Genomic DNA, 57,419 nt, shown 5'->3' with positions numbered 1-57,419 from the left:
TGCGGGATGGAGACGCCGCACAGGATGACATGGTCACCGGGCTCGAACGCATGAACGTCGTAGCCATTGCCGGTGCGGATGTCTGGAAAGCGCGGCCGTTCGCCGGAAAGCCGCTGATCCGCCATCGAAATATCTCTTGCCCAGGTGAGTTTGACATTATCCGGCGAGCCCGGAACGATTTTCACCGGAATATGTGCCCACTCGGCGATCGCGGCATCGTCGGTGAAGTCCGCCTTGCCGAGATGATGGGCCTTTTCGTGGGCGGCCAGGATTGGCCAGAACGGAAAGCCTTGCGGCGTCTGGGCTGCATGAAGCCCGTTCCTGGAAACCGTCTCGCCGATCATGCCGGCGGCCGATTCACGTTTCAGCGTGTCGGCGACTGGTAGGGCAGGCAGCGCTGCCTGGCGCTCGCCGATGGCGGCGATCGTACGATCTATCAATTCCGCGTCGACGAAAGGGCGAACGGCATCATGGACCAGAACCTGGCCCGGCGCATGGCCTCTCAGCGCAAGCAGCCCGAGCCGAACGGAGTCTTGCCTGGACGCGCCACCCGTTACCGTGACGACCCGATCGGCGTTGGCTCCGGCGGCGCTGCGAAAAAGCGCGCTGTCGTCGGCATGGATGGCGACGACGACGGGACCGATTCTCGGATGCGCCAAAAACACGTCCAGTGTGCGCGCGATGACGGCACGGCCACCGATCCTTTGGTATTGCTTTGGCCCGTCGGCCTGACCCGCGCGCGCGCCGCGGCCGGCAGCGACAATAACGACTGCAACTTTGTTGTCCGCCGCCGAGGCTTGCTTTTCGCTTGCATCTGTCATGCCGAGACGCTTAGCGCATGATCCCGAAAAGTGGAATCGCTTTTCGGAAGAGATCATGCGCAGATGCAAAGTGCCCAAGGCGTCCTTCCCAAAGAAGCACGGCGCTTGGGCGCGGTAGGGGCTGAAGGCCGGCATTTTTCCTAAATGCGCCTTAATGCGACGTCATTGCGCGTTGCACTTCGCTATCATTCTGGCTAGAGAATGTGCAGCAATTAAAAATGCTTGGTTTTTGTGCATGCTTGACCTGACCAAATTGGCTTCGCCGCTGGACGTGGGAAGTGTGAGAATCCGCAATCGCGCCTTCCTCGCGCCCATGTCGGGTATATCAGATGAGCCGTTCCGGCAGCGTGCCTATGCGCACGGCGCCGGGTTGGTCGTGTCGGAGATGGTGGCGAGCGGCGAGCTTGCCAAAGGCAGGGCCGGTTGCGGCTTGCGCATCCGTCATTCCGGGCTGCCTGTTCACATGGTGCAGCTTGCCGGCCGTGAGGCGGCGCACATGGCCGAGGGCGCCCGTATAGCCGCGGGCGAGGGCGCCGACATCATCGACATCAACATGGGCTGCCCGGCCAAGAAGGTGACGGGCGGCTATGCCGGTTCGGCGCTGATGCGCGATCTCGATCACGCTTTGTCGCTGATCGAGGCGGTGGTCGGCGCGGTCGAGGTGCCGGTCACGGTCAAGATGCGGCTCGGCTGGGACGAAAGCGCGCTCAACGCGCCGATGCTAGCGCGCCGCGCTGAGCAGGCGGGCGTCAAGATGGTGACAGTGCATGGCCGCACGCGCTGCCAGTTCTACCAGGGCAAGGCCGACTGGCGCGCCATCGCACGCGTAAAGCAGGCTGTGTCGATACCGGTCGTTGCCAATGGCGATGTCGGCTCGCTGGCCGAGGCAGCAATGATCCTCGACCAGTCGGGCGCCGACGCGGTGATGATCGGCCGCGCGCATTATGGCGCGCCGTGGACGGCAGGCAGCATCGCGACAGCCGCGGCAAAGAAGGCAACGCCCGGCGTGCCTGAAAGCCCTGAAGTGTTGGCCGACTATGTCGTTGCCCACTACGAGGACATGCTGACGCTCTACGGCACCGAAAGCGGCGTGCGCCAGGCGCGCAAGCATCTTGGCTGGTATCTCGACCGCCACGCCGCTGGCGTCGCTGATGAGCAGCGAAAGGCCATCCTCACCTCCTTCGAGCCCGTCCGCGTCATTGCCGCGTTGCGCGAGGTGCTTTCACACGCTCCCGAGGCGATGAACCTGCGGGGCGCGGCATGAATGCCACCGTTACACAGAGCACGGATATGGCGGACGCCGCCCACATCGTGCTCAACACCATCCGCCGCCCGGTGATCATGGTCGATGCGGAAGGGTTCATCACCTTCGCCAACGCCGATGCCGAGGATTTCTTCCGCTCGAGCGCGACCATGCTCGCCCGTAACACACTACCCAAGCTCATTCCCTTCGGCAGCCCGTTGCTGACGCTTGTCGACCAGGTGCGCGAGCGCCGGGCACCCGTCAACGAATATCGGGTCGATGTGTCGTCGCCGCGCCTTGGCATTGAGAAAGTTGTCGATCTCTATGTCGCCCCGGTGTCGGAATTTCCGGGTTCCGTCGTGGTGATGTTCCAGGAGCGATCGATGGCCGACAAGATCGATCGGCAGATGACGCATCGCGGCGCGGCACGCTCGGTGACCGGCTTGGCCGCGATGCTTGCCCACGAGATCAAGAACCCGCTATCCGGCATACGGGGTGCTGCCCAGCTGCTCGAACTGTCTGCTTCCGATGAAGATCGCGCGCTGACCCGGCTGATCACCGACGAGACCGACCGCATCGTCTCGCTGGTCGATCGCATGGAGGTGTTTTCCGACGAGCGGCCGATCGACCGCTATCCGGTCAATATTCATGTCGTGCTCGACCATGTGAAGGCGATTGCCAAGAACGGTTTTTCCAAGCGGATCAAGATATTGGAGGATTATGATCCATCATTGCCTCCGGTTTTTGCCAATCGTGATCAGCTCATCCAGGTGTTCCTCAACCTGGTCAAGAATGCTGCCGAGGCCATTGGCGGCGATCCGCAAGGCGAGATCACCCTGTCAACCGCGTTCCGGCCGGGCATACGTGTCTCCGTTCCGGGATCGCAAGGCCGCGTGTCGCTGCCGCTCGAATTCTGCGTGCGCGACAACGGCTCCGGCGTTTCCGAAGATATCCTGCCGATCCTGTTCGATCCCTTCATCACCACCAAGCCGAACGGGTCGGGGCTTGGTCTTGCGCTGGTCGCGAAAATAGTCGGCGAGCATGGCGGCATCATCGAATGCGATTCGACGCCGCGCGGAACCACTTTCCGCATTCTGATGCCAGCCTGGAAAGAAACGCCGTTCGGCACAGACGATGATGGCGAAGGAGACCGCAAATGACGGTTCGCGGCAATATTCTCGTCGCCGACGACGATGCGGCCATCCGCACCGTCCTCAACCAGGCGCTTTCGCGCGTCGGCCATGAGGTGCGCGTGACGTCCAACGCCTCGACGCTGTGGCGCTGGGTGGCGGCGGGTGAGGGCGATCTCGTCATCACCGACGTGGTCATGCCGGACGAGAACGCCTTCGACATGCTGCCGCGCATCAAGAAGGCGCGACCGGAACTGCCCGTCATCGTCATGAGCGCCCAAAATACGTTCATGACCGCGATTCGCGCCTCCGAGACCGGCGCCTACGAATATCTGCCGAAACCGTTCGACCTGACCGAGCTTCTCAACATCGTCAACCGGGCGCTTTCCGAACCCCGACGGCCAAAGATAGATGCGCGGGCGGACGAGCCGCCGGAAACGATGCCGCTGGTCGGCCGTTCGGCCGCCATGCAGGATATCTACCGCATGCTGGCGCGCATGATGCAGACCGACCTGACGGTGATGATTTCAGGCGAATCGGGCACCGGCAAGGAGCTGGTGGCACGCGCGCTGCACGAATACGGCCGCCGCCGCGGCGGGCCCTTCGTTGCGATCAACATGGCGGCGATCCCGCGCGACCTGATCGAATCGGAACTGTTCGGGCACGAGAAGGGCGCCTTCACCGGCGCGCAGAACCGCTCCACCGGCCGTTTCGAGCAGGCCGAAGGCGGCACGCTCTTCCTCGACGAGATCGGCGACATGCCGATGGAAGCGCAGACGCGCCTGCTGCGTGTCCTGCAGCAGGGCGAATACACCACGGTCGGCGGCCGCACGCCGATCAAGACCGACGTGCGCATCGTCGCCGCTACCAACAAGGATCTGCGCACGCTGATCAATCAGGGGCTTTTCCGCGAGGATCTCTTCTATCGCCTGAACGTCGTGCCGCTAAGGCTGCCGGCGCTGCGCGAGCGGTCCGAGGACGTTCCGGATCTCGTGCGGCACTTCTTCAAGCTCGGTGCCAGCGAGGGCCTGCAGACCAAGCGCATTTCCACCGGCGGCATCGAGCTGATGAAGCGCTATCCGTGGCCCGGCAACGTGCGCGAGCTCGAAAACCTTGTCCGCAGGCTGGCCGCGCTCTATTCGCAGGATGAGATTTCCGCCGAGATCATCGAGGCGGAACTGAAGACCGGCGAGAGGCCGGTCGTTCCCGGTGGCGGCAACCTCATTCCCGACGACCTGTCCATCGGCCAGGCGGTGGAACATTTCCTGCAGCGGTATTTTGCGTCATTCGCCGGCGATTTGCCGCCTGCCGGCCTCTATCAGCGCATTCTCTCCGAGGTCGAATATCCGCTGGTGCTGGCCTCGATGACGGCAACCCGCGGCAATCAGATCAAGGCTGCGGAACTCCTGGGCCTCAACCGCAACACGCTGCGCAAGAAGATCCGCGAACTCGGCGTCAACGTCTACAAATCGACCAGGCAGGCTTAGAGCGAGGCACGTTCCATTCGGACGTACAAAGTTCGCTCTGACGCATTGAGTTTTCGCATCGTGTTTTCCGAAAAATCGATCTCGATTTTCGGGCCGGTGCGATAGAGCGGCGCCTTTTCCGGGGGATCGATCGCCGAAACATTTCCGTCCAGGTCACACTTGTTGCATAATCGCCACAATGCGTTGCATACATCCGACGCAATCACTGGCTCTAGACGGCGACATGGCTTCACAGGCACCGACACTGAGCGAACCGCTTTTTAGCGAACCCGGCACAAGGGAAGGGCGCCGGCTGCTTGCGCTGCCCGGCGTGGTGGCAGTTGCCGGTGCGCTGGTTACGGCGGCGATCTCCTTCGCCATTCTCGTCGGTGCCACGCCGATCACGCCGGACGAGAGGACGACGCTGGCGCTCATCGCCCTCAACGCGGCGTTCATCGTGTTTCTGATTGCGCTGGTCGGTCGCGAAGTGCATCGCATTTTGATGGCGCGCCGGCGCGGCAAGGCGGCGTCGCGGCTGCATGTACGGATCGTCGCGATGTTCGCGCTAGTCGCCGCGATTCCCGCCATCATGGTGGCGATCATCGCGTCGATCACACTCGACATTGGTCTTGATCGCTGGTTCGAGATCCGCACCAAGACGATCGTCAATTCGTCGCTGTCGATCGCCGATGCCTATGTGCAGGAGAACGCGCGCAATCTCCAGGGAACGACCCTGTCGATGGCCTACGATCTCGACGCCTCCCGCACGCTCTATGGCCTCGATAGAACCGGCTTCCTCGACCTCATGAACAAGGAAGCCGTCGGACGCTCGCTGGCCCATGCCGCGCTGGTCAAGCCAGACGGTTCATTCGTCATGAGCGCCAAGACCGACGCCGATTTCGCCATGCCGGAGCCGCCGGAAGGCGCCATGAGCAGTGCCGCCGACGGCAGGCCGGTGCTGATCGAGCCGAAGACGCGCAACATCATGGGCGCCATCGTCAAGCTGCGCGAGATCGAAGGGCTTTATCTCTACACCATCCGCCTGGTCGATCCCGAGGTGATCAAGGCGCGGCAGATTGTCAGGTCCAACACCGACGAATATCGCGGTCTGGAAGCCAATCGCCGCACGTCGCAGGTGGCCTTCGCACTTCCCTACCTGTCGCTGACGCTTATCATCATTCTGTCCGCCATCTGGACCGGCATTGCCGTGGCTGATCGCCTGGTGCGGCCCATCCGCCAGCTCATCGGCGCGGCCGACGAGGTTGCGACCGGCAATCTCGACGTTGCCGTGCCCGTTCGGCCCTCCGACGGCGACGTCGCCTCGCTCGGCGACACCTTCAACAAGATGCTGCTGGAACTGAAATCGCAGCGTAACGAGATTCTGTCCGCCAAGGATTTGATCGACGAGCGGCGGCGTTTTTCGGAAGCCGTGCTTGCCGGCGTCACCGCCGGCGTCATCGGCGTCGATCCCTATGGTATCGTCACCATCGTCAACCGATCGGCCGAAACGATGCTGGCCATTTCCGCCACTGCCGCACTCGGGCAAAATCTCTCCGCCGTGCTGCCGCATGTCGGCCGCGTCTTCGAGATCGGCCGCAAGTCGGGAAAGCCTGTCCACCGCGAGCAGGTGACCTTCTATCGCGCCGGCACGGAGCGGACCTTCAACGTGCAGATCACGGTCGAGGCCGGCGACGACGGTTCGGAGGAGAAATCCTATGTCGTGACGGTCGACGACATCACCGATCTGGTCCAGGCGCAGCGTTCCTCGGCATGGGCGGATGTGGCGCGGCGCATCGCCCACGAGATCAAGAACCCGCTGACACCGATCCAGCTTTCCGCCGAGCGCATCAAGCGCCGTTACGGCAAAGTCATCACCGAAGACCGCGAGGTTTTCGATCAGTGCACCGACACGATCATCAGGCAGGTGGAGGATATCGGCCGCATGGTCGACGAGTTCTCCGCTTTCGCACGCATGCCCAAGCCCGAAATGAAGGCCCTCGATTTGCGCGAGTCGTTGCGCGAAGCCTCGTTCCTCGTCGAAGTGAGCCGCGCCGATATCACCTTCGAGCGCGTATTCGGCAACGAACCGCTCAAGGGCACTTTCGACAGCCGCCTGATGGCGCAGGCTTTTGGCAATATTATCAAGAACGCAGCCGAGGCGATCGACGGACTTGATCAAAAGGACCGCTCGCACGGCATAATCCGGATTCAAGCCGGGCGCCAGAATGGCGCGATTCGCATTGACGTCATCGACAATGGCAAGGGCTTGCCGCGCGAGAATCGTCAGCGATTGCTCGAGCCTTACATGACGACACGCGAGAAGGGCACGGGGCTTGGCCTCGCTATCGTCAAGAAGATAGTGGAAGACCATGGCGGCCGGCTCGAACTGCATGACGCGCCGGTGGATTTCCACGGCGGGCGAGGCGCGATGATCAGCATCATCCTGCCGCTTGCCGCCACCGTGCCGTCGAGCGGCGAAGGCAGGACGGAACACGAAAGAGAAACTGAAAAGGTCGGTAATGGCGTCTGACATTCTCATCGTCGATGACGAGGAAGACATCCGCGAACTTGTCGCCGGTATCCTGAGCGACGAAGGTCACGAAACCCGCACGGCATTCGATGCCGACAGCGCCCTCGCGGCGATCGCCGACCGGGCGCCGAGGCTGATTTTCCTCGACATTTGGCTGCAAGGCTCACGTCTGGACGGACTGGCGCTGCTGGACGAGATCAAGACGATGCATCCGAGCCTGCCCGTGGTGATGATCTCGGGCCACGGCAACATCGAAACAGCGGTCTCAGCCATACGTCGCGGCGCCTATGACTTCATCGAGAAGCCGTTCAAGGCCGACAGGCTGATCCTCATCGCCGAGCGTGCGATTGAAACCTCGAAACTGAGACGCGAGGTTTCGGACCTCAAGCTGCGCAGCGGCGAAACCTTCGACCTGATCGGCATGTCGTCGGCGATGAGCCAGTTGCGCCAGACTATCGAGCGCGTCGCGCCGACCAATAGCCGCGTCATGATCATCGGCCCGTCCGGGTCGGGCAAGGAACTCGCGGCACGCGCTATCCACACGCTGTCGGCGCGCAAGGGGGCACCGTTCGTCACGCTTAGCGCTGCCAACATCACGCCCGAACGCATGGAGGTCGAGCTGTTCGGCACCGAATCAAACGGTGTCGAACGCAAGGTCGGCGCGCTTGAGGAAGCCCATCGCGGCATTCTCTACATCGACGAAGTGGCCGACATGCCGCGCGAAACGCAAAACAAGATTCTGCGTGTGCTGGTCGAACAGCAGTTCGAGCGGGTAGGGGGCACCAAGCGGGTCAAGGTCGATGTCCGAATCATTTCATCGACCTCGCAGAACCTGGAGGCGATGATCGCCGACGGTCGTTTCCGGGAGGATCTATATCACCGCCTGGCGGTGGTTCCGGTGATGGTACCGGGACTGGCCGAACGGCGGGAGGACATTCCCTATTTGGTCGACAATTTCATGAAGCAGATCGCCCGCCAGGCCGGCATCCGGCCGCGGCGCATCGGCGACGACGCGCTGGCGGTACTGCAGGCGCACAACTGGCCGGGCAACGTCCGCCAGTTGCGCAACAATGTCGAGCGGCTGATGATCCTGGCGCGCGGCGACGATATCGATGCGCCGATCACCGCCGACCTCTTGCCTGCCGAGATCGGCGATGTCATGCCGCGCACGCCAAACCAATCCGATCAGCACATCATGGCGCTGCCGCTGCGTGAGGCGCGCGAACAGTTCGAAAAGGATTATCTGATCGCCCAGATCAACCGTTTTGGCGGCAACATCTCGAAAACGGCCGAGTTCATCGGCATGGAACGCTCGGCGCTTCACCGCAAGCTGAAGTCGCTGGGCGTCTGATAGCCAATCCAATGGTGGCCTACGCAATTATCGGTTACGGCGCTGGCGGAATCGCATAAGAAAGCGCCGCGCGTCTTTTGGGACGCGCAAAGGACGCTGTAGCATTTTGATTTTTGCGCATGACCCATGCGCTGACTTCTCCAGGGGTGACCTCATGCCGCGCATTGCCTATGTGAACGGGCGCTATGTCGCTCACGGCGACGCTTTCGTCCATATCGAGGACCGCGGCTATCAGTTCGCCGATGGCGTCTACGAGGTTTGCGAGGTGGCGCGCGGCTTCATCGTCGATATGCCTCGCCATCTCGGACGGCTGAACCGCTCGCTGACCGAATTGTCGATCGACTGGCCGGTCACGCGGGGCGTGTTGCCGATTATTTTGCGCGAGGTGGTCCGCCGCAACCATGTCACCGATGGCTTGGTCTATCTTCAGGTGACGCGTGGCGTCGCCAGCCGTGACTTTATTTTTCCGGCGGCGGGCACGAAGCCGTCGCTGGTGGTGACCGCCAGGAAAGCCGACCCCGCTGCTGCCGCGAAGAGGGCCGAAAGCGGTATCAAGGTTATCACCGTGCCGGAGAATCGTTGGGACCGGGTAGATATCAAGTCGGTCGGCCTGTTGCCAAATGTGCTCGCCAAGCAGAAGGCTAAGGAAGCCGGCGCCCAGGAGGCCTGGTTCGTCGATGCCGACGGCACCGTCAAGGAAGGTGGATCGTCGAATGCCTGGATCATCACCAGGGATGGCGTGCTGGTGACGCGTCCGGCCGAGCACGGCATCCTGCGCGGCATCACCCGCACCACGCTGTTCGAGGTAGCCGCCAAGCTCGGCCTGAAAATCGAGGAGCGCGGCTTTTCGGTCGCCGAGGCCAAGGCCGCGCGCGAGGTTTTCATCAGCTCCGCGACCACGATCGCCATGCCGATCGTGGCGATCGACGGTGCACCCGTCGCTAACGGCCATCCGGGCTCGATAACACTTTCCTTGCGGCAAGCCTTTTTTGACGTTGCGGAAAAAAGTCCAGCCTGATAACCGCACAGGTGGAATGAACATCAATATATCTCGTTCTGCTTGTCGTTATTGACGGCAAGATGGTGTTTGCGTGCTTGACACGTGCCGGGTAATTTGGCGCATTGAGTTGCAAACCGAAGGGGATCGGCGAAAGACAAGAACAATGGCGGAACGATCGCAAAATCTTCAGGACCTGTTCCTGAATTCAGTTCGCAAAAGCAAGAACCCACTCACCATCTTTCTCATCAACGGCGTGAAGCTGACCGGTGTGGTCACTTCGTTCGACAATTTCTGTGTTCTGCTGCGTCGAGACGGCCATTCCCAGCTCGTCTACAAGCACGCCATTTCCACGATCATGCCGAGCCAGCCGGTTCAGATGTTCGATGGTGAGGAAAGCCAGGGCGCCTGATTGGCACGTAGGAAAGACGCGGACCGCAGCGTTCGCGAAAAATCAGCATATCAGCCGGGGACGGAAGCCGAAGGCCCGACCCGGGCTGTGGTTATCGTGCCTGTGCTTACCCGCCAGCCGCGCAGCGACGAAGACACGAATCGTCCGCGCTTGACGCGTTCCGCCGAGGCCCGCCACAACGAGGCGGTTGGCCTTGCCCAAGCCATTGACCTCGACCCGATCCATACCGCGGTGGTGACCGTCAACGATCCGCGCCCGGCGACCTTGCTCGGCAGCGGCAAGGTCGCGGAGTTCGCCGAGATCGTCAAACAGGGCCATGCCGAACTGGTCATTGTCGACCATCCGCTGACGCCGGTGCAGCAGCGCAATCTGGAAAAAGAGTTGAACGCCAAAGTGCTGGATCGCACCGGGCTGATCCTGGAAATTTTCGGCGAGCGCGCGCGGACCAAGGAAGGCACGCTGCAGGTTGATCTTGCGCACCTCAACTATCAGAAGGGCCGGCTCGTGCGAAGCTGGACTCACCTCGAGCGCCAGCGCGGCGGCGCTGGCTTTCTCGGCGGCCCTGGCGAAACGCAGATCGAATCGGATCGCCGCGCCCTGCAGGACAAGATCAAGAAGCTGAAGCTCGAGCTGGAAACAGTGCGGCGCACCCGTGACCTGCACCGCGCCAAGCGCAAGAAGGTGCCTTTCCCGGTGGTGGCGATCGTCGGCTACACCAATGCCGGCAAGTCGACGCTGTTCAACAAACTGACCGGAGCAGGGGTGCTGGCCGAGGACATGTTGTTTGCCACGCTCGACCCGACACTGCGTCGGGTGCGGCTGCCGCACGGCACGCCGGTCATCCTTTCGGACACGGTCGGTTTCATTTCGGACCTGCCGACGCATCTGATCGCGGCCTTCCGGGCCACGCTGGAAGAGGTGGTCGAGGCCGATCTCGTCATCCATCTGCGCGATATTTCGGACCCCGACACGGCCGCCCAGGCCGAGGATGTCGAGCGGATCCTTGCCGATCTCGGCGTCGATGCCGGCGACAGCAAGCGCGTCATCGAAGTGTGGAACAAGATTGACCTGCTCGACGAAGGCAACAGGGCTCGGCTTCTTGCCGATGGCGCCGATGGCAACAAGACGCCGCCGATTGCCATATCGGCCGCCACCGGCGAGGGCATCGATGTGCTGAAGGCGATCATTGAGACAAGAGTTTCAGGCGAGCTGGAAACGCTGACCATCACGCTCAAGCCTGAGCAGCTCGGGCTCGTCGACTGGCTCTACCGCAATGGCAACGTCGTCTCGCGCACCGACAATGAAGATGGCGGCGTGACCGTCGCGCTCAAGGCGACGCAAAGCGCGCATGAAGAGATAGAAAGCCGATTGCACCGTAAAAACAACGGATAGTCGCTGTTACTTCGCGCTCTTGGCTTGCTGCCAAAACGCCTCCATCTCGTCGAGCGAGGCCTTTTCCAGCGTGTTTCCGGACGCTTCCAGCGCTTGCTCGACGTAGTGGAACCGCGACCGGAATTTCTCGTTGGTGCCGCTGAGCGCCGCTTCGGAATCGACCTTGAGATGACGCCCGAGATTGACGACGGCAAACAGCATGTCGCCGAACTCGTCCTTGATCGAAGCCGTATCGCCCTTGGCCAAGGCCCCGCGCAACTCGCCGATCTCTTCCTCTATCTTGTCGAGGATCGGCGTGGCCTCGCTCCAGTCGAAGCCGACGCGGGCAGCTTTCTCCTGCAGCTTGAGCGCCCGGGTCAAAGCGGGCAGGGCGACCGGTACGCTGTCCAGAAAACCCTTGCCGTGATCCTCCGGATCGTGCCCGCGGGCGAGGCGGGCGCTGCGTTTCTCAGCCTTCTCCTCGGCCTTGCTCTTTTCCCACATACCCTTGGCCATGCCGGCGCTGCGCGCCTTCTCATCGCCGAAGACATGCGGGTGGCGGCGGATCATTTTCGTGGTGATGGCCTGGACCACGTCGCCAAAAGCGAATTCACCAGCCTCCTCGGCCATCTGCGCGTGGTAGACGACCTGCAGCAGAAGGTCGCCGAGCTCGTCGCGCAGATCGTCCAGGTCGCCGCGCGCGATGGCGTCCGCCACCTCGTAGGCTTCCTCGATCGTGTAAGGCGCGATGGTCGAGAAATCCTGCTCGATGTCCCACGGACAGCCGGTTTCCGGGGCCCGCAGCGCCGCAATGATCTCAATCAGCCGGGAAATGTCCTTCGAAGGTTTCATCGGCCGGATGCTAGCCTGCGTCCGACCGCGTAGCCAACGCCGTCGGACGGCGAGGGGCGATTGTCCACAGCGCTGCTCAACGCCTCAGTCGAGCACGGAGACGATCGCCTTGGCGAGCGCGTCCATACCGTCTTCCGGCAGACCGGCGACATTGATGCGGCTGTCACCGACCATATAGACGCCGTGCTCGGCGCGCAGCCGCTCGACCTGCGCTTCGGACAGGCCAAGCCGGGAAAACATGCCGCGATGGCTGGCGACGAAATCGAAGCGATCGGAATTGGACTGCCGCCGCAGCGCTTCGGCGAACTGCACCCGAAGCCGCAGCATGCGCAGGCGCATCTCCTCTAGCTCCGCTTCCCAGTCGGCGCGCAGCGTGGCGTCTTCAAGCACAGTGCGCACCGCGGCCGCGCCATGGTCCGGCGGCATCGAGTACATGGCGCGCGCCGCCGACAGCATCTGGCTCATTGCCACATCCGCCTGCGCGCCGTCTTTAGCCAGGATCATCGCCGCGCCGACACGGTCGCGATACACGGCAAAGTTTTTCGAGCAGCTCGAGGCAACGACCATCTCCGGAACTTTTTCAGCCAGCAGGCGCAAGCCGGCGGCGTCTGCGTCCAGGCCTTCGCCAAAGCCCTGATAAGCAATGTCGACAAACGGCAGCAGGCCGCGCTCGACGACAAGGTCGGCTATTTCAGCCCACTGCGCGATGTCCAGATTGGCGCCTGTCGGATTGTGGCAGCAACCATGCAGCAGCACTACGTCGCCGCTCTTGGCGGTCGCCAGCGCGCTCATCATGTCGGCGAAGCAAACAGCACCTGAGGCAGCGTCGAAATAGGGATATTCGCGTATCTGCAAGCCGGCGGCGCGCATCACCGGCATGTGGTTCGGCCATGTCGGGTCCGACAGCCAGATCGTTGCGTCCGATCGCGTCCTCTTGAGCAGCTCAGCCACCAGCCGCAGCGCGCCTGAGCCGCCGGGCGCCTGCGCCGCACGTATGCGTGTAAGCTCGGCCGCAGGGCCAAAGACCAGCCTCGCCATCGCCGTGTTGAAGCCGGTATCGCCGGCAAGGCCGAGATAGGTCTTGGTATCCTGGCTCTGCAGCAATCGCTTTTCGGCTTCGCGCACGGCGCGCATCACCGGCGTCTTGCCATCGCGATCCTTGTAGACGCCGACGCCGAGGTCGACCTTGTCGGGGCGGGGATCGGCGCGATAGAGGCCAATCAAAGCAAGGATCTTGTCGGCTGGGGCAGGCTGAAGATCTTCAAACATCGGCGCGGTTCCGTTGGCGGCGGAGTGATACGCAAATCGGCCGTGCTGCGCCAGCGGTTTTCATTTGCGCCAAGTTGAAAACCGCCAACCGGGACTGGACATAGAAATCCATAGCGTGCCTCGAGGAGAGGCTCGCACCCGGCGAAAGGCCTTGATGGCACGGCGCGTCGCGCCGTTCTATCACGCTGGCTTGAGGGCAGCAGACGGCAAGGCAGCGGCAGGTTGCTGCTTCTTGGCACCCCAACCGATCCGCGGCAACCATTCGAGGTAATAGGCGAAGCCGAACTGCAGCGCGATGCCTGTCGTGATCAGGATCGTGTCGTAGAGCAACCCGCCTGGGCTGACGACCTTCATGACCTGCGCAATCATGGCGAGGATCGTTCCGGCGATGAAGACCGGCAGCGAATGCTTGCCGAGAACCGCGAGCGGGTGTCCGGGCCTGGTCCTCGCCAGGTTGGAAAGCGCCGGGAGCGTCACGATCAGATAGGCGATCGCCAGAATGTGCATGAGCCGCGACAGCGACAGGAATGTCTTATCGAAACCGGTCAGCACGGTAGGCAGGCCGGAGGCCGTCTCGATGCCCCACAGCGGCAGCCGCACCCAAATCAGCGCGCCGACCAGATACCCGACGGCCGCGCTCGTCATCATCCAGTTGAAGCGGATTTCGCCGCCGCGCTTGACATGCAGCATGCCGGCGATCCCGATGACAAACAGAAATTGCCAGGAGAGCGGGTTCAGGAACCAGAAGCCGTCGCCGGGAAAATTCGAAGGCGCGATCTGGAAAATGCCGGCGATGAGCCAGAGGGCAGCGGACGCAGCGAGCATCAGCCGCAGGCTGAACGTGCCGATCCACAGGAAAAGCGGCATCATCAGAAGCACCACGGCATACATGGAAAGAATGTTGTTGTAGCCGATCTGATGCCCGAGCGCGGCGATGCCGAGCAGCGCTTCCGGCGTGTCCTCGATGATCATCTGGATGTTGATCAGCTTCAAAAGATCGGGCCGCGAGAAATGCAGTGCAGCTGCCGAGAAGATCGCCAGCGTCGCCACGGTGGTCATGACGTGGGTGACATAGAGGACACCCGCGCGCCGCCAGGCCTTCAGGGTGATGAGCAACCGGTTTCCCGGCCGGAACTTCTGTCCGTAGGCGAGCCCGACAGCGATACCAGAAATCAGCACGAAGGCTTCGGCCGAATCGGAAAAGCCGAAATTCTTGTGCGTGAAATACTCGAAGACCGTCCCGGGCACATGGTTGACGAAGATCGTCAGTAGCGCTAGCGCGCGGAAGACATCGATGCGGGTATCCCGCTGGGTTGGCGCATTACCTGTCGTGTCGGGGCTTGTCATATCGGGTCGATAATTCGTGGAACAAAGCGGGCCAAAGGACCGTCGGCGAAGGGAAGATTCGGCGGTGAATGTTTCCTGCCTATAACTCGCAAGTGCCCCGAAAAAGATGACACCTTCGCGATTTTCCGCGTCACAAATTAATTCACGTGTAAACATCGAAATCCCCGGCGCCGCTAAGCCGCACGGCGAATTGTGGCGGCTGAGGGGAGGGCCGCTCGGTCGCGGACAAAGAAGCCGCACGCGCGATGGTGAGGCATTGCACCGTTATGTCTGACCTTCCCGGATCGCAAAAAATTCAAAGAGCGGGATTAAAAACCTGCCATGCTCCGTAAACAGGACATGAGAGGGTCGATGCCACGCTTCGATATCATAGGACAGCTTGGTTCCCTGCGGCGCTACGCGCGTTCGCTAACGCGCGACAGCGCCGAGGCAGAGGATCTGGTGCATGACGCGCTGGTGCGCGCCTATGAGCGGCGCGGCACCTTCCGATCCGGCGGAAACCTGCGCGCATGGCTGCTGTCGATCGTCCACAACGCTTTCATTGACGGCTTGCGGTCCCGCAAGTCTGAAGCGGCGCGCGTCGAGCAGGCCGGGTATCTTGCCGACGCCAGTATGCAGGCTCCCCAGGAGCATTCCGTCCGCTTGGCGCAGGTGCGCGAAGCCTTTTTCAAATTGCCGGAAGAGCAGCGCTCGGCGCTGCATCTCGTCGCCATCGAGGGACTTACCTACAGCCAGGCGGCCGAGGCCAGCGGCGTGCCGTTGGGAACGCTGATGTCGCGCATCGGCCGGGCGCGGGCGGCGCTCCGTGAGATGGAGGACAAATTGCCGGCGCGTGTGAAAAGCCACCTCAGGATCGTGGGAGGCCCGTGATGTCTGCGATGAACGAACTGCGCGACCCGGTGACCGATGCCGATCTCGACGCCTATGTCGACGACCAGCTGGACGTTGCCCGCCGCATCGAGGTCGAGGCATTTCTTTCCGCCCGTCCGGAGGCCGCCGCTCGCGTGATGTCCGACCTCAGGACGCGCGACGAACTGCGCGTGGCACTTGCCGGATCCAAGGGCATGGCGCGGCCGGCAACGGCCGACGCGGCGCGGCGGCTGGAACGCGGGCTGGCCCGGGGTCGCGTGTTAGGCACGTTGCGCCGGGCTGCGGCAGTCGCAGTCCTGCTGACCGCGGGCTGGCTGGCGAACGGCATCGTCGGGCCGATATCGGTGACGAAGGGCGTCGCCTCGACACAGCCGCCCGCCTATCTGGAGGAGGCGATCCGGGCACATGGGACGACAATCATGCGCGAGGCCATGTCATCCCAGCCTGAAGCGCCTGACTACGATGCGGACGAAATCCGCGCCGCCACGGCGATCGTCATGCCGTCGCTGCCAAAGGACTGGAAGGTTCGTGACGTCCAGATTTATCCGTCGCGGTTCGGCCCGAGCGTCGAGATGGCTGTCGAAACAAGGGACCTGGGACTGGTCTCGCTCTTCGCGATCAGGCCCGGAACGTTCGACGTGGTCAAGCCGACCGCCGCCCCCTCTGGCGAAATTTCCTCGGCCTATTTCCAGATCGGCGAAGTCGCCTACGCGGTCGTCGCCCGAAGCGGTATCCGCGATCTCGATCGCACCGCCGAGACGCTCGCCAAAACGCTTTACTGACCCTCACCAAGGAGAACTCGCATGAATACCCCCAATCTAGGATACCGCACGGGCGTCGGAGCCCAAACCGGGGCCGTCTTCGACGAAGGCCTGCGCAAGCACATGCTGCGCGTCTACAACTACATGGGAGTCGGCCTCGTCGTTACGGGCGTGATCGCCTTCATAGTGGCGTCTACGCCAGCCCTCTACGTCCCGATATTTTCCACTCCGCTGAAGTGGGTGGTGATGTTGGCGCCGCTCGCCTTCGTGCTGCTGTTCTCGTTCAAGATGCAGACGATGTCGGCGGCCGGCGCCCAAGCGATGTTTTGGGCATTCTGTGCGGTGATGGGCCTGTCTCTGGCCTCCGTGTTCCTGGTCTTCACCGGCACGAGCATCGCGCGCACCTTCTTCATCGCCGCCACCATGTTCGGCGCCACCAGCCTTTACGGCTACACGACCAAACGCGACCTGACCCAGTTCTCGTCCTTCCTGATCATGGGCCTGATCGGCGTGGTGATTGCCAGCATCGTCAACATCTTTCTCGGCTCGACTGCGCTCCAGTTCGCCATTTCGGTGATCGGCATCGCCGTCTTCATCGGTCTCACCGCCTGGGATACGCAGACGATCAAGGAGCAGTTTGCGGAGAATTTTGGTGCGGAATCGCAGCAGAAGCTAGCCGTCTTCGGTGCATTCTCGCTCTATCTGAACTTCATCAACATCTTCCAGTTGCTGCTGAACTTCACCGGCGAGCGCGAATAGCTGCGTCAAATCAAATGCATGTCGCGGCAGCGGTTTTGAAGCAGCGACATGCATAAATAGGGACGTAGAGCGCGCCGCGAGAATGTCCTGGACGCGGCGCGCGCAAATGACCGGAGTTACTTCCCATGAACAGGAACGACCAGCAGGCGATTGGCAATCTTTTTGAGAAACTTGCGAATGTCGAGCGACAGACGCCGCCGCGCGATGCCGAAGCGGAACGCTTCATCAACGATCAGATTGCCCGACAGCCTGGCGCGCCATACTACATGGCGCAAACAATCGTCGTGCAAGAGCAAGGCCCTGAACGCGGCACAGTCGCGCATCGAGGAACTGGAACAACAGGCACAGCAATCTGCCGGCGGCGGATTGCTTGGCGGCCTCTTCGGAGGCAGCGGCGCCAGGCGCTCGGGTTCGGTGCCGCGGGTCGGGCGCACCGCTGCCGCTGCACCGGAGCAGCCGCTTTCTGGCAATGATCGGCAGGGGGCAGGCGGCGGTTTCCTCGCCGGAGCCGCGCAGACTGCGATGGGTGTGGCGGGCGGCGTGCTTCTCGGCAACGCGATCGCAGGCATGTTTGGCGAAAGCGGCGAAGCGCAGGCAGCCGAACCGCCGGCACCACAGCCAGAGCAAGCCGACCAAGCAGACGATGCCGGCTCCGATGGCGGTGGTGATTTCGGCGATATTGAATTCTGACCATGCGCGGTGCGGGTGGGTCCGACCTCGGACCACACGATATATGCCAATGGCTCGTCGGCCGTTGGCAGCCGCCTGCTGGCGGTCTCATGGACGGCTCTGTGGGAAAATATGACGCTGCTCGGCTTGGTCGATCGCACGAGTTCGGGGTTCTTTCACGTCAGACAATCACCTGATCGCGCATCGACCTCAGTTGGAAGCGCGGGGGGTAGAAGGCATGGCAATCGAGAAAAGGTCAGGCTGATACGAGCCTATCGCTCGTGGCTGCATCGCGCGAAGGTGGAGAGTGCTGGTAGGACACTGGGCATTCATGGTGGGCCTGCGATCCAGCCGACGAAGCAAGCCGCTGTGACCACTGTGTCTTCGATGTGCCCAGGGCGAACTCTGCCAACCTGAGGAGCTGCACGTCAGAAGTGCCCGCCGGCGCGAAGATGTGGTGCGCATCCCGCAACAACCTTTCGATGGGCCGGTCGGCGAACAATCCACAAGCGGCATGCACTTCCATGGCGTTGCGGGCCGAATCCAAGGCGTGCTCCACGTTGATCAGCTTGGCATTTATCAGTTCAGCGTCACAAGGCAGGGCACGGTCCAGCATATGCACGGCGTGATAGGCGGCGAGCCGGGCGGTCATCAGCCGCGACTGCATCTGGCCGAGTTTCTGCTTGATGGTGGGAAGTTCGCAAAGAGGGCTGCCGTAACGGTGCTGCTGCGCGGCAAATGCCACGGTCTCCTCGACAAGCGCATGGTGGATTCCGAGCGCGACGGCGGTCAGGTTGGGCCTTCCGTAGAGGATGCTGGAAGAATAGGCCACAGCCAGGCCGTCGCCCTCCTTGCCGAGCAGGTTTTCAACGGGGACCCGGCAGTTGTCGAAGACAAGTTCCCCAAAACCGAAGCCGTGCAGGCCCATCGCTGGCTTCAGTGCAGCGCGTGAGAAGCCGGGGCGATCCGCCTCTACGAGGAACGCGGACAGACCCTTCGAGCCGCCTCCGGTTCGGACGATCACCCCATGCAGATCGCCGACATGGCTATTGCCGACATACGTCTTGTGGCCGTTGAGGATATAGGCGTCCCCGTCGCGCTCGGCGTTCGATGCCATGCCGAGCACGTGGCTGCCGGACTCGTGTTCGGTTACGGCAATGGTCGGCAGACATTCCCCCTTGGCTATGGCCGGAAGCCATTTCCGCTTCTGGGCTTCGTTGCCGAAATGGAGAATTTTCGCGACGCCTAGCTGCGAGGCCTGCACCATCGCTCCCATGGCGCCGCTGACGCGCGAGATTTCCTCGATGACGATGGTCTTGGCCAGATGCCCGAGACCCAAGCCGCCAAATTCTTTGCCGATGGTGATGCCGATCCAGCCCTGGCGGGCGATCAGCCAAGATAGGTCATGGTCTACAGACCGCGAGGCTTCCATGGCAGGTATACGGGGCCGGATCTCGGCCTCCGCAAAGACCCGTGCCCGATCCCGAATCTGATCGTGGCGCTCGGTAGCGAAGTAACTGTCCATCCGATCCTCCTGACTTCCGGAGCGCGATGATCGGAGCAGCGGACTACCGGACAATTTCACGGGGAGGGGAATTCGGTTACATCCGAAACAGGGAAGCTACCTCCGTGACTCGAGACATGACCGCCTGGTGGCAAGTTGCGGTGCCTTTCAGACGTTCACTAGGTCGCACTGAGAGCTTCAACGATCTCTGAAACAGTCGCTATTTTGGCGATCTTGCCGTTCATGTAATCCAGGGAGACGCGCGCGTGCTCTGCGTCGTAGGAGCCGATGCATTCCTCGGCCAAGACCACTCGGAAATCTCGTTGATAGGCGTCCACCGCAGCCACACGGATACAGGCGTGTGTATTGACGCCGCATAAAACCAGTTCACCGGCGCCAAATTCAGCCAGTAGCTCGTCAAGTCCCGTCTTGAAGAACGCGCTGTAGCGCTTCTTGACTATCGTCGCATCGCTTGGCTGCCAATCGAGCTCAGCGTGAAGCAGGGCACCTCTCGTGCCCTGAATTGTAACGGCGATGCGTTTGTCGCGCATCTCAAGAAATGCGTCGCTGAGATCCGAACGGAACTCCTGCCGCACCCAGATCACCGGGAGCTGTAAACTCCTGAAAGCGGCCACCAGCCGGTTGGTATTCTGAACCAGTCGATCGGCTTTATCTGCTTCCCACAGGTCGAGATACTCATTCAGCAGGTCGATGATAAGGAGGCAGCATTTGGTCATCGTCGAGCTATATGAAGCGCTGAATGCAGATTTGTGACGAGGCCGTATCTCCTAGCGAGCTGTCAAAGCGATTTAGAGACGCGCCGGCGAACCACTGCGGCACGCGGAAACTGGCGATCCGGTGTCTTTGCAGCATTCGCCTTATCGTTGCCAGAAGGGCAGCTTGGCGATCTCTTCCTCGACCTGCTGTCTCGTCAGACCGATATCGTCGATCAAGTGGGGATTGTCCTTCGACATTTGCTTAAGTTCCCAGCGAAAGCGTGTCCGCTCGCGCCAGGTCGCGATAATGCTTCGCAGGGTCGTCAGGTGCCGACGCGACACTTCCGCCGGCCTCACGGGCGTTTCCGGCCGCGATGCCTGATGCGGCGCCGATGCAAGGGTATCGTTCATGGCAACCTCCATATGGTTTGAGGGTCCGGGACCCTCGACCTGAAAGAGGTTGAATTCTGCAGGATACAAACAGCGCCGTAATTAAGCTCTCCCAAATAGTTCTCAAAACTTCCAAATCGGCTATAGATGCGCTGTATGCAAGGATCGCGCTTTGCCTTTGGTCCGTTCGTGCTTGATCCAGGTGCGGGAACACTCCTTCGGAACGATGTCCCCGTTGCCGTTGGCTACCGCGGGTTGAAGCTGCTTGCGGCGCTCGTCGGACGGCCCGGCGAAATACTTGAGAAGGCCGAGTTGATGGACGCGGCGTGGCCGGGCACTGCCGTCGAGGAAGGCAACCTCACCGTCCAGATCGCGCAACTGAGGAAGCTGCTTGGTCCGGCCACCGACGGCGGTGAATGGATCTCCACGGTTCCGCGCGTCGGCTACCGGTTCACGGGGGTCATCGAACAGCTCGGTGGCGCGAAGCGAAAACCTTTGCCGCTGCCCGGCAAACCATCGATAGCGGTGCTGCCCTTTGTTAACATCAGCAACGATCCCGAGCAGGAATCCTTCACGGATGGTTTGACCGAAGACCTGATCACCGACCTGTCCAGGGTCTCCGGCCTGTTTGTCATCGCACGCAACTCTGTCTTTGCCTACAAAGGAAAGGCGACGGACGTGCGCGATATCGCACAGGATCTTGGCGTGCGCTACCTGCTGGAGGGTAGCGCAAGACACGCCGCGGGGCGTGTGCGTGTCAACGCACAGCTGGTCGACGCGGAGAGTGGCGATCATCTGTGGGCGGAACGCTTCGATCGCAGCCTGGAAGACGTCTTTGCCGTTCAGGACGAGGTCACCGGCAAGATCGTGGAGGCGTTGCTCGGCCGGCTGCGTGCACCGCCGCCGCGCAATCGACCCAAAAATCTCGAGGCTTACGATCTGTGCGTGCGGGCGCGCAAGCTGATGGATGATTCGCCGCAGACGGCGCAGGAAGCGCATCTGATGCTCACCCGCGCGATTTCGCTCGATCCGGAATATGCCGAGGCCTATCGCTGGCTTGCCATGAATCACTGGATGGGATGGGTGCATTCTGGCGGACCAACCGAAACATCCCGTAGCGTTGCTTTGGAACTGGCGCGCAAAGCGGTGGCGATCGACCCCAACGATGCCGGCTGCCGCTGGGTTTTGGCTTACCTGCTTGCCTATGAGCGCGGCTTCGCCGAGGCCGATGCGGAATTCGCCAAGGCGATCGAGCTCGACCCGAACGAGGCCGATGCCTGGGCGGCATTATCCGACATCGCGGTCTTGGCCGGGCGGGTCGAGGAGGGGCTTGAGCACATTCGCAAGGCGTTCCGGCTGAACCCGTTTCCGGCAAGTTGGTACTATCTGACGCTCGGCCAGGCGCAATATGCTGCGCGCGAGTACGAAGCCGCTGTCGACACACTGCGCAGGGATGAGACCTATCGTACAAGCTCACGCCGTTTCCTGGCGGCAAGCCTTGCCCAACTCGGCCGACTCGACGAGGCGCGCGCAGAGGTCGAGCTGTTTCTCGTCGGCAACCCGCATTTCACAACCCGCCACTGGGCCACGACGGAGCCATTCCGGGACGCTGCGACGCTTGAGCATTTCGTTGAAGGTTACCGCAAGGCCGGTCTTCCGGAGTGACGCGCCGGCGTGACCCTCCCAAACGGCCACTCGCACCGTTCGTGCGTGCGACCTACTCCTCAAAGCGACCCGTGGCGTCACGATCGCGCTCATATCGTCTCTTGAGCGGAAACGGTGGCAACCAGGATTCGCGACGGATGATCCAGCTTTCGTATGTTGGCATCAGCTGGTCGGGGGCATCCAGGGATCCCAGGTTCACTTCGATTTCGTCTGCGGTGCGCCCGAAAATGGTCGAGCCGCAGCGGGGGCAGAAAAACCGCCCGGCGTAGTCGCGTGTTTCGCCATCGATCGTTACCGCATCCTGGGGGAACACCGCGGAAGCGTGAAAAAGGGCCCCATGATGCTTGCGGCAGTCGAGACAATGACAAATGCCGACCCGGTATGGGAGTCCCGACGCCACAATTCGGACGTTGCCGCACAAGCAACCGCCGGTGAATCGGTCCATGCTGCGTCTCCTCCAAAACAAGCGGTGGGAATGTTTACAACGAACCCCGTCGGGGCGTCCATGGGCGGCGAGGGGGCGTTGAAGCTACGAGAGGAATCCAGGTTTCAAACCTGCCTAACAATGGTGCCGATCACATTGACGAGAAGGCGCGCGGCGGTCAGCGCCGACAGGCCGTCAATGTCGGCCGGGGGATAGAGCTCCACAAGGTCGAATCCTGCGATCTTGGCCCGCCTGCCGAGGCCCGCGATCAGGTCGATCACCTGCGTATAGGTGAGGCCGCCGGGCGTACGCGCCGCCACGCCCGGCATGATGCCGGGGTCGAGGCCGTCGCAGTCGAGGGTGACGACGACCCGTACTCCTTCCGGAATATGCTGGAGTGCGGCTTCGACGCCCTGGGCGTGAACCTCGCGGGCGGTCACGAAGCGGCTGCCATAGCGCCGCGCCGCTTCGATGTCAGTGAGGCGTGCGCTGCCGACGCCACGGATGCCGACCTGCACGATGCCGGCGACATGCGGCATCTCGCTCGCCCGGCGCATCGGGTTCGAATAGCCGTGGCGTTCGCCATGCAACTCGTCGCGCCAGTCGATATGGGCGTCGATCTGCAGGATCCAGATCGGCCCGTGATCCGCAAAGCCGGCGAGAAAGGGAATGGGTACGGAATCGTCGCCGCCGAGCAGGATTGGTACGGCGGGCAATGCCAGGACCTCGCGCGTCTTCGCCTCGATCCGGGCCCGGTTGCCGGCATTGTCATGCATAGCGGTCGGGATGTCGCTGGCGTCGATGCAGCAGACCGGCTTGCCGTCGAACAGCGGGCCGCCGAGGTCGAAATCCCAGTGCTCGACGAGCTCGGCATCGTCTTGGCTCGCAGCGCGAATGGCGTCGGCGGCCAAGGCATAGCCGCTGCTGTCCTTGCCGGGATAAGTGCTGCCGTGACCGGCTCCGAAGATCACCGCACGAGGCATGCGGCCATCGGCGAGGCGATCGGGAAAGCCGAGAAAGGGAGGCGAGGCGGTCATTTTGTGATGGTCTTAGCTGAAAATTTCGGTGTTGAGAGGTGCAGGATGGGGTCGTCCGAATGCGAGATTGAGTCAGTCGACTGAATCGAAGCGAACGGTTGCCTCTCAGATAACGCGAGCGTTCGGTGCATGATCTAGGACGAGATTGGGCTCAATGCCATGCTCAAGGTAGAACTTCATGGCTGCTAACAGGTTTGTGAATCCTTCGGTGGAATTTATCGCTTCCTCCGCGCCGCCAGAAAAGCCCCAGTTTCTGACCGTGACGAAGGTCTGACCGTCTTCTATCGATCTAAATGTCCATTCGACGAAACTCGGATTTTCAGGCCCGTTCCACTCGATCAGGATTCGCTCGTCCGGGTCGATAGCCTTTACGTCGGCGATTGTATGCACGCCATACATCTCCCAATCCCATCTGACCCTTTCGCCCACTTGCAACGGTGCGGCACCCTTGGAAAACCAGAAATGAGATGTGATCCTCGGATCGATCAGTGATCGAAAGACCTCTGCGACGGGCTTGCGTATCATCATCTGTGCCTTGGCGACTGGCTGCTCAGACTTGTTGGACATCTGAATTCCACCCTTTCACAATTGCCGGTCTCAAGGTCTAACACGTATCGATGAGGGTTGTTCCGCCAGGGCGCAACCGCGCAGGGACGTGCTGCCCTCCATGATCTCAAGCCCGCCGCGTCGGAATAGTCGATTGCCCGGTCGGCTGCGCTTCATCTCTATCTCTATAGGCTGCTCTATCTCTATAGGCTGCCACATCAGAAAGTCGCATAAGATAGATTATGGAACTGATGTGCGGTTTTGATTGCGTTGCCTTTCGGCCCAGCCGCAGTTCCTTGTTCCTCGGAACTCAGCGGAACTGCGGCTGGTAGAGTCTCCTACGCCGCCTGCGGCACGCAGGCTTCGCAGATTGCTGCGATGTGCCGGTGGTCGGTGCCGCAGCAGCCGCCCAGGATGCGCATGGTCGGAAACGAGGTTCTCAGCCCGCTGTAGCGCCGCCCGAGGTCGTCCGGGTCGCCCGCGTCGAGCGTCTCCGATTCGTCCAGTTCGGCATGGCTTTTGGCCGAAGCGTTCGCCTTCACGCCATAGACGCGATCGAGCCAGCGCTCGCCCTTTTTCAGCGCCTGCATGAAATGCGTCGGATGTGCGCAGTTGATCATATAGTAGGCCGGCGCACCGTCCGTGGCGTCGTCAACCCTATCGATCGCCTCGCCGAGCGTCATGCCGGTCACCAGCTTCCCGTCGGTCTCAACGGTGAACGAGATCATACAGGGCATCGCATGCGCCTTGGCCGCCCGCGCCACGCCGATCGCCTCGTGGAAATTGGTGAGCGTATAGGCCGCCACCATGTCGGCCTCGGTCCGCGCGAAACTCTCGATTTGCGCCGCATGATAGGCTTCCGCCTCGTTGGCGTCCATATTACCAGCTTTGTAGCCGTCGCCGCGCGGCCCGATCGCGCCGCTGATGACGCAAGGCGTCTCGGCAGTCTCGAACTCCTTGCGCAGGTCGAGAAGAAGCTCGATGGAGCTCTCGTTGACGGCCCGCAACGCTTCCGGCCCGTAGCCGAGCAACGTTCCCCAATCGGGGTTGGCCCGCCACGTCGGCGTGTCGAGGATGAACCCGGTCCCGCCTCTGCGCGCAATGGTCAGATAGCGGACGTAATATTCCTTGAGCTTCTGCCGGCCTTCAGGCGTTGCCATCAGCGTGAATGAAGCAAAATGCGGAAGGTCGAGGCCTTCGTGAAAGATGAGGGTCGTCTCCATGCCGCCATCGCTCAAGAATGTTCTGTTGGCGAGTTGCGGCAGATTCTGGCGGTACTTGGCCATGTTTGTCTCCAGTGGTAAGATAACACCGTGCCGCCTTGGTTGCGGCCGGTTTCGGAATAGCCAAGTTTTAACAGCACGTGCCACCGGTGCGGTAGAAGGCTCGTGGTCCGGTACTCCACCGAAGCGGGAACCGCAGCAATTACAGACGGATAGCCGTTCTGGGTCGGTCGTATTGCTATCGGTGCCGAAGTTGGCGGGTGTGAAAACCATACCGCCGGTACAGTAAATTTGAGGGCATTCGGTCATGCGCAAGGGTGCGGAAACGCGCGAACGCATTCTGGAGATCGCCGAGGCATCGGTGCTCGCCAAGGGGTTCGGCGCGACTTCCATCGAGGAGGTGATCGCCGAAGCCGGCATCACCAAGAGCGGCTTCTTCTATCATTTCAAGGACAAGAACGAACTCGCCCGCGCCTTGATGCTGCGCTACGTCGAGGAGAACGACCGCATCTTCGACGATGTGTTTCACCGCGGCCGGCAATTGTCCGATGATCCGTTGCAGTCCTTCCTGATCACGCTCAAGCTGCTCGCCGAACTGATGGGTGACCTGCCGAACGGCCACCCCGGCTGCCTGATTGCGACGTTCACCTATCAGGAGCGCCTCTTCGACCGCAGCGTTCGCGAAATCGCTGCCAGCGCCGTACGCTCCTGGAACGGGCGGTTTCGCGACGCGCTGAATGAGATCGCGAGCGTTTATCCAGCCCACAAGGACATGGACCTCGACGACGTCGCCATCATGTTCTCCTGTGTGATCGATGGCGGCATCATCATGTCGCGGGGGCTCGGCGACCCCCGCGTCCTCGAACGCCAGATTCTCGCCTTCCGCAGCTTCGTAAAGATGTTGTTCGCGCCGGCTGCGCCCGACATCATGTTGCCGCCTGCGCACACCGCGGTCGCCGCCGAATAGCTGCGATATCAGGTGTGCCGGACCTCAGACTGCCAGCGTCGCTACGACAGCCTGTGCTGCCTTGACCATTGCGTGTGGCTCGGCTGCGAACACGGCGTCGTGCGCGCCGGCTGCGGCCCATACGCGATCGAAACCTAGCAGCGTCTCATCGGCGAACGCCGGGATCGCAATCAGATGGCCGATCGGCGCTACGCCGCCAATGGCAAAGCCGGTCTCGTCGCGGATCTGCCGCGGGTCGGCGCGCTTCAGCGGCTCGCCAGTCAGCGCGGCTGCCTTGGTGAGATCGAGCTGGTTGACGCCGGAAACCAGGAAGAGAAAAAGTCTGCCACTGGCTTCTCCCTGGAAAATCAATGATTTGACGATCTGGGCAACCGTGCAGCCGCATTGCGCGGCGGCTTCCTCGGCCGTGCGTGTCGAGGCGCCCATGCGCCTGATCTCGATGTCAAGACCGGCATCAGCCGCTGCCTTGGTCACACGCTCAATGCTGCCAGCCATGAAGAACCGAGCCTATTACACTGATTCAAAAGCGATTTCGATCGTCATGCCATCATAGGCCGGCTCGACGTTATCAGGCGTCTCGGCCACCACCGTGGCGTAGTCAAGCGGCACATGCATATGCGTCAGCACGGCCTTTTTCGGCGCCAGTTTTTCGATCCAGCCGAGTGCCTGGCCGAGCGACAGATGGCTCGGATGCGTCCTGTATTGCAGCGCGTCGATGACCAGCACGTCCAGCCCACCCAGACGCTCGGCCGTGGTGTCCGGGAAATCACTGATATCGGGGCAATAGGCGAGCCCATCTATGCGAAAACCAAGCGATATGATGTCGCCATGGATCTGCGGCAGCGGCTCGAGGGTGAGGGTACCCCCCTCGCCCTCGATTGCGACCGGCCTGGCGTGGTCGATGATATGGGGCTCGACAATGGGCGGATAGGAACTGCCCAGCGGTGTTTCGAAACAGTAGCCGAACGCTTCCCTTAACCGCAGCATGGTGGGCTGGTCAGCGTGGATATCGATGAGATGACGCTGCTCGAGCACGAAGCCACGCAAATCGTCGATGCCGTGGATATGGTCGGCATGCGGATGCGTATAGACGACCGCATCGATGCGCCTGACCGATGCCAGCAGCATCTGCTCGCGGAAATCCGGCCCGGTGTCGATGACGACTGTGGTTCTGTCGCCGTTCGCGGCGATCCGCTCGACGAGCGCTGCGGTGCGCATGCGCCGGTTCCTCGGATTGGCTGGGTCGCAATTGCCCCAGTCGCCAGTGATGCGCGGCGTGCCCGGCGATGAGCCGCAGCCGAGAATTGTGAGGCGCAGCCGGTCGCTCATGCGTCAGGCGCTCAGCGCACTTGGGCGCGGCATCTTCTCGAACAGCCGGAAGAAATTGTCCGTGGTGACGGCAGCGATTTCGGCCTCGCTGACACCGATCGTTTCGGCCAGCACCTTGGCTGTATGCGCCACATACGCAGGCTCGTTGCGCTTGCCGCGAAAGGGTATCGGCGCAAGATATGGCGCGTCGGTTTCGACCAGCAGTCGGTCGTGTGGCACGTCGGCAGCGATGGCGCGCAGCTCGGCCGAATTCTTGAAGGTCAGGATGCCGGAAAAGGAAACGTAGCCGCCGAGCGCCACGCCGACTTCGGCCAGCCTGCGCCCGGACGAAAAACAGTGCAGGATGAAGGGGAAGGCGCCCTTCCCTGTTTCGTCCTCGAGGATATCGGCCATGTCGCTGTCGGCGTCACGCGAATGGATGACCAGCGGCAGGCCAGTCTCGCGCGCGGCAGCGATATGGATGCGAAAACCCTGCGCCTGCGCATCGCGCGGCGCGTGATCGTAGAAATAGTCGAGCCCGGCCTCGCCGATCGCCACGACTTTTGGATGAGCGGATAGCCGGACAAGATCCTCGGCCGACACGTCCAACTCTTCGGCGGCATTGTGCGGATGGGTGCCAACCGAACAATAGACTTCGTCGAAAGAGTCAGCGATCTCAAGTACTTGTCGGAATCGCCTCACACGCGTCGAGATCGTCACCATGCGACCGATTCCAGCGGCAAGGGCGCGGGCGACGATGGCCGCCCGCTCCTCTGCGAAATCCGGAAAGTCGAGATGGCAGTGACTGTCGACCAGCATTAGGCGCTTGCATCCGTTTGCTCGACGTAACGTGGAAACACGCCTTCCGGCGCGGGCAAAGCAACCCCTGATGCCAGCGCATAGTCCGCGTGGACATGCACGAAATCGCGGCTGTCCGCCGGCACAGCCAGCAGGTCGAGCAGCTTAGCGGCCGATCCCGGAATGAAGGGCTGGCAGAGCAGCGCCACGCGTCGGATGATTTCTGCGGTCGTCCACAGCACCGTTTCCATACGCGCCGGATCGGTCTTTCTGAGCGCCCAGGGTTCCTGCGAGGCGAAGTAGCGATCGGCCTCCGCCACCACGCCGAAGATCGCCGCAAGCGCTAGATGGATGCCCTGCTCCGCCATCGTCTTGCGTGCAGTAGCAAGCGCCTCCACCGCCTGGTCGAGGATCGCCCTGTCGGCCTCCGCCAGATCGCTGCGCTTCGGCACTACGCCGCCGCAGTTCTTGGCGATCATCGACAGCGAGCGCTGCGCCAGATTGCCAAGGCCATTGGCGAGGTCGGCATTGGTGCGGTTGACGATGGCCTCGTGGCTATAGCTGCCGTCCTGGCCGAACGGCACCTCGCGCAGGAAGAAATAGCGCACCTGGTCGAGGCCATAATGCTCGACCATCGCGAACGGGTCGATGACGTTGCCTACCGATTTCGACATCTTCTCGCCGCGGTTGAACAGGAAGCCGTGACCGAAGACGCGCTTCGGCAAGGGGATTCCGGCCGACATCAGGAAGGCAGGCCAATAGACTGCGTGGAAGCGCACGATGTCCTTGCCGATGATGTGTGCATCGGCAGGCCAGAAGCGCCAATTGTCAGCATTTTCATTTGGATAACCGACACCGGTAATGTAATTTGTCAGAGCGTCGACCCAGACATACATCACATGCTTCTCGTCACCCGGCACCGGCACGCCCCAGTCGAAGGTGGTGCGCGAGATCGAGAGATCCTTCAATCCTGACTTGACGAAGCTCATCACTTCGTTGCGCCGCTCGGCCGGGCCGATGAAATCGGGTTGGCTTTCGTAGAGCGTGATGAGCTTGTCCTGATAGGCCGACAGGCGGAAGAAATAGCTCTCTTCCTCGACCCATTCGACCGGGGTTCCCTGCGGTCCGTAGCGGACATTGTCGGCGCGGACTTCGGTCTCCTCCTCGCCGTAGTAGGCTTCGTCGCGCACCGAATACCAACCGGCATAGCCGCCCTTGTAGATGTCGCCATTGGCAGCCATCGCCTTCCAGATCGCCTGCGAGGCCGCATAGTGACGTTCTTCGGTAGTGCGGATGAAATCGTCGTTGGAGGCATTGAGCGCGATTGCCATGCGCTGGAAATCGGCCGCGTTGCGGTCGGCCAGTTCACGCGCGGGAATGCCTTCCCGCTTCGCCGTCTGCAGCATCTTGATGCCGTGCTCGTCGGTGCCGGTGAGGAAGAAGACTTGCTTGCCGTCGAGCCGCTGAAAGCGCGCGAGTGCGTCGGTGGCGATCAATTCGTAGGCATGGCCTATATGCGGCTTGCCATTGGGATAGGAAATCGCGGTGGTAATGTAGAATGTGTCGCGTGACATGAATTAACCGTCATGAATGTCTGAATGAAGATGTAGCGGTGAGATATCGCATCGAAACGGCGATTGCCATCCCGATGGGCCGTCACATTCGCATTGCAGAATTCAGGCGGTCGATCATGGCCAAGGCGTGCTGCTTCTTGTCGAGATTGTAGGTGTCGGTCTCAGATATAGCGTTCAAAGCCTCGTGCCAAGTATCCGACAGCGTTTTCGCCCGCGCCAGGTCGCCCGCCAGCGCGGCCTGGCTTGCGCCGGTCGAGAGCAGGTCGAGTGCACGGCGATTGAAGATATCGAACTGAATCGCCTGGTCGCGACCGGCGACCGCCTCCGCAAGGCGATAGGCGCCGGCAACATCGCTCTTCCTGGCCGTCGCCAGGGCGTCGAGCGTCTCGGCGATTTCCAGCCCGCCATACTGCGTCAGCAGGATTGCGGTGCGCGCGCTGCCCCCTGCCCGCTTGGCCAATGCCGCGCGCGCCGCGGGTTCGTCCGGCGGCGGTGGCTCGACGTTCTCCAGAACCGCCATCAGGCTCTCGGCATCGAGCGGCGCCAGCCGCACCATCTGGCAGCGCGAGCGGATCGTCGGCAGCAGGCTGCCCGGTGCATGGACGATGAGGATGAACAGTGTGCGTGCCGGTGGTTCTTCAAGGTTCTTCAACAAGGCATTGGCCGCATTGACATTCATGTCGTCGGCCGGATCGACGATCACTACCCGGTAGCTGCCGTCATGCGAGGTCAGTGACAGGAAGCGGCTGACCTTGCGGATCTCGTCGACGGTCACGACCGTCTTGAAGCTTTTTGTCTTGTCGTTCGGCGGGCGGGTCAGATGCAGCACCGAAGGATGTGCGCCGGTGGCGATCTGGCGAAACAGCGACGACGCCGGATCAGGAACGGCGAGAACGTCCGGCGCCTGTTCGAATGCGGGATGCTTCAGCAGATGATGCGCCAGATGGAAGGCAAGCGTTGCCTTGCCGATGCCGACCGGTCCGACAAAGATCAGTGCATGCGGCAGCTTCCCGGAGCGATAGGCGGCGGCCAGCATGTTCGCCGCCTGGCCATGTCCGACCAGACGCGGGGTCTCGGACGGCTCCGGCACGCCGTCGAGCGTGTCGTGTTGTTCTGGTGCGATCCGTTCGAAAATCATCCTGGCGACGCCTGCTTCCTGTGCGCCGGCGTCATCGTCTCCAGAGCCGCGAACACGGCAGCGGTGACGACATTCTCCACCGTGTCGGGATCGGCGGACGCGTCGACGACGATGCAGCGCTCGGGCTCTGCCGCGGCGATCGCCAGAAAGGCTTCGCGGCGGCGCTGGTGGATATCAAGCGTTTCCTTTTCGAAGCGGTCGGCGCCGGCATCGGTGCCCCGCCGTGCCGTGGCGCGCCGCAATCCTTCGGCCGGGTCGATATCGAAGATCAGCGTCATGTCGGGCACCATGCCGTTGATGGCGACCTTTTCCAGCGTGCCCATGAACGCCGGATCGAGGCCGCCGGTGACGCCCTGGTAGACGCGCGAGGAGTCCATGAAGCGATCACAAAGCACGATCGAGCCGCGTTCGACCGCCGGCCGAATTACCTGCTCGACATGGTCGGAGCGCGCGGCGGCGAAAAGCAGCGCCTCCATCCTGGGGCCGAACGGTTCGGCAGCGCCGGAAAGCAGGACATGCCTGACCGCCTCCGCGCCGGGCGAGCCGCCCGGCTCACGCGTGACAAGGACATCGTATTTCTTGGCGCGCATCTTGCTGGCCAGCCGCTCGATCTGCGTCGACTTGCCTGCCCCCTCTCCGCCTTCGAAGGTGATGAAAAATCCGTGCACCAATCAAAAAGCCTTCTTCCATACTGCGGGAACCGTAATAGTCCCGGTCAGAAAAAAGGTCCACCGCAACGGTGCTAACGCAGCCAGCCGACGGCCAGTTCCTTGACGGCGTCGAGCGCGCGCCGCGGCAGCGAGCCAACGCCAACCGATTCGGCCGCGAAAAGCGGCGTCTCCTGGCTCAGCGTATCACCGATCCAGACCCGCAGTGCACCCACCGGCTGCCCCTCCTCCACGGGCGCTGCAACCGGTCCGTCATAGACGATCTTGGCGGTCAGCTTGTCGCGGTTGGCGATGGGCAGGAAGGTATTCACCGGCCCTTTTGCCTTCAGCGCCACGCCGGATTTCGCACCGCCGAAAACCTGGGCTTCGCCGACCACTTCGTCCTTGGCGAAAATCTCCGTCTTCTGGAAGGCGCGAACGCCCCAGTCGAGCAGCTTCCGCGCTTCCTCGGCGCGCTCGCGGTCGCTTTTCAGTCCGCTCATCGCCGCGATGATGCGGGCGCCATTGTGGCTGACCGAGCCAACGATGCCGAAGCCGGATGCCTCGCTCATGCCGACAGCCAAGCCGTCCGCGCCGATATCCATCGCCAGCAGCGGGTTGCGGTTCCTCTGAGTGATCTTGTTCCAGGTGAAGTCCGTCTGGCCATAGTAGCGATAGAAGTCCGGGTACTCGCGCCAGATATGCAGGGCCAGAAGGGCAAGCTCTCGAACCGTCGTTTGCTGACCTTCGGCCGGCAGACCGGTTGAATTGACGAATGTCGATTTCGCGAGGCCAATCTGCCTTGCGCGGTTGGTCATCTCAGTCGCGAAATTCGCCTCGGATCCGGCGAAGCCTTCGGCGATGATGATGCAGCCGTCATTGGCTGCCTGGATCGTCACGCCCTGAATCAGGTCTTCAAGCCGGATCGTCGATTTGAGCTTGGCAAACATTGTCGATGTTCCGGATGGCGCGCCGCCCGTGCGCCATGCGTTCTCACTCACCGCGAATGTGTCGTCGAGCGTCACGCGCCCCGACTTGATGGCGTTGAAAACCACCTCCATCGTCATCAGCTTGGCCAGTGACGCCGGCGGCATCGGCTTGTCGGCGTCCTTGGAAAACAGCACCGTCCCGGTTTCGGCATCGATCATGAAGGCCTGTGCGGCCTTGGTCTCGAAAAGCTGCGCCGCGGCCGGGGCCAGCGAGAGCAGCAGGAGGCCAAAACCCAGGAGCCCGGCGACAGGCGCGGCGAAGCGAGATTTCATGAGAGGTTCGACCTGTCAGCCGGCATTTCTGGGCAAGCTCTACAAGCTATCAGGCTTTGTCTCGGCCGATCAACCGCGCCTTGGACAACTGGGCAAAACTTCAGGTTTTGCCGGTCAGTTCCGAACCACGAGCGCGTCCGGTGCGCCATGTGACCATGCCGCCTGCAGCATCTCGTCCAGGCTGCCATGGCCGTCCGGATAGAGATTGACCGAATACCAGTCCTTGCCTTCGAATTCAGAGCGCTGGATTTCGGCCTTGCCGAAGCCGGAAAGCTGGGTGGCCACACGCTGCGCCTCGGCAGCATCCTCAAACGAACCCGCCGCGATATAATCCGCGGGCGAACCGGCCGAAGGCGCTTGCCGCCTCCACGATTGAAGGATTTCGGCGGGCGACATGCCAGCGCCATCCAGCGCGGCAAAGACATTGGTGGCACGCTGCACGCGCTCGTCTGCATAAGACAGCGACGCCACGGTGAACGGCGATTGCGCCGGCAGATTGATTTCCGGACGTTCCGGCACGATCGGCCCGAAATCGGGCAGCGTCACATTGCCAGCGGCCGGCGTCTGCGCCGACAGGACAGGCTGTGCGGATGCGGAATTCGTCAACTGACCGGGAAATGGAGCGGCGGCAGCACCCAACGCGGTGCTCGGCGATGGTCCATTCATGGCGATCATGACACCGGTGGGCAAGCCGTCCGATGGATCCGGCGCCCTGTTGCCGGGATGGTAGGAGGCCATCAGATACTGATCGTCACTGCCGTCAAGCGGCGCACGGCCGACATATTCGACCTTCACCTTTGCCGTGCCGATGTTTGCATAGTCGAGCATTTCGGCGGCACGTTTCGACACATCGATGATGCGCCCGTCATGGTAGGGTCCGCGGTCGTTGACGCGCACGATGACCGAACTGCCGGTCTTCATATTGGTGACTCGCGCATAGCTCGGCAGCGGCATGGTCGGATGCGCGCCGGTCAGATGCGTCATGTCGTAGACTTCGCCGTTGGCGGTCAGCCGGCCGTGGAAGGCGTCGCCATACCAGGAGGCGAGGCCCACCTTGGCGTAGCGCTTGTCTTCCTTGGGATAATACCACTTGCCGCGCACCTGATAGGGCTTGCCCAACTGGTCGCGTCCGCCGCCACGCTGCAAGCCGGACTTCTTGAAGGTGACGCGCGGACTGGCCTTTACGCCATATTCGGATTCGGCAAAATACTCCTTGGAGCGAGGCTTCTTGTTGACCATCGCCTTCGGCTGTGGTGGCGCGGCGCAAGCCGCCAGCAAGGCAGCCGACAGGGCAAACAACGTGAAAGCGCAAGCGCGACGGAGATGCGGGCGCGCCGTGCTCTGCATGTTTCGATTGTCCCCTCTCAACAAAGGCACCGCAACTTGACTGTCGGCAGAGCTAAAACCCCTCGACAAATGCCAGCGCCACCTTGATTCGCAATCCCTTGTGCACCGGAATTGCTTATCACCGTATTAACCGATTGTGGTCGGAACCGGGCGAGATTGTGGCACAAACCGCCCCGGCGATCGCTGTGAAAAACCACGGCCTTTCGACCTTCGGTGCAGAGTGCTGTTCGTCCTGCTTCAGTCCCGCCGTCGAGCATCCATGCTCTGCCGTTGGCAGGAACGGGTTATGGCCGGTTGACAGGACTTCGTCGGGCGCACTAGAGCAATGAAGCGAGAACGGTCTTCGGGCGGCGCAGCAGTACCAACAGGTACAAATTAAGATTAGGACGAGCATCCAAGTGATTGAAAAATCACGACGGAGGGATGGCCGAGCGGTTTAAGGCACCGGTCTTGAAAACCGGCGTGGGTGCAAGCCCACCGTGGGTTCGAATCCCACTCCCTCCGCCAGATGCACCCTGCCCCAACATTCTCCGCCTTGATCTAGCAGGGTCGAAACCCCGCGCAACTGCGGGCTTTTCAGGCAAAGCTTGCAACCGCGCCGCCGGATGTTTCCGTCGAATGATCGTTCTCTCGGCCGATATTCTCCAAAGCTGTCAACCTCGCACTTTTAGTTCTCAGGTTTAGAGGCGAACAATTTCAATTGTTTCGTGATATCGGGATTATGCGAAGTTTAGCAGATCATTCGCTAGGCGATACGGATCCCATGGCCCTCTTGGGCAATCCCAGCCTGTGACGGTGAAATGGCGCCGTGCGCTATTGCCTACGCTCAGCGCCAAGCAATCACCGTCCTGTTTGGGCCGAAAGCGGTCAGGCAGCTTCTAATCTGAGATGTAAGTGAGCAGACATTCAGCTCGGCGCAGGCTCGGTCCTAAGCTGAACCAATGCGGACCTTCATGCCGGACCCTAACCCGGTGTAGAAGGCCGTGCTGGCCATTGGCGGGCATAACGGTGCTCAGCGAGCAAGCTGATGACCCCGAACAGGTCTTGTACTCGTTCCTTTTGAAACTCATGCATCATCTGGATCAACTTTAACGCGCCAGCGGTGAGCTGGCCACATTCGTCGGCTCATTGGGTAAGGGACAGAGCTGGAGTGCGAACCAGCACCGAACATCTGGACCGAGTCGGTGGGCTCTGGCGATTGCCGGTGCCGGTTGAGCCCTGCCTGCCAGGCGAAAAGCGGAATACCATCGGCGGTCTCTCGCCAGTCTTGGAATCCGATCAATCCGTCTTCCGCATCGCCTGCGCGATCAGTCCGCCGGCAGCCAAGCCCAGAGCAAGCGCGACATACGTGGCGGCGATCGAGCGCTTCGAAAGCACGGTCTCCCAGCCTGGGGTGAGCCGCTTCGGTACGACGAGATAATCCACGACGGCTGCAATCATGGCCACTGCCGAGGCATCGCGCAGCATCAGCAGCGGCGACCGCTGAGGGTTTCGGGCGAGCCAAGCCTCGAACGGAGCGGCCCAGAACATGGCCGAGGCATGGTGGGTGCCGAAGCCCACCGCAGTGTGTGCGAGGTCGGCTTTCCTGACCGCACCGGCCTTATCGCCGTGCAGCCAGTGGCTGGTGGCGTTGGTCGGCTGCAGTGCGGATTTGCCTTCGGCTTTGGCCAGAAGGGCTAGAACCGCCGCCGTCACAAAGCTTACGACCGTGCCCGTCACGGCCGTCGAAAGCCCCACATTCAAAAACCCGTTCACCTCAAACCTCCGCAAAACCAGTTCGCCCTCCTTTAATTGCCGAACCGAACCTCGGTTCCGTGTGTCGGCGATCCCGTGGCCTGAGCTGCTGGACCGCCCGCCGCTGGACAGGCCTGGCGCGAGGCAAGGCACAACCGGCTCGTGCGCGAGCACCCGGGCTTTCCATCAGGATTCGCAATGAGATTCAGAGATCGAGGCAAACAGTGCCTTGCGGCCGGCTGCAGCAGGCCAACACATAACCGGCCGCCTTCTCTTCAAGGCTGAGCCCTCCAAGGTCGTCCATCGCGACTTCACCCGAAAGCTTGACCGTCCGGCAAGTTCCGCAAATACCCTGCTGGCATGCGGTGGGAATGTGGAGCCCGCAATTGCGCGCCGCATCGAGCAGGGTCTCTTCGGGCGCACAAAGATGCTCTGCGCCGGACCGGGCGAAGCGGACGCGCTTAACGCCAGCGACAGCCGATCGCAGAGGCATGGAATTACCCACGGCGCCGCCGAAGCTTTCCTCGTGGTACTGCGAGGGTGCGATGCCGATCTCCGCGACACAGGTCCGAACCGTCTGCATAAACGGCTCGGGGCCGCAAACGTAAGACGTGCGCTGGTGAAGGTCCGGAGCCAGCCGCAAGAGCATGGGGCCGTCGATGCGACCCTTGGGGCCCTGCCACACCGAACCTTCCTGGCTGCAGATGAAGCTTACATTGACATTGGAGAATCGCGCGGCGAGCGCCTCCAACTCGGCGCGGAAGGCGATGTCGTCCGCCGTCCGAGCGCAGTGAATGAAACGGATGTCATGGCCAGATGCCCGGTCGGTTAGCGCCCGCAGCATCGACATAACGGGAGTGATGCCGCTGCCGCCGGAAAGGAAAAGCGGCTTCTCGCATGGTAGATCGTCGAAGTTGAAACGTCCGACCGGCCCTTCGATTTCAATGTCGTGGCCCGGCCGGAGATTGTCGTGAAGCCAGTTGGAAACAAGCCCGCCCTTCACCCGCTTCACCGTGATCTGCAGGTCGAGCGGTCGGGTCGGCGGCGAGGAAACCGAGTAGGATCTCGTTACCGTGGCGCCGTCGATCGTCAGGTGCAGTATCAGATATTGGCCTGCACTGAAGCTGAACATGTGGCCCGAAGCGGTGGAAAAGACGAATGTGCGGACATCGTGCGTCTCGTCGATGACGCGCCGGCAGCGGACGAACTGTCTTGCGCTCTCCGCCCATTGCCGTTGACGCATCGCCAGAGCGAAATCGGCAGTTGAAAAGGGAATGTGCGCGTTCATCATTTGACTCTGGTTTGCCTCGGCCAGAATGGCAGCCGGGATACTTTCAAAAAAGTGGCAGATGTCGGCTTTACAATCGGGTATTTCGATCTAACTTTCCATGGACATAACAGCCAGATGGAGCGCGCGAATCCCTCTGCGGATGATCGGCTCATGCTTGCGGCGCGCCAAAATAGCGGTGTGAACCGGCTGCTGAAGCGCGGGCGCACCCTCTACCACAAAAGATGGCCGCTCGGCGGTATACCGCCGAGCGTCGTCACTGCGCATATAGCAAGTGCCACCCATGCGCCGCAGCATCGCTTCGGCGAGCGTTTCCGAGCCCATCGAAAGACGGCCTATCGCCAATTGCGGCAGCGCCTCGGCGTGGGCTTTTTCAAGCGCGACCGTGTAGCCTGGCCGGATGTACGTGTCCGGATTGACCTCCGACAGGATACTGGCCGCAGTAGACACCATCACATATTCTTCGACCATCAGAGGATCGTAGGCGATTTCAGGGAGGTATCTGGGCGCGTAGACCACAGCAATATCGAGGTTTCCCAAGCTCAAATCGGAAATCATCTGCGGCGAATAGTCGGATTCTACGTGAATTGACGATTTCGGCAGCACTTGGAACAACGTCTCCACCCAACCTGGCAATATCGAGCGCGTCATCCCGACCTGGGCAGCGACGCGCAAGGTGCCTTCGAACCGGTTAAATGCCCGCACGTCATGGCGGGCCTGAGACCATGTCGACAGCATGGCGCGCGCATAAGCTTCAAAACGCCGCCCCGCCGCGGTCGGCTCGGCGCCGGCTCGTCCTCGCAGGAAGAGCTCCGAACCGATGGCCTGCTCCAGGTTCTTGATGCGGGTGCTCACTGTTGACTGCGTTACGCCCAAACGATCCGCAGTGCGGTTAAAATTTCGCGACTCCATGATGTCGAGAAAGGTCTCGATGTGATCCAGCTGCATGTCGCCTCCCAATCGAAAAACCCGATCGTATTAGCCCAAATCACAAGCTTGATCAAATAATGCCCAAGGCGGAAGCTGCCGTTGAAGAAGCCGGCTAGGTTAGCCGGCCTACCACGCCAGGGAGTTGGATAGGGTGTTCATAGTCGATTGCGATTGTCACAATTACTGGTCGAGCGCGACGGTGCTCGAGCCCTATCTTTCCGGCGTCTGGAAAGACATGTTCATGGAAGGCGAAAAAACTGGTCCGAGAGGCGCCTTCCCGCACGGGCACCGTCCCTGGTTTCACCCGCAGGACTTTTCCCGCAAGGATGTCAGGCCCGAGACCGAAGCCGACAATTATCTCATCATGAAGGAAAAGCACCTCGACAAATATAATATCGGGGCCGCCATCCTCACCGGCGACGAGCCGATAGAGGCTTCCACGCTAGCAAACCCATATTACGCTAGCGCGCTGGTCAGCGCCTATAACGACTACCAAATCGCCGAGTGGCTTCCCAAAGACAGCCGCTTCATGGGTTCGATCATCGTCGCGCCGCAGGATCCGAAGCTCGCAGCAGCCGAGATTCGCCGCCTCGGCAACCACCCCCGTATGGTCCAGGTTCTAGCCTCCCAAGGCTCGGTCAAACCGTACGGCGATCCCTTTTACCACCCCATTTTCGAGGCCTGCGCCGAAGTCGGGCTGCCATTTGCAATTCATCTGGGCGGTCATGGCGGCATAAACTGGAACGCGGTCGCGCCGGCTCCGACGACCTTTTTCTGGGAGACGCACGCAATTCTTCACATGTCGGCCTTGTCGCATGTTGCAAGCATGATCGCGCATGGCGTTTTCGAGAAATGGCCGGATCTATATTTCGTGCTCATCGAGTGCGGAGTGGCTTGGGTTCCGTCGGTATTGTGGCGACTGGACGCAGACTACAAAGCTCTGCGCAAGGAAACGCCGTGGCTGAAGATGCTGCCCTCCGAGTATTGCCGGCGCAATATTCGCTTCTCCACGCAACCACTGGAGCAGCCCGCGAACATTCAGCATCTCTGGTCCACTCTCGAAGCAATGGACGGCGAGAACACGCTAATGTTCGCCTCCGACTACCCGCATTGGGATTATGACGATGCCAACACGCTGCACATCCCGCCCGCCTGGAAAAGCAAGATCATGGGATTGAATGCGCTCGAGGTCTATAAACGCATTCCCCGCACGCAAGCGGCGAATGCCGCGTGACGGGAGCAAACCATGGCTGAGAAGACATACATTTGCCGCGTCGACGAAATCGAGACCGGAACTCCGTACATCGCCAAAATCCGCAGCCTTTCAGTCGGGGTTTTCCGCATCGGAGATTCATTCCATGCCTTGCTGAACGTTTGTCCGCACCGCGGCGCTCCGCTTTGCGAGGGACCGCAATGCGGAACCACGGCACCGGTCGACCAAGCGCAATTCATCTATCACCGCGAGAACGAAATCGTGCGCTGCGCCTGGCACGGGTGGGAATTCGACATAAAGACCGGTGCCGCTCTGGTCGACCCGGGCGTGCGTGCCCGAACATTCCCGGTCACGGTGGAAGCTGGTGAAATCTATGTAACGGCGTGAAATTTGCGTCAAACCGCCGGAAAAATCGAAAGGAGGCAAATCGGCTGAATCCACCAGATCTGCTCGATAAATGCCAACAACAAGAATGCGGGAAATCCGCAATGGGAGGAAGCAGTGTCGGAATCTGAATATAAACTGCGCTTAGCGCAAAACCTGATCGGCCGCGGCAAGGTTTCGCGCCGTGATTTCATCCATCTAGGGCTGGCGGCAGGCCTGACGGTCGCCGCCGCCGATATGCTCTTCGTGAGCGTGGCGCGGGCCGCACCGAAGCAGGGCGGCTTCGCCAAGCTCGGCATGGCGCATGGCGCGACGACGGATTCGATCGATCCGGCCGGCTATCCCGATACGTTCACGCAAACCGCCTTTTCGGGTGCCATGTCCAACAGCCTGACCGAGGTCGACGCGAAAGGCAGCATCCAGCCGGACCTTGCCGAGACCTTCGAGACCTCGGACGACGCGACAACATGGGTCTTCAAGCTGCGCAAAGGTGCGACCTTCCACAACGGCAAGACGATCACGGCGGACGACGTGGTCGCCTCTATGCAATATCATATGGGGGCCGACACCAAATCGGCGGCGAAGTCGCTGCTCGAATCGGTGACCAACATCAAGGCAGACGGCCCGGAAACGATCGTTTTCACACTAAACAGCGGGAATGCAGACTTTCCCTACATCATGAGCGACTATCACCTTGTCGTCATGCCTGCCAAGGACGGAAAGGCGGACTGGGAATCGGGCGTCCGGACCGGCGCTTTCGTGCTTGAGAACTTCCAGCCAGGCGTCTCGGCGAAGCTCAAGCGCAACCCCAATTACTTTAAGAACGGCAAACCCTATTTGGACGAGGTCGAGTTTATCGCCATCACGGACCTCGCCGCGCGTATGGCCGCGCTGTCAACCGGCGAGGTTGATTATATCGGCCGCGCCGACCTGAAAACGCTCGGCATGCTGAAGCGCAAGCCGAATATCGAGATCCTCGAGGTGACCGGCTACGGCCACTACACGCTGCCTATGAACGTGACGGTTGCGCCATTCGACAACCCCGATGCGCGCATGGCGTTGAAATGGGCCATCGATCGCGAGGAAATCGCGCAGAAGATTTTCCTTGGCCATGCAACTGTCGGAAATGACAACCCGATCGCACCGGCGATAAAGTTCGCCATCAATCCGGAGCCGCAGCACAAGTTCGATCCGGAAAAGGCGCGCTTCCATCTGAAAAAAGCGGGAATGGAAAATCTCAAGGTCGACCTTTCCGTCGCCGACGCCGCCTTCGCCGGCGCCGTGGACGCGGCCGCCCTCATCCGCGAGACGGCGGCCCAATGCGGCATCGATGTCAATGTGGTGCGCGAGGCCGAGGACGCCTATTGGGACAATGTCTGGCTCAAGAAACCGTGGTGCGCCTCCTATTGGAGCGGTCGTGCAACGGCCGACTGGATGTTCACGCAGGCCTACTCGGCGGATTCCAGCTGGAACGAGACGTTCTGGAAAAATGCCCGCTTCAACGAACTGCTGATCCAGGCACGCGCGGAGACCGACGAGGCCAAGCGCTCCGCGATGTATGCCGAAATGCAGCAGTTGACGCATGATGACGGCGGCGCCATCGTCCTGGTCTTCAACAATTTTGTAAGCGCCAAGTCCAAGAAACTGGCGCACGGCGAGCTGGCGCCGAACTGGGAGAATGACGGACTGAAGATGGCCGAGCGCTGGTGGGTAGCCAACGCGTGACGTTCGCCAGGCGAGGCCGCCCGCGGCGCGGGCGGTTCGCTCTTTTCAGGGGAAACGCTCGAAGGCACCGCCCATGAATCCGGTCGTTAGGACGGTTCTGCAGCGCCTGGGCCTCGGCCTGATCACGCTGTTCATCGTCACCATCATCATCTTTTCGGCGATTGCCATGCTTCCGGGCGATTTCGCCAAGGCTATGCTTGGGCAATCCGCGACGCCCGAGACGGTCGCCGCATTCCAGCGCGAGATCGGCATCGATCGTCCGCCGGTTGAGCGCTATTTCGCCTGGGTCGGACAGATCGTGCAGGGGGATTTCGGCTCATCCTTCGCAAGCCGCACCGGCTACCGGCGCACGGTCGCCGAGATCATTGCGCCCCGGCTCTACAACACGATGTTCCTCGCCGTGATGACTGCCCTTATAGCGGTTCCACTCGCGCTGGGACTCGGCATTCTCGCCGCTCTCTACCGCAACAGCTGGTTCGACCGTGTGGTGAACACGGTGACGCTGACGACGATTTCATTCCCCGAATTCTTCGTCGCCTATATGCTGGCCTATCTCATCATCTCGCGCGACACGTTCATTGGAACCGAATTCGCACAATCCCTGCCCGAGTGGCTCGCGGCTTCGATCAACTGGGTCCTGAACCTGGTTCCCAAATTTCCGACACTGGCGAACATCAGCGACCGAACGCCGTTCTGGGAGCACGTCTGGCGCGCAGCGTTGCCGTCCATCACCCTCACGCTGGTGATTGTTGCCCATATGATGCGTATGACGCGCGTTGCGATTATCAACATGCTGGCAAGCCCCTATATCGACATGGCGCGGCTCAAGGGAATGTCGCCGATGGCAATCGTTCTCAGACACGCCCTGCCCAATGCCTGGGCGCCTATCGTCACGGTAATTGCGTTCAACCTCGCTTATCTCATCGTAGGCGTGGTCGTCGTCGAGGTGGTGTTCGTCTATCCCGGCATCGGCCAATTGATGGTCGATGCGGTGAAGTCCAGGGATGTTCCGGTCGTGCAAGCCTGCGCCCTAATCTTCGCAGCAACCTACATCCTGCTCAACCTGACCGCCGACATCATTTCCATCGCCACCAATCCGAGGCTTTTGCATCCGCGATGACCAGCACCGAACATGCCGTGGCGGTTCCGAGACAGAGGCGCACACGCGCCTCCCGGATAAAAACCGCACTCAAAAAGGCTCCATTCAGCGCTTGGTTCGGCATCGTGGTCATCCTTGGCTATGTCTTCGTCGCGCTGTTAGCGCCCTGGATAGCGCCGTACGGAGAAACGCAGGTTTTCACCGAGGCTTTCGCGCCTTGGAGCCAGGAGTTCATCGTCGGGACCGACCAACTCGGTCGCGACGTGCTCACCCGGCTGATCTATGGCGCGCGCAATACGATCGGCATCGCCTTCGCGACTACGCTTCTGTCCTTCGCGGTCGGCGTCACGCTCGGTTTGCTGGCCGCGATGTACCGGGGGTGGCTCGACCAGATTCTGTCGCGCGCGGTAGATGTGCTGATGTCGATCCCGAGCCTCATCTTCGCGCTGATGTTGCTATCCATCTTCGGTTCGTCGGTCACCAGCCTGATCCTCATCATCGCCCTGCTCGATTCGACCCGCGTATTCCGGCTGGCGCGCGCGGTCGGGCTGAATGTTGCCGTCATGGAATATGTCGAAGCCGCGCAACTGCGTGGCGAAGGGCCGAGATGGATTCTGACCAAGGAGATCCTGCCCAACGTACTGCCGCCGCTGATCGCGGAATTCGGCCTGCGCTTCTGTTTCGTTTTCCTCACCATCGCCGCGCTCTCCTTTCTCGGCGTCGGCATCCAGCCGCCGACTGCCGACTGGGGCTCGATGGTGCGGGAAAACGCTACCCTCATCACCTATGGCGACATCACTCCGCTCTTGCCGGCAGGCGCCATTGCCCTTCTCACGGTCTCGGTGAATTTCGTTGTCGACTGGTTCTTGCATGCGACAAGCGGGTTGCGCGATGAAAAGTAAGAATTCTGGCCAACGCGAAAAGGGCACGAAACTCCTCAGCGTTCGCAACCTTCACGTCGAAGGGTTTTCCGACGAGCGCTGGCATCCGATCGTTCGCGGTGTGGATCTCTCGCTAAACCGCGGTGAGGTTCTCGGCCTCATTGGCGAGTCCGGCGCCGGAAAGTCCACCATTGGGCTTGCCGCGATGGGATATGCCAAGCCAGGCTGCCGGATCACGCAAGGATCCATCCTGTTCGACGGGGTCGACCTCCTCGCCATGACGGAAACCGCACGGCGGCGGCTCCGAGGCTCGCGCATCGCCTATGTCGCGCAAAGCGCGGCCGCTTCCTTCAACCCGGCCCATCGGCTCCTCGATCAGACCGTCGAAACGGTCGTGGCGCACGGGATCGCCAGTCGCGAGGCAGCGAATCGGGATGCCATCAAACTTTACCGGCGTCTTCACCTGCCGGATCCGGAGACCATCGGCTTCCGCTATCCTCACCAGGTCTCCGGAGGACAGTTGCAGCGGGCTATGACGGCGATGGCTATGGCCTGCCGGCCCGACCTGATCATCTTCGACGAGCCGACGACGGCGCTCGATGTGACCACACAGGTCGAGGTCCTCGCCTCGATCCGCCAGATTGTCGAAGAATTCAACACTGCCGCGATCTACGTCACGCATGATCTGGCCGTGGTTGCGCAGATGGCGGACCGGATCATGGTTCTGCGCCATGGCCGTACTGTGGAGGAGGCCGAAACACGCCAGATGCTTGCCGCGCCGGCCGAAGACTATACGAGGACGCTCTGGGCGGTGCGAAAGCTAGCCAAACCCGAAGTGCCGGCCGCGGACCATCTGCTCACGATCGATAACATCACCGCCGCCTACGCAGGGAAAGTCAAGGTTCTGCAGGATGTATCGATCAAAGTGCCGCGCGGACGGACGGTAGCGGTCGTTGGTGAATCTGGTTCCGGTAAATCAACGCTCGCCCGCGTCATCACCGGCCTGCTGCCGCCGGTCTCGGGCTCGATCTCATTTGCGGGGCATCGTCTGCCAAGAACACTGAAAGAGAGGCCCAAAGACATTCTGCGCCGCATTCAGATGATCTACCAGATGCCTGACAACGCGCTCAATCCGCGTCAGACCGTCGAGGAAGTCATCTCCCGGCCACTCGAGTTCTATCTCGGCCTCAAAGGGGGGGCGTGCGACCGCCGGGTTGGCGAACTCATGCACATGATCGAGATGGACGAAAGCTTCCTCGATCGTCTGCCGAGCGAACTCTCGGGCGGTCAGAAGCAGCGCATCTGCATTGCCCGGGCGCTGGCTGCTAATCCGGAGCTCATCATCTGCGACGAGGTGACCTCAGCCCTCGACCAGATCGTACAGGAAGAGATCCTGAAGCTTCTTATGCGGCTGCAACAAGAATTCGGAGTCAGCTACATTTTCATCACGCACGACATCGCGACGGTGAGGGCAATCGCCGACGAAATTGTCGTCATGCATCAAGGCAAAGTCGTCGAGCAGGGGCTCAAGACCGAAATCCTGACGCCGCCGCATGCTCCGTATACCGAACTGCTTCTCTCCTCCGTGCCGGAGATGGATCCAGACTGGCTGACGAAGCTGCTGGAAACCCGGGAGCGCAAGCGGGTCGGCGCGGCGAACTGAATCCCAACGTATTGACCGCTTGGCTCCATTTCTCGCGCGAACGTCGGTTATGCCGCAACCGCGACGTCCAGAATGGTCGCAACAATGTCTGCTTTCAGGCAGTAGCAACGGTCACCTCAACGGCCGATATGGGGCGCAAAGCGGACCTAACATAGCAGCGCCCGTTGTGCGTGCCATTGCGCCGGTACCGGTTGAAGTAGATCAGCGGTGGTCATCGTGGCTGGTTGGTGCCCGTCGAGGACCGTCTCGACGATTGCCGGAGAAAGCAGCGTCAGTTGCAAGAGACGATTGACATATGAGGCGCTGATTTTCTCTACCTTGGCGATATCCTCCGCGCTCGCGTAGGCGCCCTGCTTCAGCATCTGCTGCCAGCGATAGGCGCGTGCGATCGCCTTGACGAGTGTATTGTCGACGCGTGGCCGAGCAGAGGCCCAACGCTCCTGGCCGACCGGCGCGACGATCAGCTTGCGCCCTCCCCGCTTGCGAAGCGTCAGCGGAACTTGGACGGTGATGATGTTGGTGTCGCTGCCGGTGTCGCTGTTGGTTATCATGTTGCGCTCGGGACATTTTGACGTTGAGCGAGATCGGCCGCAAGACCGACCAATCCCTCGGTGCGCAGGCGGATGGAAAGGCTGTCCATTGTCACGTCCACGCGTTCGACCAGCAACCGGACGATGCGTGCCTGCTCGGCGGGGAAGAGTTCATTCCAGAGCGGATCGAGTCCGAGCAGCGCCGCCCTCACCTCGTCTTCACTGATCTCGGCATCGTGTTCGCGCCCTGCTTTCCAGGTGGCGATGATGATCTCGGGAGCACGGAGGAGGACGCGCAACTGATCAATGACGGCTGCCTCGACCTCGGCCGCTGGCAGGCGCCCAACTGGGCATGCGCCAGTACCGTGCTTTAGCACCGATTGGCTAACATAGTAGCGGTAGAGCTTGCCTGCCTTGCGCGTATGGGTTGGCGACATCGCACATCCCGTCGGCCCAAATAGAAGACCCTTCAGCAGCGCCGGTGTCTGCGCGCGAGTGTTGGCTGCGCGTTTCCTCGATCCATCTGACAGGATAGCCTGCACCTTGGCCCAGAGGCCGCGGCTGATGATGGCCTGGTGTTCACCAGCATAGGAGGCACCCTTGTGCACGGCTTCGCCGACATAGACAGGGTTGTTGAGCAGCTTGTAGATTACGCCCTTGTCCAATGGACGGCCGCGACGGGTTAAAATCCCTTCGGCCGTCAAAATCCTGGAAAGGGTTGTTGCCGAGCCGGTCGAGATAAACCGCTCGAACACCATGCGGACATTTGCCGCCTCAGCCTCGTTGATGACTAGCTTGCGGTCCTTGATGTCGTAGCCGAGCGGCGCCCAGCCGCCCATCCACATGCCACGATTCGCGATGCGGCGAACTTGTCACGAATGCGCTCGCCAATCACCTCGCGTTCGAACTGCGCGAAGGAGAGGAGGATGTTGAGTGTCAACCTACCCATTGAGGTGGTGGTGTTAAAGCTCTGGGTCACCGAGACGAAGGTGACGTCGTTGGCATCAAAGGCTTCGACCAGCCGCGAGAAGTCCATGAGCGAGCGTGACAGGCGGTCGATCTTATAGACCACGACCACGTCGACCAGGCCCACGTCCATGTCGGTCAGCAGGCGCTTCAAGGCAGGGCGTTCCAGCGTCGCACCAGAGATCCCGCCATCATCGTAGTGATCGGGCACCAGAACCCAACCAAGGGCCTTCTGGCTGGCCACAAAGGCCTCACAGGCCTCGCGCTGCGCATCGAGCGAGTTGAACTCCATGTCGAGCCCCTCCTCGCTGGACTTGCGGGTGTAGACCGCGCAGCGCAGCTTGCGGACGATGGTCTTCGGGCCCGCCATGTTCATGACCGGCCCCTCGCCTTGCTGCAATGGTTCTTCAGGCCGAAAAACAGCCAGCCGTTCCAGCGCGTGCCGGTGATCGCGCGCGCGACTGAGGACAGCGACTGGTAAGGCCTGCCTTGCCATTCGTAGCCATCAGCAAGGACCGTCACGGTCTGCTCTACGCCCTGCCATTCACGCAGCAGTTGGGTGCCGGCAATTGGACGATCCTCACCGCGGCGGCGTCGCACCGCTACTTCGCCAGGCCGAGGCAGACGCCGCACTGGTTCTGTTTCGAGCACCGCGCCGAAGGGGAGCGGTTTCTGTAGGCAGCAATCAATCAGAATGTCCGCCTACGTCACCGTTTCGCGGCATCGGAATCCCGCTCCTCGCGTCTGAGGAATTCACTGGTGACGGTGCCGAGTTTGCTTTCCAGCCATTCAGCCATCGCCTCTTCCTCGCGCAGGTTTGCCTTGCACGCGCTTTGGGTCTCGGAATCGCCGACCTCGCCGGCTGCGGCGATGAGCATTTTGTAGCTTGCGATCTCCATATGCTCGAATGTGTAGCTGGCCAGCGATCCTTTCATCACCTCGTCGCCTGCGAACAGGCCGCTGATGCTCTGTCCCATGGCGATTAGCTTACCGCCGGCGTCTTTAAGCGTTGATGATCCTTCCCCCATGCGATCGAGGCATTGTTCGAGACGTTTTGCCTGTTGCCTCGTTTCTTCGAGGTGCAGCGTCATCCGGTCGCGTAGCTCGGGATAGTTTTCGAGACGCTCGATTTGGCCGCTCAACATCGTCTCGGCCTGTTCTTCCATGGCGTGAGCGTCGCGAAGCCACTGCGTCAGACGTTCCTTGGAGTCGGTCATGTCTGTCTCCGTTGGTCAGCATAATTTTACTGCCATCGCAACGCCGCCACAGACCGTTAGTTCCGATCGCTCGATAGCTTGGTCCCCAACCGGGAACAAACACTCAACGACCGGCGTTTCTTGCACGAGGACCGGACTGCCGCTCTCCTCGGTCTGGGTGTGAAAGCCCGCTTTCTTTTGCACGTGCAGCGGGGGGCTCGAAGGCTTTCAAATGCCGCGCCCGCGTTTCAATCGCACCTGCCTCAGCCCTCACGATCTGGCTGTTTGTGAACGCGTCTTTGATCAGGTTTGCGCAGATGAATAAATCGACCTTTTTAGCCGGGATGTGGAAGTCTTAGCTGTGACGATTGTCGCGGTTTTCCGAAACATTAGTAACCGATGAGTGCAATTTGCTGGAGGCAGTCCGGTTGGGTTCGTGACGCGGCATTGGCCAAACATCGATAATGAAGGCCAACCAAGCGGCTGGCTTGTTTGCGACGACGGCTCGATGGAGTCGGCGGACTTCATCCACTTTGATGACGCTACGCTTTGAAAGCCAGGGCGTCTCACCTCTTCTTGGTGGCTGCCGATGCGTTCTGCCCAGCCTTCCCACTTGCTTTGGCATCCTTGGAATGCGCCGCCAAAGCGGGCCCGGCGCCGGTGTCTTTCTGCATGTTTCCGCTGCTCGATTTCGCAGGGTTTGCTGTTTTGAAACTCTTGAGCAGTTTGCTGAAGAAACCCATGGTCGCCTCCATTAAAGCACCGGTAGGCAGAAATGCCCCGCTACCTCCTTGGTTCCGCGGAATCTGATACTGTCGCATTCGACTTGGCCGAATTGCTGTTGATGCCCAGTGCAGCTTCTCAGAGGGACCATCGACACTGCGCAGAGCAAGGCAGAGTCTCACCAGCGAAGGGACTAGCGAAGGCTGGACGGCGCAGCGCCTTTACACTGGGCGCGATTTCGCGCAACGCTCAAAGCGGGCTATGAAGAGAGTGAGAATTCCCCGCTACCTTTCGGGCAGCGGGGTTCCTCGATCAGAGGCGGTTGAGGTCACGAGCCCGATCCCGCTCGATCTCGTCGGGAGTATAGTCTTCCGCCTCGGCGTCAAATCCTGTCCAACCGCCGGCCTCGTAGTCTCTGCGACGTTCGGCTAAGTCGACCGATCTGGATTGATTGAGGATCGCTCGGCACGCGGCAGCAACCCGATTACAAAGATGATTATCTGAAGTGGGCTGGTCGTCCCTGTTAGGCGACTCGTGAAAGGACTTGCTGATCCAGGTCGCACCTAGCCAGTCCGAAACGCCAGCGATGGTTCGTTGCCTCACGTCTGCTCTGGTAGAACAAAGTCAGTTTCCCGCCCTCGATCATCACCGTCGAATGGCCGTTCTCCCCAGGCTCACCAGGATCAAGCACAGGGCCGACCGACACGTAGGGACCCTGGACGTCGTCGGCGATGGCGAAGAATACGCGCTGACGACTTCCGCGCGGAACGTCGGGAAGGAAGCAGGTGGCGTTGAGAAGCACGCGACCGTCGGGCAATTCGACCAGTTGGGCGCCCTCGATCCCCCATTCGTAGTCCGGATGCTCGCGCGCATTGTGATGGGGAACGTCGAGATGGTCCAATATCTTGCCGAGACGTTTCCATGGCCCGAACCAGGAATCGGATTGGCTGCGCGCCAGATAGACGTCAGGCTGCGGCACCCTGGTGAATTTAGGCATGCCTGAATAGACGATGTAGCGCTTCCCGCCGATAATCGCCGGATGGGGATCGTAGATACCGTCCTCATCGGTGTCCGGCAGGGACAATATCGCCGGATTCAGCACCACCCAGTTGAAGCCATCATTGGAAACCGCATGCTCGCAACGTCCCCCCGACTTCATGAATTCGGTCTGGATAAACATATGGAAGACGCCGCATTCATGAATGACGCCGGGCGCCGCTATGCCCGATCCAGTTACCGCCAAGTCGAGCGCCTCATGCTCGGTCCACGGCCCATAAAGGTCCGGAGCCGTGGCATGTAGTATATTCCAGCTCTCGGTCGTGACAGTGCCGCTGGAACCGAAGACGTGCCAAAGCGCGCCGTCGAACACCGGACAGGGATCCTTCAGATCATCCACGGACTGCGGGTGAAACAACGGAAAGACGTTGGTTTCAAAGTTGAACTTCATTCCTTGCGGCTCTCTCACGGTGGCTGCCCTCTTCGGCCATCTGTGGCGACCAAAACGAATCATGCGCGGCTCATTAACTCTTATACCTGCGCTCATGAATGGTGGTTGAACGATTGAGCGGATTTCAGCCGTTCTGTGGCAATGCGCCACATTTGGCGAGATCTGAAGCTGCAAGGGCCTCCGCCTTGGCCGAGGCGACATGTTCTTCAGGTGTTGGTAGCAGCGCCGCTTCTCTTCGAACAATTACGCAAGTGGCCGGCTCGGCGGCTACAGCCAATCAAAATCCGTGGAACAACTTACTCAAATGAAAGTTAGATGTGCCGATGAAGGCTTCATCAGGAGCGTGCTTCGATTAACATATGTTAATCTGGAGAATTACAGGCTATAACTAAAGAGGCTTGTTACATGAAAATAGCGGGTGGCAAAAAAAATAAATCAATTACCCCCATAAAATCGTCTATTATACTTTGCTTTTCTCACCTCAGGTGGGATTTCGTACACCAACGCCCGCAGCATATTCTGACGCGCGCCTCAAAACAGCAGCAGCTAATTTACTTTGAGGAGCCGATCTACGAGGAAATACGCTATCCTTCGATGCGGGTGAACGCTCGATCTGCAATGATCACAATCGTAACCCCGGTTCTTCCGGCCGGCATTTCCGCAACAAAGGCGGACGCTATCCAGCGCAGATTCGTCGACCAGATCGTCAACTCAACTCCGCATGACCGGCTGACTATATGGTACTACACGCCCATGGCGCTGCGTTTCAGTGACCATATAGCCTGCGATGTATGCGTCTACGACTGCATGGATGAACTCTCCGCCTTCAAGAACGCACCGGCAGAGTTGACGCAGATGGAAAAAGCGCTGTTCCAGCGCGCTGATGTCGTGTTCACGGGCGGGCAGAGTCTGTACGAGGCCAAGCGAAGCCTCCATAAGTCGATCTTTCCCTTCCCAAGCAGCATCGACGTTGCGCATTTTCACAAAGCAAGAGAGCGCGGCGATGACCCTGTAGACCAGGCAGACATACCTCACCCGAGAGTGGGCTTCTTCGGCGTGATCGACGAACGGCTCGACGTTGAAATGATCGCACAGGCGGCTGCGGCAATGCCCGAAGTGCATTTCGTCATGCTCGGCCCGGTGGTCAAGATCGACCCGCTAAGCCTGCCGCGCGCAAGTAACTTGCATTGGCTGGGTGCCAAGCCCTACGCCGACCTGCCTGGCTATCTCAGGCACTGGAGCGCCGGCTGGATGCCCTTCGCGCTCAATGAGGCGACACGCTATATCAGCCCGACCAAAACTCCTGAGTTCCTGGCCGCCGGACTGCCGGTGGCCTCCACGGCGATTGTGGACGTCGTGCGCACCTATGGTGCCGAAGGCCTGGTCGACATTGTTGACGCCGACGACATCGAAACCAAGCTTCGGTCCCTTCTGTCACGTCCCCGGAATTTCCTGTTGAAGGAGGTCGATGCTTACCTTGCTAACATGTCCTGGGAACGAACGTGGGACGCAATGGCTGCCCATATTCAGCGCGCCTATGCAATGAAAAGCATTGTGCCTTTGCGCCGGGGAGCCTGACCATGTTCGATTGGTTGATTGTCGGCGCCGGCTTCGCTGGCAGCGTGCTCGCTGAACGCATCGCATCGCAACGGCAGGAAAGCGTCCTGCTCATCGACCGGCGAAACCACGTCGGCGGCAACGCTTATGACTGCTATGACGAAGCGGGGATTCTGGTCCACCGCTATGGGCCGCATATATTCCACACCAACGCCCGATCGATCATCGACTACCTCTCGCAATTCACCGAATGGAGGCTTTACGAACATCGCGTACTGTCGTCGGTCGACGGAAAACTGCTGCCGATACCGATCAACCTCGACACGATCAATCGCCTGTACTGTCTTGAATTGACGCCCGAGCAGTTGGAGGAGTTCTTCGCATCCCGGCGAGAAACGGTCGAGGAAGTCCGGACCGCCGAAGACGTGGTTGTGAGCACCGTTGGCAGGGAACTCTACGAAAAATTCTTTCGCGGCTATACAAGGAAGCAGTGGGGCGTCGATCCAGCCCAACTAAGCAAGTCCGTGACTGCGCGGGTCCCTACCCGGACCAACCGCGATGATCGCTACTTTGGCGACACTTTCCAGAATATGCCGGCTGGCGGGTATACACGCATGTTCCAGCGCATGCTGAACAACCCAAGGATCAAGATCATGCTGCAGACCGATTATCGCGAAATTCGCGACAAGATCCCCTTTCAGCGGATGATCTACACCGGGCCGATTGATGAATATTTCGACTGGAGCCTTGGTCGTCTGCCTTATCGGTCACTGCGGTTCGAACACGTGACGCTTGATTGCGAGCAGTTTCAGCCGGTCGCCGTTGTCAACTATCCGCAGACGGAAAACTATACCCGCATTACCGAGTACAAGCATCTGACCGGTCAGCAGAGCCCGAAGACCAGCCTGACTTACGAATATCCAACCGATATCGGCGATCCCTATTACCCGGTGCCGCGGGCGGAAAACGAGGCGCTGTACAAACGCTATGAAGCACTGGCAGTGGCGTGCCCCGACGTGTGGTTCGTCGGGCGCCTAGCCACGTACCGCTACTACAATATGGATCAGGTTGTCGGTCAAGCTTTGGCGACGTTCGCGCGCATTCAACAGAGCCTGCCGGCAACCGGCACCGTGCAGATGCTTACGCAGCGGACGGTGCTCGGCCAACATTCGGAGCAGTTCCCCACCTAAGTGGCCCGCTCCTTCTTCGACCGCTACGAAACACCTGTCGCGAACAATCTGCGCTGGCGAGCCAATTCATCGGCAACCGGCTGGCGAAGACTGCGCGAACCGTCGGCATGAATCGTAGAGAACAAGCCGACTTCCGCGTGGCGCAAATTGTCCCAGCCGGGATACGCGGTCACCGGGTACAGACATATACCCTGAACCGGGGCACCACGGCTCATTGCGTCACGGACCTCATCGCAAACATAATGGAGCCATGCCGGCCGGCCTGATCCTTCAGCGCCTGTCTCGGCGATGAACATGGGCTTTCTGTAGCGCTCTGCGACTTCGACCAACATTTCGGAAAGCGCCCGATATTCGTGGTGGCCCATCGGTATCGTTGGGCCCTGAAAGTACCATTGGTTGTGCGGATAAAAGTTAAGTCCGATGACGTCGACACAGTCCTCGCTGCCGCCCAATTCAGGCTCGGCACGGCCCGTCAGCATGTCATAGGCTTCAAACTGGCCCTGACGAACATTTTCCGCGCGCCGCTGCTCGGCACGACTACGGTCACGGGGCCCAACATGAATTAGCGGTTCAGCCCATATGAACCGGCAATCAGGTTCGGCATCGCGCATCGCCTTGACGCCGGCAACCGCTGCCCTCACAAGCTGTCGCTTGAACCATCCCCGCTTCTTCGGCCCCACGCGTGGGAAATAGCCGACCTCTATCGCCCATGCGAAAAATGAGATCTCATTGATCGGGCACACCAGGGGAGCTACTCCCGTGACGGAGCGGTAGACCCGGACAGCTTCAGCGGCGAAGCGGACATAGGCTTCTGTAAAGTCTGGGGCGCCTTGGTCTACGTGATCTGGTGAGCCATAGTGGAAGATATCCCAGACGACCTGCACCCCCGCCGCGTGGGCTGCTTCGATCATTGAGATCCAACCCGACCAGTCGAAGACTCCTGGCGCTGTTTCAATCAGGTGCCAGCGCAAGCCGTCGCGGATCGTGCGAAGCCCAAGGGCAGCACAGCTGCGATAGTCGCCGAGAGCATGTTTGTCGTGTGCGGTTGCGCGAATCAAATCGAGGCGCACTCCGTCGCCGCGCCGATGCGAGGAACATTCGAAGCCAGCCATGAAGAAACTGGCAAACTCGGACGGATATTCGCCTGGCAGACGCGCCGGCTCGTTGCTCATACGTGCAACCCGTCGGCCAAGGCTCGCGCCAGCGCTCCCGCTAAGCGATCGGCCATTGCTAGTTTCGACCTCCACCACAATTTCATTCGGGCCGCCATCACGTCGCCTCTGAGTGGTACGGGTGCAAGCGTCGAATGTTGACCAAGCGAGCGTGAGCGGAGCCGAGTCCAGGTATTGTCGGTGAGCAGAGGTCGACCTCAGGATGACAGACTGGTGCTCTCAAGCCGAGCCTCGTTCATCGTCGTCGCGCTGCATGGTCTCTCCTAATGGAATCCGAGGAAGGAGAATATCGCTAGCAAGACAACGATACATCCGATGAGATGGCGCAATCTCCCCCACATTGCGTACCGAACTTGCCTGCGACCGTGAGGTTCCCCTTCGGCTGAAATATTTCTGGTTGGGCGGGCGACCCGCTAACTTACCATTTCTGCTCTTTATCCACGAAGCGACGCACGGCTATGATAATATATTGCAGGCGGCGCCCGCACTGAATCACCCCAAAAGAGCCCATCAGAAGGAACTGCTTTAGAGGCGCCGCACGTGCGGTCACGCCCCCGTTTCAATTGGTTGGTCGGCCGGTTCTTCTCGCTCGGCAATTTCCATCAAATATCCTGTGTTGCGCCCCGCACCGGGCCCAGTTCGGTGCGTTTCGTGCATGGGTCGCATCAAGGGTCTCGGACATGTGATCATTGCCTCCTCGCGTTCGGGGGGAAGTGGATGAGCATCGTCCAAAGGGTCAGTCCAGTTCTAGATCAGGCGATTGCCGCAATCCTCAATAGCGCGGACCAGGGAACACCGTCTGGATCAAAGCGGCAGTGAACCAAATTCGGCAGGCTGCGCCTGATTTGGTCGCGTCCAACGACGAGATAACCGAGGCTATCGGCGAGGCGGCTACTGCCCTGGGCCTGTTCGTGGCTTTCGATGAGAGCGAGTAGTATCCGTTTAATCGAGCGCGTACTCTGAGCGCCAGCTCTGAAGCGTCTATCCAATCAAATAATTAAGGTTATGGCAACGCTAGATAAAGACGTTTGTTCAGAGAGTTGATCATGTCGAGCTGCGCGATCTACTAGTTAGGAGCGCAATCAAACTCTGCCACCGAAGCTTGTCGTGTTAGCGAGGAGCTTCAGCAGCCGCTTGAGCGGCGAGAGCAGGAATTGCCTGACGAGACCCGCGGCTGCCCCAAGTTCCCCTTCATGGCTCTCCACTGATTCACCCCTCCGGTCTTCGTCAGGACCGACCGACTTGGATTCCCTAGGGGATCAACCACGTCAAGGGAGCCTTTGAGCAACTCATGAACTGCCCAAGAAGGTGCCTAAGTGGAAGAAAGCGGTCCAGTCCTGCATAGATGCATTTGGGACCGGATGATCCCACCAGGAGGTGCGTCAGGCCTTCGAGGCTGCCGCTAAGATTCCTTCGCTCCGACTAGGGCAGCAGGGCATCCTTGTACCGCAAAATGGGACGAAAGGATCCATTGGCCTGCCAAGCCCGGCGAAACATTTTGCCACCGCGGCAGTTATACTGCTCCGCGGACGAAAATTCGAGCATGCCTTGAACGATACTAGATTGGCGATACCGCTGGTCGGCGAAGTAGAAGACTCTGCGCCGAGATCGGCTGCGGGCCTGCCTTGGATCAAGGTGGCTGGTTCCTATTTCGTCACCGAGGACGGCGAGTCATGGACACCGATCGGGCAGAATGATGCGGTAAGCTGGCCCGAACTCAATGGCCTGTTCCGGCGCGCCGATATGGCCGGCGTGGAAGATCATCTCCGTTGGTTGAAGGAAAGCGGCGTCACCTGCCTCAGGCTGATGCTGGAATATGCCCAGGTTCGCCACCGCTATTTCGAGAAGCCGCAGGGCCGCTTCGTGCCGGCGATGGTGCAACTGTGGGACGACCTCTTCCGTCTTTGCGAAAAACAGGGTTTAAGAATCCTGCTCACCCCCTTCGATACGTTCTGGCACTGGCGCCATTGGCGCCACCACCCCTACAACCGCAATAACGGAGGCGTGCTGGACCACCCGTCGCGATTCCTGGTCTGCACCGATACACGCCGCGCGATCAAGGCGAGGCTGGAATTCGTGGTTCGCAGATGGAGCGGCAGCGGAGCCCTCTTCGCATGGGACCTCTGGAACGAGATCCATCCCGAGCAGGCTCAGGGCAGCGCGGACGGCTTCGGCGCCTTCATCCATGATCTCAGCGATTTTGTGCGCCGCCTGGAAACGTCACTTTACGGCCGCTATCACCCGCAGACCGTCTCGCTGTTCGGACCTGAGCTTCGCTGGCGGTCCCACATGCCGCTGCCCGAGCCGATCTTCCGCCACACCGACCTCGATTTCGCCTCCCTCCATCTCTACGAGGAGGGCACGATCGACGACCCCAGTGACACGGTGGCGCCGGCGCTCGGCATGGCGCGGATCGTGGGAAAGGCGCTTGGCGAAATCCGTGACGGCCGCCCTTTTCTCGATTCCGAGCACGGCCCGATCCACTCGTTCAAGGACAAGAAGATCACGCTCCCCGAACCTTTCGACGATGAATATTTCCGCCATTTGCAATGGGCTCACCTGGCGGCGGGGGGCGCCGGTGGCGGCATGCGGTGGCCGAACCGCACCCCGCACGTGCTCACCCCCGGCATGCGGCGGGCGCAGCGTTCGCTGGCCGATTTCCTGCCTTTGATCGACTGGGTTTCGTTCCGGCGTGCCCATCTCGGCGACCAGATGCGGGTTTCCGGTCCCGACGGCGCGGCTGTCGCCTGCGGCGACGATTCCCAGGCAGTGGTCTGGCTGGTTCGCCGCGACACGATCGGGCGAAACGGTATGCTTCGTGCCGGCGCTGTGCCGGTTCCGGCCGCCTTGGAGCTGCCCGGGTTGGCTCGCGGCACCTATCGCGTCACCGCCTGGGATACCAACGCCGGCAGGCAAACAGCGGAATGGCAAGCGAATTCGGACGGCTGGCTGAAGCTTGATGTGCCGCCGTTCTCCGCCGATGTCGCGCTTGCCATCCGCGGGGTCTGAGCAGGATGGGGACTGCGCCTGAAGGTATTCATACGCTCGCGATCTGACTTGCCATAGCCCATGATGAGCCGTCCTTGCAAACTCGTCGCCAATGCTGATGTCAGTGATTGCGCCAAGCGAAGTTGCGCGGAGATTCCAAGTGATCTGCGCGCTAAGTGTTGTGCTCGCCCGAACGCGACTGCTGGTCGGCGGCATCGGCCGATCCGCCCAGCGTGTCGGCGACCGTGGCACCTCGCGCACCCATCGGCTGCTGCGCACCTGTGGTGGTGTCCTTGGCGGTCTGATGCTCCATCTCGGCATTCAGCTCCGCGCCCACAA

At 60.9% G+C, this 57,419-nt stretch carries 50 protein-coding genes, 1 tRNA gene and 3 pseudogenes (1 of these 54 running past the window's edge); 25 read left to right on the top strand and 29 right to left on the bottom strand.

The features are described from left to right. Nucleotides 1-821, bottom strand: the 5' portion of a protein-coding gene (locus EOB36_RS11610; RefSeq protein ID WP_128284888.1) for a bifunctional 2-C-methyl-D-erythritol 4-phosphate cytidylyltransferase/2-C-methyl-D-erythritol 2,4-cyclodiphosphate synthase. Its footprint begins 409 nt before the window's first position; only the first 821 of its 1,230 coding nucleotides appear in the window; it begins with the start codon at nt 819-821; its stop codon lies off the left edge, out of view. Between the two features lie 235 nt (nt 822-1,056). Here EOB36_RS11610 and dusB point away from each other — a divergent pair, with 235 nt between their 5' ends. The 8 genes from dusB (at nt 1,057) to hflX (ending at nt 11,342) form a co-directional block, all read left to right on the top strand. Then, nucleotides 1,057-2,085, top strand: coding sequence for a tRNA dihydrouridine synthase DusB (gene dusB, locus EOB36_RS11605; RefSeq protein ID WP_095488620.1), 1,029 nt, complete (start codon nt 1,057-1,059; stop codon nt 2,083-2,085). Beyond that, nucleotides 2,082-3,224, top strand: a complete 1,143-nt coding sequence (locus EOB36_RS11600) for a nitrogen regulation protein NR(II) (RefSeq protein WP_128241049.1) — start codon at nt 2,082-2,084, stop codon at nt 3,222-3,224. Before dusB ends, EOB36_RS11600 begins: the two co-directional genes overlap by 4 nt. Beyond that, nucleotides 3,221-4,681: a nitrogen regulation protein NR(I) gene (gene ntrC, locus EOB36_RS11595; protein ID WP_095488622.1), complete on the top strand. Its 1,461-nt coding sequence runs from the start codon at nt 3,221-3,223 to the stop codon at nt 4,679-4,681. The genes EOB36_RS11600 and ntrC overlap by 4 nt, the downstream gene beginning before the upstream one ends. Nucleotides 4,682-4,904: 223 nt before the next feature. Further along, the gene (locus EOB36_RS11590; protein ID WP_164759221.1) at nt 4,905-7,190 is read left to right on the top strand and encodes a PAS domain-containing sensor histidine kinase; all 2,286 of its coding nucleotides are present in this window, start codon (nt 4,905-4,907) and stop codon (nt 7,188-7,190) included. Continuing rightward, entirely contained in the window at nt 7,180-8,541 is a 1,362-nt protein-coding gene (locus EOB36_RS11585) for a sigma-54 dependent transcriptional regulator (protein ID WP_027153990.1), read from the top strand. Before EOB36_RS11590 ends, EOB36_RS11585 begins: the two co-directional genes overlap by 11 nt. Nucleotides 8,542-8,695: 154 nt before the next feature. Further along, nucleotides 8,696-9,559 carry a D-amino-acid transaminase gene (locus EOB36_RS11580; RefSeq protein WP_127294011.1) on the top strand — a complete coding sequence of 288 codons (864 nt, stop codon included), beginning with the start codon at nt 8,696-8,698 and terminating at the stop codon, nt 9,557-9,559. A gap of 145 nt (nt 9,560-9,704) precedes the next feature. Next, nucleotides 9,705-9,950 carry an RNA chaperone Hfq gene (gene hfq, locus EOB36_RS11575; RefSeq protein WP_006202172.1) on the top strand — a complete coding sequence of 82 codons (246 nt, stop codon included), beginning with the start codon at nt 9,705-9,707 and terminating at the stop codon, nt 9,948-9,950. After that, complete coding sequence (gene hflX, locus EOB36_RS11570; RefSeq protein ID WP_128284887.1) at nt 9,951-11,342, top strand: GTPase HflX; 1,392 nt, start codon at nt 9,951-9,953, stop codon at nt 11,340-11,342. It begins immediately after the preceding gene. Between the two features lie 6 nt (nt 11,343-11,348). Here hflX and mazG read toward each other — a convergent pair whose 3' ends face one another. The 3 genes from mazG to opgC form a co-directional block, all read right to left on the bottom strand. Then, on the bottom strand, nt 11,349-12,173 hold the full coding sequence (gene mazG, locus EOB36_RS11565; RefSeq protein WP_128284886.1) for a nucleoside triphosphate pyrophosphohydrolase: 825 nt from the start codon (nt 12,171-12,173) through the stop codon (nt 11,349-11,351). Nucleotides 12,174-12,257: 84 nt separating this feature from the next. Next, nucleotides 12,258-13,442, bottom strand: coding sequence for an amino acid aminotransferase (locus EOB36_RS11560; RefSeq protein WP_128284885.1), 1,185 nt, complete (start codon nt 13,440-13,442; stop codon nt 12,258-12,260). Nucleotides 13,443-13,622: 180 nt separating this feature from the next. Then, complete coding sequence (gene opgC, locus EOB36_RS11555) at nt 13,623-14,789, bottom strand: OpgC domain-containing protein (RefSeq protein WP_095488629.1); 1,167 nt, start codon at nt 14,787-14,789, stop codon at nt 13,623-13,625. Between the two features lie 351 nt (nt 14,790-15,140). Between opgC and EOB36_RS11550 the strand changes: the two genes are divergently transcribed. The 5 genes and pseudogenes from EOB36_RS11550 (at nt 15,141) to EOB36_RS11535 (ending at nt 17,869) form a co-directional block, all read left to right on the top strand. Further along, nucleotides 15,141-15,659, top strand: coding sequence for a sigma-70 family RNA polymerase sigma factor (locus EOB36_RS11550; RefSeq protein ID WP_245330029.1), 519 nt, complete (start codon nt 15,141-15,143; stop codon nt 15,657-15,659). A gap of 8 nt (nt 15,660-15,667) precedes the next feature. Beyond that, on the top strand, nt 15,668-16,441 hold the full coding sequence (locus EOB36_RS11545; RefSeq protein WP_128284893.1) for an anti-sigma factor: 774 nt from the start codon (nt 15,668-15,670) through the stop codon (nt 16,439-16,441). A gap of 21 nt (nt 16,442-16,462) precedes the next feature. After that, nucleotides 16,463-17,179: a Bax inhibitor-1/YccA family protein gene (locus EOB36_RS11540; RefSeq protein WP_095488631.1), complete on the top strand. Its 717-nt coding sequence runs from the start codon at nt 16,463-16,465 to the stop codon at nt 17,177-17,179. A 125-nt stretch (nt 17,180-17,304) separates the two neighbouring features. Further along, nucleotides 17,305-17,418 (top strand): annotated as a pseudogene (locus EOB36_RS35085) (DUF2076 domain-containing protein); the annotation flags it as partial. Then, nucleotides 17,384-17,869, top strand: a complete 486-nt coding sequence (locus tag EOB36_RS11535) for a DUF2076 family protein (RefSeq protein ID WP_245467758.1) — start codon at nt 17,384-17,386, stop codon at nt 17,867-17,869. The pseudogene EOB36_RS35085 and the gene EOB36_RS11535, both read left to right, overlap by 35 nt. Nucleotides 17,870-18,104: 235 nt before the next feature. On the opposite strand, the gene EOB36_RS11530 is transcribed toward EOB36_RS11535, so the two are convergent. The 3 genes from EOB36_RS11530 to EOB36_RS11520 form a co-directional block, all read right to left on the bottom strand. Beyond that, nucleotides 18,105-19,373, bottom strand: a complete 1,269-nt coding sequence (locus EOB36_RS11530; RefSeq protein ID WP_128284884.1) for an acyl-CoA dehydrogenase family protein — start codon at nt 19,371-19,373, stop codon at nt 18,105-18,107. A gap of 158 nt (nt 19,374-19,531) precedes the next feature. After that, on the bottom strand, nt 19,532-20,089 hold the full coding sequence (locus EOB36_RS11525) for a cysteine hydrolase (protein WP_127293999.1): 558 nt from the start codon (nt 20,087-20,089) through the stop codon (nt 19,532-19,534). Between the two features lie 141 nt (nt 20,090-20,230). Next, nucleotides 20,231-20,479: a DUF1127 domain-containing protein gene (locus tag EOB36_RS11520; protein ID WP_095488669.1), complete on the bottom strand. Its 249-nt coding sequence runs from the start codon at nt 20,477-20,479 to the stop codon at nt 20,231-20,233. 135 nt (nt 20,480-20,614) lie between these two features. Between EOB36_RS11520 and EOB36_RS11515 the strand changes: the two genes are divergently transcribed. Further along, on the top strand, nt 20,615-22,123 hold the full coding sequence (locus EOB36_RS11515; RefSeq protein ID WP_128284883.1) for a winged helix-turn-helix domain-containing tetratricopeptide repeat protein: 1,509 nt from the start codon (nt 20,615-20,617) through the stop codon (nt 22,121-22,123). 52 nt (nt 22,124-22,175) lie between these two features. On the opposite strand, the gene EOB36_RS11510 is transcribed toward EOB36_RS11515, so the two are convergent. From EOB36_RS11510 to EOB36_RS11495, 4 genes are all read right to left on the bottom strand, one after another. Continuing rightward, nucleotides 22,176-22,568: a GFA family protein gene (locus EOB36_RS11510; protein ID WP_095488635.1), complete on the bottom strand. Its 393-nt coding sequence runs from the start codon at nt 22,566-22,568 to the stop codon at nt 22,176-22,178. 104 nt (nt 22,569-22,672) lie between these two features. Further along, the gene (locus EOB36_RS11505; protein WP_128241040.1) at nt 22,673-23,584 is read right to left on the bottom strand and encodes an agmatinase; all 912 of its coding nucleotides are present in this window, start codon (nt 23,582-23,584) and stop codon (nt 22,673-22,675) included. Between the two features lie 105 nt (nt 23,585-23,689). After that, nucleotides 23,690-24,151 carry an SRPBCC family protein gene (locus EOB36_RS11500; protein WP_128284882.1) on the bottom strand — a complete coding sequence of 154 codons (462 nt, stop codon included), beginning with the start codon at nt 24,149-24,151 and terminating at the stop codon, nt 23,690-23,692. A gap of 317 nt (nt 24,152-24,468) precedes the next feature. After that, nucleotides 24,469-25,416, bottom strand: a complete 948-nt coding sequence (locus EOB36_RS11495; RefSeq protein ID WP_095488638.1) for a homocysteine S-methyltransferase family protein — start codon at nt 25,414-25,416, stop codon at nt 24,469-24,471. 244 nt (nt 25,417-25,660) lie between these two features. On the opposite strand from EOB36_RS11495, the gene EOB36_RS11490 reads away from it, so the two are divergent. Continuing rightward, entirely contained in the window at nt 25,661-26,320 is a 660-nt protein-coding gene (locus tag EOB36_RS11490) for a TetR/AcrR family transcriptional regulator (protein ID WP_095488639.1), read from the top strand. A gap of 24 nt (nt 26,321-26,344) precedes the next feature. On the opposite strand, the gene EOB36_RS11485 is transcribed toward EOB36_RS11490, so the two are convergent. The 8 genes from EOB36_RS11485 to EOB36_RS11450 form a co-directional block, all read right to left on the bottom strand. Then, nucleotides 26,345-26,815 (bottom strand): YbaK/EbsC family protein, encoded by a 471-nt coding sequence (locus EOB36_RS11485; RefSeq protein WP_128284881.1) that lies wholly within the window; start codon nt 26,813-26,815, stop codon nt 26,345-26,347. 15 nt (nt 26,816-26,830) lie between these two features. Further along, entirely contained in the window at nt 26,831-27,649 is an 819-nt protein-coding gene (locus EOB36_RS11480; RefSeq protein WP_128284880.1) for an MBL fold metallo-hydrolase, read from the bottom strand. A gap of 3 nt (nt 27,650-27,652) precedes the next feature. Next, the gene (locus EOB36_RS11475) at nt 27,653-28,447 is read right to left on the bottom strand and encodes a TatD family hydrolase (protein ID WP_128284879.1); all 795 of its coding nucleotides are present in this window, start codon (nt 28,445-28,447) and stop codon (nt 27,653-27,655) included. After that, nucleotides 28,447-30,000, bottom strand: coding sequence for a methionine--tRNA ligase (metG, locus tag EOB36_RS11470; RefSeq protein ID WP_095488643.1), 1,554 nt, complete (start codon nt 29,998-30,000; stop codon nt 28,447-28,449). Before metG ends, EOB36_RS11475 begins: the two co-directional genes overlap by 1 nt. Nucleotides 30,001-30,082: 82 nt before the next feature. Then, the gene (locus EOB36_RS11465; RefSeq protein ID WP_128284878.1) at nt 30,083-31,138 is read right to left on the bottom strand and encodes a DNA polymerase III subunit delta'; all 1,056 of its coding nucleotides are present in this window, start codon (nt 31,136-31,138) and stop codon (nt 30,083-30,085) included. After that, on the bottom strand, nt 31,135-31,809 hold the full coding sequence (tmk, locus tag EOB36_RS11460; RefSeq protein WP_128241033.1) for a dTMP kinase: 675 nt from the start codon (nt 31,807-31,809) through the stop codon (nt 31,135-31,137). The genes EOB36_RS11465 and tmk overlap by 4 nt, the downstream gene beginning before the upstream one ends. Nucleotides 31,810-31,880: 71 nt before the next feature. Continuing rightward, entirely contained in the window at nt 31,881-33,047 is a 1,167-nt protein-coding gene (locus EOB36_RS11455; RefSeq protein WP_095488646.1) for a D-alanyl-D-alanine carboxypeptidase family protein, read from the bottom strand. Between the two features lie 114 nt (nt 33,048-33,161). Next, nucleotides 33,162-34,394, bottom strand: a complete 1,233-nt coding sequence (locus EOB36_RS11450; protein ID WP_128284877.1) for a septal ring lytic transglycosylase RlpA family protein — start codon at nt 34,392-34,394, stop codon at nt 33,162-33,164. Between the two features lie 417 nt (nt 34,395-34,811). Between EOB36_RS11450 and EOB36_RS11445 the strand changes: the two genes are divergently transcribed. Next, nucleotides 34,812-34,901 (top strand) — tRNA-Ser (locus EOB36_RS11445). Between the two features lie 771 nt (nt 34,902-35,672). Here EOB36_RS11445 and EOB36_RS11440 read toward each other — a convergent pair. The 3 genes from EOB36_RS11440 to EOB36_RS11430 form a co-directional block, all read right to left on the bottom strand. Continuing rightward, entirely contained in the window at nt 35,673-36,302 is a 630-nt protein-coding gene (locus tag EOB36_RS11440) for a hypothetical protein (protein WP_245467756.1), read from the bottom strand. A 31-nt stretch (nt 36,303-36,333) separates the two neighbouring features. Continuing rightward, nucleotides 36,334-37,419: a hybrid-cluster NAD(P)-dependent oxidoreductase gene (locus EOB36_RS11435; RefSeq protein ID WP_128284876.1), complete on the bottom strand. Its 1,086-nt coding sequence runs from the start codon at nt 37,417-37,419 to the stop codon at nt 36,334-36,336. An 87-nt stretch (nt 37,420-37,506) separates the two neighbouring features. Continuing rightward, nucleotides 37,507-38,364 carry a LysR family transcriptional regulator gene (locus tag EOB36_RS11430; protein WP_095488650.1) on the bottom strand — a complete coding sequence of 286 codons (858 nt, stop codon included), beginning with the start codon at nt 38,362-38,364 and terminating at the stop codon, nt 37,507-37,509. Between the two features lie 133 nt (nt 38,365-38,497). Here EOB36_RS11430 and EOB36_RS11425 point away from each other — a divergent pair, with 133 nt between their 5' ends. The 6 genes from EOB36_RS11425 (at nt 38,498) to EOB36_RS11400 (ending at nt 45,311) form a co-directional block, all read left to right on the top strand. Beyond that, nucleotides 38,498-39,580, top strand: coding sequence for an amidohydrolase family protein (locus EOB36_RS11425; protein WP_095488651.1), 1,083 nt, complete (start codon nt 38,498-38,500; stop codon nt 39,578-39,580). A 12-nt stretch (nt 39,581-39,592) separates the two neighbouring features. Continuing rightward, entirely contained in the window at nt 39,593-39,946 is a 354-nt protein-coding gene (locus EOB36_RS11420) for a Rieske (2Fe-2S) protein (RefSeq protein ID WP_023797723.1), read from the top strand. Between the two features lie 114 nt (nt 39,947-40,060). Further along, nucleotides 40,061-41,668 (top strand): ABC transporter substrate-binding protein, encoded by a 1,608-nt coding sequence (locus EOB36_RS11415; RefSeq protein ID WP_245467755.1) that lies wholly within the window; start codon nt 40,061-40,063, stop codon nt 41,666-41,668. Between the two features lie 73 nt (nt 41,669-41,741). Further along, nucleotides 41,742-42,788 carry an ABC transporter permease gene (locus EOB36_RS11410; protein ID WP_095488652.1) on the top strand — a complete coding sequence of 349 codons (1,047 nt, stop codon included), beginning with the start codon at nt 41,742-41,744 and terminating at the stop codon, nt 42,786-42,788. Beyond that, nucleotides 42,785-43,669: an ABC transporter permease gene (locus EOB36_RS11405; protein ID WP_095488653.1), complete on the top strand. Its 885-nt coding sequence runs from the start codon at nt 42,785-42,787 to the stop codon at nt 43,667-43,669. Before EOB36_RS11410 ends, EOB36_RS11405 begins: the two co-directional genes overlap by 4 nt. After that, a complete protein-coding gene (locus EOB36_RS11400) occupies nt 43,659-45,311 on the top strand; it encodes an ABC transporter ATP-binding protein (protein ID WP_095488654.1) in 1,653 nt (550 codons plus the stop codon). The genes EOB36_RS11405 and EOB36_RS11400 overlap by 11 nt, the downstream gene beginning before the upstream one ends. Before the next feature lie 146 nt (nt 45,312-45,457). Here the strand turns inward: EOB36_RS11400 and EOB36_RS11395 are convergent, their stop codons facing one another. The 6 genes and pseudogenes from EOB36_RS11395 to EOB36_RS11370 form a co-directional block, all read right to left on the bottom strand. Then, nucleotides 45,458-45,862, bottom strand: coding sequence for a hypothetical protein (locus tag EOB36_RS11395; protein WP_095488655.1), 405 nt, complete (start codon nt 45,860-45,862; stop codon nt 45,458-45,460). Continuing rightward, nucleotides 45,859-47,177, bottom strand: a pseudogene (locus EOB36_RS35960) (recombinase family protein). The gene EOB36_RS11395 and the pseudogene EOB36_RS35960 overlap by 4 nt, the downstream one beginning before the upstream one ends. Before the next feature lie 2 nt (nt 47,178-47,179). Beyond that, a pseudogene (locus tag EOB36_RS35070) lies at nt 47,180-47,437 on the bottom strand (DUF2924 domain-containing protein); the annotation flags it as partial. 77 nt (nt 47,438-47,514) lie between these two features. Next, nucleotides 47,515-48,024, bottom strand: coding sequence for a ferritin-like domain-containing protein (locus EOB36_RS11380; RefSeq protein ID WP_095488657.1), 510 nt, complete (start codon nt 48,022-48,024; stop codon nt 47,515-47,517). A 545-nt stretch (nt 48,025-48,569) separates the two neighbouring features. Continuing rightward, on the bottom strand, nt 48,570-48,746 hold the full coding sequence (locus EOB36_RS34355; RefSeq protein WP_023801603.1) for a hypothetical protein: 177 nt from the start codon (nt 48,744-48,746) through the stop codon (nt 48,570-48,572). A gap of 503 nt (nt 48,747-49,249) precedes the next feature. Continuing rightward, nucleotides 49,250-50,347: a hypothetical protein gene (locus EOB36_RS11370; protein WP_245467750.1), complete on the bottom strand. Its 1,098-nt coding sequence runs from the start codon at nt 50,345-50,347 to the stop codon at nt 49,250-49,252. A gap of 231 nt (nt 50,348-50,578) precedes the next feature. Here EOB36_RS11370 and EOB36_RS11365 point away from each other — a divergent pair, with 231 nt between their 5' ends. Together EOB36_RS11365 and glf are read left to right on the top strand one after the other, a co-directional pair. Continuing rightward, nucleotides 50,579-51,751 carry a glycosyltransferase family 1 protein gene (locus tag EOB36_RS11365; RefSeq protein ID WP_128284875.1) on the top strand — a complete coding sequence of 391 codons (1,173 nt, stop codon included), beginning with the start codon at nt 50,579-50,581 and terminating at the stop codon, nt 51,749-51,751. A gap of 2 nt (nt 51,752-51,753) precedes the next feature. Next, complete coding sequence (gene glf / locus EOB36_RS11360) at nt 51,754-52,920, top strand: UDP-galactopyranose mutase (protein WP_128284874.1); 1,167 nt, start codon at nt 51,754-51,756, stop codon at nt 52,918-52,920. Nucleotides 52,921-52,943: 23 nt separating this feature from the next. Here the strand turns inward: glf and EOB36_RS11355 are convergent, their stop codons facing one another. Further along, a complete protein-coding gene (locus tag EOB36_RS11355) occupies nt 52,944-54,092 on the bottom strand; it encodes a beta-glucosidase (protein WP_128284873.1) in 1,149 nt (382 codons plus the stop codon). A gap of 1,548 nt (nt 54,093-55,640) precedes the next feature. On the opposite strand from EOB36_RS11355, the gene EOB36_RS11350 reads away from it, so the two are divergent. Then, nucleotides 55,641-57,101, top strand: a complete 1,461-nt coding sequence (locus EOB36_RS11350) for a hypothetical protein (RefSeq protein WP_206637158.1) — start codon at nt 55,641-55,643, stop codon at nt 57,099-57,101. Nucleotides 57,102-57,419 lie beyond the last annotated feature (318 nt).

This window comes from Mesorhizobium sp. M6A.T.Cr.TU.017.01.1.1 (assembly GCF_004023115.1).
Taxonomy (GTDB): domain Bacteria; phylum Pseudomonadota; class Alphaproteobacteria; order Rhizobiales; family Rhizobiaceae; genus Mesorhizobium; species Mesorhizobium mediterraneum.
Note: the sequence above shows the minus strand (reverse complement) of the source record. Positions and strands in the feature narration are given on the sequence as shown.

Bases quoted from the DNA above. Each gene is read 5' to 3' on its own strand.
- dusB (WP_095488620.1), top strand. From the start codon at position 1,057: ATGCTTGACCTGACCAAATTGGCTTCGCCGCTGGACGTGGGAAGTGTG.
- EOB36_RS11600 (WP_128241049.1), top strand. From the start codon at position 2,082: ATGAATGCCACCGTTACACAGAGCACGGATATGGCGGACGCCGCCCAC.
- ntrC (WP_095488622.1), top strand. From the start codon at position 3,221: ATGACGGTTCGCGGCAATATTCTCGTCGCCGACGACGATGCGGCCATC.
- EOB36_RS11590 (WP_164759221.1), top strand. From the start codon at position 4,905: ATGGCTTCACAGGCACCGACACTGAGCGAACCGCTTTTTAGCGAACCC.
- EOB36_RS11585 (WP_027153990.1), top strand. From the start codon at position 7,180: ATGGCGTCTGACATTCTCATCGTCGATGACGAGGAAGACATCCGCGAA.
- EOB36_RS11580 (WP_127294011.1), top strand. From the start codon at position 8,696: ATGCCGCGCATTGCCTATGTGAACGGGCGCTATGTCGCTCACGGCGAC.
- hfq (WP_006202172.1), top strand. From the start codon at position 9,705: ATGGCGGAACGATCGCAAAATCTTCAGGACCTGTTCCTGAATTCAGTT.
- mazG (WP_128284886.1), bottom strand. From the start codon at position 12,173: ATGAAACCTTCGAAGGACATTTCCCGGCTGATTGAGATCATTGCGGCG.
- EOB36_RS11560 (WP_128284885.1), bottom strand. From the start codon at position 13,442: ATGTTTGAAGATCTTCAGCCTGCCCCAGCCGACAAGATCCTTGCTTTG.
- opgC (WP_095488629.1), bottom strand. From the start codon at position 14,789: ATGACAAGCCCCGACACGACAGGTAATGCGCCAACCCAGCGGGATACC.
- EOB36_RS11550 (WP_245330029.1), top strand. From the start codon at position 15,141: ATGCCACGCTTCGATATCATAGGACAGCTTGGTTCCCTGCGGCGCTAC.
- EOB36_RS11545 (WP_128284893.1), top strand. From the start codon at position 15,668: ATGAACGAACTGCGCGACCCGGTGACCGATGCCGATCTCGACGCCTAT.
- EOB36_RS11540 (WP_095488631.1), top strand. From the start codon at position 16,463: ATGAATACCCCCAATCTAGGATACCGCACGGGCGTCGGAGCCCAAACC.
- EOB36_RS11535 (WP_245467758.1), top strand. From the start codon at position 17,384: ATGCCGAAGCGGAACGCTTCATCAACGATCAGATTGCCCGACAGCCTG.
- EOB36_RS11530 (WP_128284884.1), bottom strand. From the start codon at position 19,373: ATGGACAGTTACTTCGCTACCGAGCGCCACGATCAGATTCGGGATCGG.
- EOB36_RS11525 (WP_127293999.1), bottom strand. From the start codon at position 20,089: ATGACCAAATGCTGCCTCCTTATCATCGACCTGCTGAATGAGTATCTC.
- EOB36_RS11520 (WP_095488669.1), bottom strand. From the start codon at position 20,479: ATGAACGATACCCTTGCATCGGCGCCGCATCAGGCATCGCGGCCGGAA.
- EOB36_RS11515 (WP_128284883.1), top strand. From the start codon at position 20,615: ATGCAAGGATCGCGCTTTGCCTTTGGTCCGTTCGTGCTTGATCCAGGT.
- EOB36_RS11510 (WP_095488635.1), bottom strand. From the start codon at position 22,568: ATGGACCGATTCACCGGCGGTTGCTTGTGCGGCAACGTCCGAATTGTG.
- EOB36_RS11505 (WP_128241040.1), bottom strand. From the start codon at position 23,584: ATGACCGCCTCGCCTCCCTTTCTCGGCTTTCCCGATCGCCTCGCCGAT.
- EOB36_RS11500 (WP_128284882.1), bottom strand. From the start codon at position 24,151: ATGTCCAACAAGTCTGAGCAGCCAGTCGCCAAGGCACAGATGATGATA.
- EOB36_RS11495 (WP_095488638.1), bottom strand. From the start codon at position 25,416: ATGGCCAAGTACCGCCAGAATCTGCCGCAACTCGCCAACAGAACATTC.
- EOB36_RS11490 (WP_095488639.1), top strand. From the start codon at position 25,661: ATGCGCAAGGGTGCGGAAACGCGCGAACGCATTCTGGAGATCGCCGAG.
- EOB36_RS11485 (WP_128284881.1), bottom strand. From the start codon at position 26,815: ATGGCTGGCAGCATTGAGCGTGTGACCAAGGCAGCGGCTGATGCCGGT.
- EOB36_RS11480 (WP_128284880.1), bottom strand. From the start codon at position 27,649: ATGAGCGACCGGCTGCGCCTCACAATTCTCGGCTGCGGCTCATCGCCG.
- EOB36_RS11475 (WP_128284879.1), bottom strand. From the start codon at position 28,447: ATGCTGGTCGACAGTCACTGCCATCTCGACTTTCCGGATTTCGCAGAG.
- metG (WP_095488643.1), bottom strand. From the start codon at position 30,000: ATGTCACGCGACACATTCTACATTACCACCGCGATTTCCTATCCCAAT.
- EOB36_RS11465 (WP_128284878.1), bottom strand. From the start codon at position 31,138: ATGATTTTCGAACGGATCGCACCAGAACAACACGACACGCTCGACGGC.
- EOB36_RS11455 (WP_095488646.1), bottom strand. From the start codon at position 33,047: ATGAAATCTCGCTTCGCCGCGCCTGTCGCCGGGCTCCTGGGTTTTGGC.
- EOB36_RS11450 (WP_128284877.1), bottom strand. From the start codon at position 34,394: ATGCAGAGCACGGCGCGCCCGCATCTCCGTCGCGCTTGCGCTTTCACG.
- EOB36_RS11435 (WP_128284876.1), bottom strand. From the start codon at position 37,419: ATGATGAACGCGCACATTCCCTTTTCAACTGCCGATTTCGCTCTGGCG.
- EOB36_RS11430 (WP_095488650.1), bottom strand. From the start codon at position 38,364: ATGCAGCTGGATCACATCGAGACCTTTCTCGACATCATGGAGTCGCGA.
- EOB36_RS11420 (WP_023797723.1), top strand. From the start codon at position 39,593: ATGGCTGAGAAGACATACATTTGCCGCGTCGACGAAATCGAGACCGGA.
- EOB36_RS11410 (WP_095488652.1), top strand. From the start codon at position 41,742: ATGAATCCGGTCGTTAGGACGGTTCTGCAGCGCCTGGGCCTCGGCCTG.
- EOB36_RS11405 (WP_095488653.1), top strand. From the start codon at position 42,785: ATGACCAGCACCGAACATGCCGTGGCGGTTCCGAGACAGAGGCGCACA.
- EOB36_RS11400 (WP_095488654.1), top strand. From the start codon at position 43,659: ATGAAAAGTAAGAATTCTGGCCAACGCGAAAAGGGCACGAAACTCCTC.
- EOB36_RS11395 (WP_095488655.1), bottom strand. From the start codon at position 45,862: ATGATAACCAACAGCGACACCGGCAGCGACACCAACATCATCACCGTC.
- EOB36_RS11380 (WP_095488657.1), bottom strand. From the start codon at position 48,024: ATGACCGACTCCAAGGAACGTCTGACGCAGTGGCTTCGCGACGCTCAC.
- EOB36_RS34355 (WP_023801603.1), bottom strand. From the start codon at position 48,746: ATGGGTTTCTTCAGCAAACTGCTCAAGAGTTTCAAAACAGCAAACCCT.
- EOB36_RS11365 (WP_128284875.1), top strand. From the start codon at position 50,579: ATGAAAATAGCGGGTGGCAAAAAAAATAAATCAATTACCCCCATAAAA.
- glf (WP_128284874.1), top strand. From the start codon at position 51,754: ATGTTCGATTGGTTGATTGTCGGCGCCGGCTTCGCTGGCAGCGTGCTC.
- EOB36_RS11355 (WP_128284873.1), bottom strand. From the start codon at position 54,092: ATGAGCAACGAGCCGGCGCGTCTGCCAGGCGAATATCCGTCCGAGTTT.